Source organism: Streptomyces sp. NPDC055099 (assembly GCF_053607685.1).
Genome location: NZ_JBSGUA010000008.1, coordinates 149,732 through 207,402 on the forward strand (window position 1 = coordinate 149,732; position 57,671 = coordinate 207,402).

A 57,671-nucleotide genomic window follows, 5' to 3' on the forward strand; every position below is an offset into this window, starting at 1 on the left:
CCCGCAGCACCACCGGAGCCCGCCGCGTCCGGAGCCTTAGCCCCGGCGGGAGCCGGAGCCTTGCTCTCCTCCGCGGCCTCGTCCCTCGCCGCTTCCGAAGCCTTAGCACCGGCAGCAGCCGGAGCCTCGTCCCCGGCCGGGGACGGGGCAGAGGACTTCTCGTCGTCCGGCGTGGTGGCCTCCGCGTCCGTCTCCTCGTCCGCTGTGGCCACCCACGCGGCCACAGCGGCCCTCAGCCGTGCGTCCCCGGCCTCGGGGGCCTTGGCCCCCTTGGGCGGCTCCTCGGACGCCGCACGCTTCTCCGCGCCGGAGGTCACCGCCTTCGTCGAGAAGACCGCCGTCGCGTTGTCCTGCCGCTCCGAGGCCTCTTCGCGCGCCGCCGGGACCTCCCGGGCCACCGCGAGACGCGGGTCCCGTTCCTCCGGCGCCGGTGCCGGCACGGACGGTTCTGCCCCAGTCGGGTTCCCCGACGACTTCCGCTGCTTCGACCTGTCGGGGGTCTCGCCCGCCACCGATGCCTCCTCGTACGCCATGCCGCTCGCGTTGCCGTTGCGCCAAAACCACGGTCGGACCCGCTGTCCGAACCATGTACCAGTGTCCTGTGTGAGGGCTTAACCCCCGTGGTAGACGAGAACGACATACCTACTGGTTCCCGTACGTACCGGTCACGCACTCTCGACAGACCAATGTGAGAGGGGTCACCCTGTCATTCATCCACGCGGGGAGGCATGGATGGGCAGGAGCCGCAGAACAATTCCGGAGGAGCTTCTGCTGCTCGCTTTGGACCCGGCCACGGGTACCACAGCGCAGCCGCAGTCGCTCGACCTCGGTCTGGCCGGAGCACAGCTAGTGGAGCTGGCGCTGGCCGGACGGATAGCCCCAGACGGGGATCGTATCGCCGTGGTGATGCCACGGCCGACCGGAGATCCGACTCTGGACTCCGCACTGGAACTGCTGCGCAGGCGCGGCAGCCCGGTTCGGGCAGTCCACTGGATTGGCGGGCCCCGACTGGGGCTGCGCCAGATCTACCTCGCGCACCTGGAGCGGTGCGGCATGGTGCATGCCGTATCGGGCCAGATGTGCGGAGTACTGCCGACGACTCGCTACCAGGCGACGGACACGGCAATCAGCCGGGACATCAGGTCCCGACTGGACAGCGCGATCCGCACCGGCGTACCCCCGGACCCGCGGACCGCGGCGCTCGCCGCGCTCGCTCACGCAGTGGGACTCGGCAAGCACCTCTACCCCGGCAACGAGGGGCGTTCATCGCGCTCCCGTCTCCGGGACCTGATCAGGCACGACCCGATGGGCGGCCTCGTGGCGCACGCCGTGATGGACGTCCAGAACGGTGTGGCCGCTCAGCCACGCCGCAGCCCGGCCCCAGCGGGCCCGGGTGGACCGGGTGGACCAGGCGGTGGCCGACAGCCGGCCAGGACCGTGCCGGAACCCGGTGGGGTTCCGATGCAGCCGCGCCGCGGATCCATGGCACGTGCCGTGGCCCACTGAGCCCGGTCAGAGATGCAGTAGGCCAGTAGGGCAGTAGGGAAGCAAAGACTCACCCGTAACACAGGACTCACCAGCAACACAGGACTCACCCGCAGTACCGGCAACAGCAACGCCGCACCGCAGTCCCCCAGACCCGGTTCGGGAGCCGCTGGGCCGCGCGGGGCACGGACACCGGAACCGTCCGGACGACGACACCGGGACCCGGGCCCCGCGCGGCCGCGCAACTGGCACCTCGTGGCCGGGCCGCACCCCTCGTACCAGTCCTCATGTCCGTCTTCACGTCGCACGGCAGTTCGCTCTTCACATCGGCTGTTTCCCAGCGGTGCGCGACGCGATGGTGGCACTCTGCTGAACAGCAGATACGCAAAGTAGAGGCATGTAGTCGGAGGTGCACGTCCGTGGCGTCCAATGTCAATCCCACCGTCAGGCGACGCCGGTTGGGCCAGGAGCTCCGCAGGCTCCGCGAGCTCAAGGGCATGACGGCCGAGGAGGTGGCCGAGCGCCTGCTGGTCTCGCAGTCGAAGATCAGCCGCCTCGAGAACGGCCGCCGTTCGATCAGTCAGCGCGATGTACGCGACCTCTGCGGGGTCTACGAGGTCGAGGACCACCGCATCGTCGACTCGCTCATGCAAATGGCCAAGGACTCGCGCCAGCAGGGCTGGTGGCACTCCTTCGGCGACATCCCGTACAGCGTCTACATCGGTCTGGAGACGGACGCCGCGTCCCTGCGCGTGTACGACCCGCAGGTCGTCCCCGGCTTGCTCCAGACCCGTGCGTACGCCGAGGCGCTCATCACCGGCGCTCTGCCGGAGACCACACCGACCGACATCGAGAAGCGGGTCCAGGTCCGCGTCCGCCGCCAGGAGCGCATCAACGCCCCGGAGAATCCTTTGCGCTTGTGGACCGTCCTGGACGAGTCCGCGCTGCGCCGCGTGGTCGGCTCCCGGCATCTGATGCGCGACCAGCTGGAACACCTCGTGGAGCAGTCCCAACTGCCGCATGTGACAGTCCAGGTGATTCCCTTCGAGATGGGCGCGCATCCCGGTCTCAACGGCCAGTACGCGATTCTCGAGTTCCCGGACGCGGCGGACTCCAGCGTCGTCTACATCGAGGGCGTCACGAGCGACCTCTATCTGGAGAAGGCCAACGACGTGCAGCAGTACAGCGTGATGTACGAACATCTGCGGGCACAGGCACTGAACGTGGATCAATCACGCCAACTCATCGCAGACATCGCGAAAGAGTACGCACGCTGAGGGATACGTCGCGTATGCGACCGCCTCGCGAGGGAAAGAGCCGCACGGTACACCTACCCCTCGGCGAGGCGGAAGACCCCACTGGAATATGCCATCCGGTCGAGTGAACGCTCCCTTCACTCATCGATGTTGGCGAGTAGCGTCATTCACGCCATCAAGCAACATCTGTTGGCGCAGCCGCTGCCGGCGGTGACCGCAACTCAACAACTGGGCAAACCGGAGTAACCATGGCAATTCATCAGGGCGCTACGAATACGTGGGTCAAGTCCTCGTATTCCACGGGAAACGGCGCGTGTGTCGAGGTCAAGTCCCCTCTTGCGACCGCGATTTCGGTCCGGGACTCAAAGGTCACCGAGGGACCCGTCCTCGCCTTTCCCTCCGACTCGTGGCGCGCATTCGTCGCCGAGGTCGGCCGGGAGAAGTAGCGAGAGATCAACAATTGCATGAGCAGTACCGATTGAGCCCTCTCGACTGGCCCGCCGTCCCGGCCGAGGGGGCTCGGCTCTTTATCGGAGCTGATCGACGTACGTATCCGTTCCCGGCACCGTGGGAATGAACGGAGCCACCAGTTCCACTTTCCCGAGCCCTGATTCCGCCACCGCGTCCACCCGCCCGGCGAAATGCTCCTGCCAGCAGTCCCGCGGATCGGCCTGGAGGAACCAGAGCATCGTGAGCCGTGTGTCGACTCCCTCCACCTGCTTCACGTACGTCATGCGGTCCCCCGGCAGCGGAGTCGGCCGGAAGATGGTCACCATCGCGGCCGGAGACCCTGCGAGGGCGCGCGGCAGGTTCTTGGACCGCAGCCACTCCAGCAGCTCCGCCCGTCGCGCGCCCGACTCGGCGTCGACGACTTCGAGCACGAGGCCCTGGTAGGGGTGGTCGAGCGCGTGGAAGTCGCGGGGGCCTGCCGCGCCGTCGCGGTAGACGGTGGCCTCGTGGTCCTGGAAGGCCGTGAACACGTGGGTGCGGTCCTGGTAGACGCGGCCGTCGCGGTTGAGGCGTTTGTTGATGCCGACGGTCCACTTCATGTGCTCGTCGTAGCGGCCCGCGGTGACCCAGTACGTGGAGAGGTAGCAGCCTGCGGTCACGGGCTCGGCGACCGCCGACTTCTCGGGCTGGCGCAGGAGTTGGAGTTCGCGGGGAGCGACCCAGCGGCGGCCCGCGTACATCCAGGGCATCGCCATCGCGCCGGCGTAGTAGTGGTCGTCCTCGTACCAGCGGTTGTACGCGTACTCGTGGCCCGGGTGCGGCTCGACCATGGTGATCAGGGCGTGGCCCGGGTGCACGCCGTACGGGCCGACGGCGGCCAGTTCGCCGTAGACCTCGCTGCGGGTGTCCTCGCTCATGAGTCTTCCTTCCTCCGGTGGTCGCCCATACTCTGACGCCCCGTCAGCAAAACTGCCAGAGCCGGGAGGCGCCCCATGCGCTCGCTCCTCGAAGGAAAGACCGTCGTCGTCTCGGGGGTCGGCGCGGGCCTCGGCCACCAGGTGGCGGCCGCCGTCGTACGGGACGGGGGCCGGGCGGTGCTCGGGGCGCGCACGGAGGCGAACCTCGCCAAGTCGGCCGGTGAGATCGACCCCGAGGGCACGCGGACGGCGTACCGCCCGACCGACATCACCGACGAGGCCCAGTGCGACGCGCTCGCGGACCTCGCGCGCGAGCGGTTCGGCGGGATCGACGCGGTGGTCCATGTGGCCGCCTGGGACAGCTACTTCGGTGGGGTACAGGACGCGGACTTCGCCACCTGGCAGCAGGTCATCGACGTCAATCTGCTCGGCACGCTGCGGATGACGCGGGCCTGTCTGCCCGCGCTGAAGGAGCGGGGCGGCTCGGTGGTGTTCATCGGCACGCAGTCGGCGGTCGCGGCGCCCTCGCAGGTGCGTCAGGCGGCGTACGCGGCGTCGAAGGGGGCGCTGACGTCGGCGATGTACTCCCTGGCGCACGAGGTGGGCCCCGACCGCATCCGGGTCAACACCGTGCTGCCCGGCTGGATGTGGGGCCCGCCGGTCGAGGCGTACGTCCAGTTCACCGCGCACACCGAGGGCGTGCCCGAGGAGGAGGTGCGAGGCCGCCTCGCGGCGCGGATGGCGCTCCCGGAACTGGCGACAGACGGGGATGTGGCGGACGCGGCGGTGTTCCTGGCGTCGGACAGGGCGCGGGCGATCACAGGGCAGTCGCTGCTGGTGAACGCGGGTGAGCTGATGCGGTAGGGCACTTGGCGGAACAGGCTACGGCTGTACGGGACTTGGGTCCCGTACAGCCGTTTTCGTGTGCGCCGGACGCCCGGGACGTCGCCTGCGGACCCTTCGATCGCCAATCAAGGATGTGAACGCAGGTCAGCAAACAGAACGATTTTACTCGCTCTTGACCTTACTGCCGGTTGTCGGCACCGCACCCCCGAACCCACGATGAGCGGGCACTTCAAGGCCGCCCAGGTCCGTATGTCACGAAACTGGCGAAGTGCACGGCATCACAGCAGAGTTCACAAGGCGGACCCCTGGAGGGGGCACATGAACAGTCTCGACTGGGCCGTGCTCATCGGCTACTTCGGCATCATGGTCGCGATCGGCGTCTGGTCCCACAAACGTGTGGACAACGTCAGCGACTTCTTCACCGCGGGCGGCAAGATGCCCTGGTGGCTGTCCGGCATCTCGCACCACATGTCCGGCTACAGCGCCGTGATGTTCACCGGGTACGCGGGCATCGCGTACACCTACGGCGTCACGTCCTTCATCACCTGGTCGTTCCCGATCGCGCTCGGCATCGCCATCGGCTCCAAGCTCTTCGCTCCCCGCATCAACCGGCTGCGCGGACGCCTGCACGTGGCATCGCCGCTCGAATACCTCAAGAACCGCTACAACCTGAAGACCCAGCAGGCCCTCGCCTGGTCCGGGATGCTCCTGAAGATCGTGGACGTGGCCGCCAAGTGGGCCGCCATCGCCACCCTGCTCTCCGTCTTCACCGGCATCTCGATCAACCAGGGCATCCTGATCACGGGCGTGATCACCGCCATCTACTGCACGATCGGCGGCCTGTGGGCGGACGCGCTCACCGAACTCGGCCAGTTCATCATCCAACTCCTCGCCGGTATCGCGATGTTCGTGGCCGTGGTGTCGAAGCTCGGCCCGCACGGCGGCTTCTTCGGCGTCTGGGACGAGCCCGAACTGGACGGCCACGCACAGCCGTTGGTCGGCCCGTACGGAACGGTCTTCCTGCTCGCGTTCCTCTTCATCAAGCTCTTCGAGTACAACGGCGGCATGCTCAACCAGGCCCAGCGCTACATGGCCACGGCGACGCCCCGCGAGGCCGCCCGCTCGGCCCGGCTCTCGGCGGTGCTGTGGCTGGTGTGGCCGGTCATCCTCTTCTTCCCCATGTGGATGTCCCCGCTCCTGGTGGACGCGAAGAAGCCCGACGGCTCGGACTCGTACGCCCTGATGACCGAACAGCTCCTTCCGCACGGCTTGCTGGGACTCGTCATCGTCGGCTTCTTCTCCCACACGATGGCCATGTGCTCCTCGGACGCCAACGCGATCGCCGCGGTCTTCACCCGGGACGTCGCGCCGGTGATCTCCCGGCAGGCCAAGCAGTGGAACGAACGCTCGGGTCTGCTCGCCGCGCGTCTGACGACCGTCGTCTTCCTCGGTCTGTCCATGGCGGTGGCCACGCAGGTCAACTCGCCCGCGTTCAAGGACATCATCACGGTCGTCATCAAGTGGGTGGCGGGCCTGATGGGTCCGATCGCGATCCCGATGATGCTGGGTCTGCTGCGCCCGTTCCGCAAGTCGGGTCCGACCGCGGCGCTCACCAGCTGGTCGATGGGTCTGCTCGCCTTCTGGCTGGTCAACTACCCGATCAACTGGAGCGTCGAGGGCGGGGTGCCCCTGGAGTACCAGGTCTCGATCCCGCTGGCGGTCTCACTGATCCTCTACGTCGTCGTCGGCTTCGTGAAGCCGGAGGACACACCTGAGCGGGACGCGATCATCGAGAAGATCAACACGGATGACGATGGCTCCGCCGGTGCGGCAGTGATTCCGCCCCCGGCCGGGGAGGCTGACGAAGTAGTCACCCCGCAGGGTCGGCTGCCGTAATTCACCGGCTTCGCCGAGTTCGTCCTCCAACGCCGGACAGGCTGACAACTGCCTGTCCGGCGTTCGTGCTCACCTCACGCCCGCGGATACCGCGCGAGCCACCCCGGCGACGAGACCGCAGGGCCGTGCAGCGCGGGGCCCTGCGTCATCTCCATCGCGAAGTCGTCCGCGAGCTCAAGGATCGTGGCCCGCCCCTCCAGCTCGGTGAGCCAGGCGGGCGGCAACGCCGTCTCGCCGTGCAACGCGCCGAGCAGCGCCCCGCACAGGGCGCCCGCGGCGGCCGACGAACCGCCGTGGTTGACGGCGAGCCGCAGCCCGTGGCGGATGTCCTCGCCCACCAGGGCGCAGTACACGGCGGCGGCCAGCGCACCCTCGGCACCGCCGTCCCCCATCAGCTCCTCCACCCGGGAGGGGGTGGGCATCCCCTGCCGCACGGCTCCCAGGGCGTGCTTCAGCGCGTCGGTCACGGGCTGGTGTCCTGGCCGGGCGGCCAGCAGGGCGAGCGCCCGCTGGATGGCGCCGTCCAGGGAATCCCCGCGGGCGAGACCGTGGACGAGGATGGTGTGGGCGCCGGCGGCGAGATAGGCGGTGGGGTGCCCGTGGGTCTGTACGGCGCATTCCACGGCGAGCTGGAGCACCAGTTGCGGCTCCCAGCCGACCAGGAGCCCGAAGGGCGCGGACCGGGTGACGGCCTCGGCGCCCTGCTCACCCGGGTTCTTGGGGGCCTCGAGCGTCCCCATGGTCTCGTCGCCGAACCCGATCAGGCAGGCGCGGGCGGGCGAGCGGCGCGAGTAGAGCCACTCCTCGCGGGCCAGCCAGCCGTCCTCCTTGCGCCGCTCGTCGGGCCCCCAGTCGCTCTGGGTGGCCGCCCAGCGGCGGTAGGCGCGGTGCAGGTCGGTGGGCGGATGCCAGGCTCCGGTGTCGCGCCGCACCTGGGCCCGTATGAGTCCGTCGACGGTGAAGAGGGTGAGCTGCGTGGCGGCGGTGACGGCGCCGCGTCTGCCGTGCGCGGGGGCGGGTTCGGTGAGGCCTTCGGCGCCGTGGGCCCCGCGTATCTCATCCAGGGTCAGCGCGTCGACGGGCGCTCCAAGCGCGTCGCCGACGGCGGCTCCGAGGAGAGTGCCGCGCACCCGGCTCCGGAAGTCCTGCTGCTCGGCGCGGCCCCAGACTCCGGTGGCTGCTGCGGTGCTCACGGCACCTCCTCTCCTGGCTCGCCCCCCTGCACTTCCGCGCACGTTCTGCGCAGCACTGTAATCGACCGGGAACGGTCGGTTCAGAGACGAAGAGATATCTGAAGAGTCGCCCTTCAGATCACCTTTGACCGGCCTTCACAGGGGCTTTTCATGAATCCCCGAAACTCCGCGGCGGACGGCCCGAAAGGGAAACGTCACGCGCCGTGAAGGTGAAGCCAACGTTTACAACCATCCACCCCAGGCACTGGTCTCCCTCACGTCACAGCAGTCTCCTCCAGGAGGATCAGTGCGTCGTTCCCTCATGGCCGCCGTCGCCGTCACCGCGCTCGCGACCCCGTTCGCCCTCGTGGCCACCAGCGGTTCCGCGGCCGCCGCGCCCGTCCCGCACCGCACCCCCGTGATCGACTTCAACCACGACGGTTACGCCGACCTCGCCGTGTCCGCGGGGCGCGGCACCGTCGACGGCAAGACCGGCGCCGGTTACATATCGGTCTTGTACGGCTCGGCGGCCGGTGCCGACACCGCGAACACCGAACAGATCAGCCGCGCCACGCCGGGCCTGCCGGGCACCCCCGAGCAGGGCGCGGGCTTCGGGCTCCGTACGACCGCCGATGACCTCGACGGTGACGGCTACACCGACCTCGTCGTGAACGACGAGCCCTACGACGTCGTGCTGTGGGGTTCCGCGTACGGCCTCACCGGGATCTCGCAGCTGCCCGGCGAATCCGTGTGGGACCTCAAGGCCGGTGACTTCAACGGCGACGGCAGAACCGACCTCGTCGCCAACTCCCGGACCGGGATCGAGACGCGTTTCGGCCCGTTCACCCGTGACGGGAAGCCCGCCTCCGCCAAGAACCTGGAGAACAGTGACGACACCGGTCCCGGCGACATCATCGTCGGCGACATGACCGGTGACGGCGCCGACGACCTCGTCACCAGCCACTCCTTCGAGGAGATGCAGTACTCCTCGCGCCTGTGGAAGGGCGGCAAGGACGGCTTCACCGGCGCCTCCACGCCCACCGGCAAGTTCACCGTCGACGGCGTCATCGCCGACGTGGACAAGGACGGGTACGGCGACCTGGTGGCCCGCGAGGTCGACGAGGTCTCCGAGATGCAGAACTACGACGCGGGCGCGGTCCGCGTCGTCTACGGCGCCGCCTCCGGGCTCTCCGACCGCACCAAGCGCATCACCCAGGACACCGCGGGCGTCCCCGGTGTGGGCGAGGAGGGCGACTCGGACCTGAACGACAAGGGCGACCAGTTCGGCTACTCGATCTCCGCCGGTGACGTCACCGGCGACGGCTACCCCGACATCGCGGTCGGCGTGCCCGGAGAAGACCTCGACTCGACGGGGGACGCCGGAGCGATCGTCCTGCTCAGGGGCGGCTCGGGCGGCCTGACCGGCACCTGCGCCCAGGCCTTCAACCAGACCACGGCCGGCGTCCCGGGCGTTTCCGAGAGCGGCGACGCCTTCGGTTCCGCGGTCCTCCTCGCCGACGTGAACAACAACAACCGCGCCGACCTGACCGTGGGCGCCCCCACCGAGGACGGCACCGTCAAGGACTCGGGCGCCGCCTGGCTGCTGCGCGGCTCGCAGAACGGGCTGACGACGACCAACATCACGTCCTTCAGCCCCTCCTCGCTCGGCACGGCGCAGGAGGGCGCCCTCTTCGGCGGCAAGCTCACCCGCTGATCCCCCGCTGATCCCCCGCTGACCGGAGTCCGGTAGGCGGCCGTGGCGCCGGAACGTTCCGCAACGGCCGCCTCCGAGACTGAACTGCGTGCATCCAAAACGTAGTTGCTGGTGGGTGCGGGTGAACTGCCGCGCCTGGTACGGAAGGTGAAGGACAGACGCTGTAACGGAAATGTCCGGGCGTCGTAACGATGAACCTGTGGTGTACAACCACTTGCCCGAGGCTCCGGTCTTCCTCTGTGTCACAGCAGTTACCCCACAGGAGGACCAGTGCGTCGCTCACTCATGGCCGCCGTCGCGGTCACCGCGCTCGCGACCCCGTTCGCCGTCGTCGCCACGGCCGGTTCCGCCTTCGCGGCGCCCGCCGCGGCGAGCAAGAACGTGACCGACTTCAACCATGACGGATACGCCGACCTCGCCGTCTCCGCGTACAAGGGCGCCGTCAGCGGCAAGGCCGGCGCGGGCTACGTGTCGATCGTGTACGGATCGCCGTCGGGCGCCGACACCGCGCACGCCAAGCGGATCGACCGCACCACCGCCGGCGTACCCGGCGACCCGGAGGAGGGCGGCGGCTTCGGTGCGAGCACCGAGGCGGCCGACCTGGACGGGGACGGATACACCGACCTCACCGTGAACAACGGCTCCAAGGACGTCGTGATCTGGGGCTCCGCGAGCGGACTGACCCAGGGCGGCGAACTGCCGGGCGAGTACGTCCAGGCGCTGAAGGCCGGCGACTTCAACGGCGACGGCAGGACCGACCTCGTCGCCAACTCCTCGTCGACCCTGGAGGTGCGCTACGGCCCGTTCACCCGCGACGGGAAGCCCGCCTCCGCCTCCTCCGTCGAGAACGGCGACGACGGCCCCGACGAGCTCATGGTCGGCGACGTGACCGGTGACGGCGCGGACGACCTCGTCACCAGCCACAGCTTCGAGGAGATGCAGCACTCCTCGCGCCTGTGGAAGGGCAGCAAGGAAGGCCTCGCCAAGACGTCGACGCCCACCAAGAAGTTCACGACGAACGGCGTCATCGCCGACGTCGACAAGGACGGATACGGCGACCTGGTCGCCCGCGAGGTCGACGAGGTCTCCGAGATGCAGGTCTACGACGCGGGCGCCGTCCGGGTCGTCTACGGCTCCGCGTCCGGCCTCTCCACCCGCACCGCGAAGATCACGCAGGACACCGCGGGCGTCCCCGGCGTGGGCGAGCAGGGCGACCCCGACCTGAACGACAAGGGCGACCAGTTCGGCTACTCGATCTCCGCCGGCGACGTCACGGGCGACGGCTACGCGGACATCGCGGTCGGCGTGCCCGGCGAAGACGTCGACTCCGCCGGGGACACGGGCGCCGTCGTCCTCCTCAAGGGCGGCGCGAGCGGCCTGACCGGCACCGGCGCCCAGGCCTTCAACCAGACCACGGCCAACGTCCCCGGCGTCTCGGAGTCGGGCGACACCTTCGGCACCGAGGTCAAGCTCTCCGACGTGAACAAGGACGGCCGCGCCGACCTCACCGCGGGCGCCCCGCTGGAGGACGGCACGACCAAGGACTCCGGTGCCGCCTGGCTGCTGCGTGGCGCCGGTTCCGGCCTGACGACTACCGGCATCACGTCGTTCAGCCCGTCCTCGCTCGGCACCCCGGAGGCGGGCGCCCGCTTCGGCGGCGAACTCGCCTGACCCCGCCTCCGAAGGGCTGACCTTCCCCAGAAGGGCTGACCTTTCCCCCGAGTCAGTCCAGCACGGGAAGCAACTCCGGGAGGTGGCCGTCCGAAGCGGCGGCCGCCTCCTGGCGCTCCACCGGCACCTCTCCGTACAGCGTGGTGCGCGGCTTCGCCGGACGCCCCGCCTCCTCCGCGATCGCGACGAGATCCTTCACCGAGCGGTACGAGCCGTAACTGGAGCCCGCCATGCGGGAGATGGTCTCCTCCATCAGCGTGCCGCCCAGGTCGTTCGCGCCCGAGCGCAGCATCTCCGCCGCGCCCTCCGTGCCCAGCTTCACCCAGCTGGTCTGGATGTTCGGGATGTACGGGTGGAGCAGGAGCCGCGCCATCGCCACCACCGCGCGGTTGTCGCGCGTGGTCGGACCCGGCCGTGCGATGCCCGCCAGATAGACCGGGGCGTTGGTGTGGATGAAGGGCAGCGTCACGAACTCCGTGAAGCCCTCGACCCCCTTGGCCAGCGCGTCCCGCTGCATCCCGGCCAGCGTGCGGAAGTGCCCGAGCCAGTGCCTCGGCTGGTCCACGTGCCCGTACATCATCGTGGAGGAGGAACGGATGCCCAGCTCGTGGGCTGTGCTCACGACCTCGATCCAGGTGGCTGTGGGCAGCTTGCCCTTCGTCAGGACCCAGCGCACCTCGTCGTCGAGGATCTCCGCGGCCGTGCCGGGGATCGAGTCCAGGCCCGCGTCCTTCGCGGCGCTGAGCCAGTCCCGTATCGAAAGGCCGGTCCTGGTCGCGCCGTTCACGACCTCCATCGGCGAGAACGCGTGCACGTGCATGCCCGGCACGCGCTCCTTCACGGCCCGCGCGATGTCGAAGTACGCGCTGCCGGGCAGGTCCGGGTGGATGCCGCCCTGCATGCACACCTCGGTGGCGCCGACCTCCCACGCCTGCTGGGCCCGGTCGGCGACCTGGTCCAGGGAGAGCGTGTACGCGTCGGCGTCCGTGCGGCGCTGGGCGAAGGCGCAGAAGCGGCAGCCGGTGTAACAGACGTTCGTGAAGTTGATGTTGCGCGTGACGATGTACGTGACGTCGTCGCCGACCACGGACTTGCGCAGGTCGTCGGCGACACCGCAGAGCGCGTCGAGGGCGGGCCCGTCCGCGTGCAGCAGCGCGAGCGCCTGTTCGTCCGTGAGGGCGGTCGGGTCGTCGGCGGCCGTCTTGAGCGCCGCCCGTACGTCGCCGTCGATGCGCGAGGGGACCATGCCGGGCGCGGCCTGCTCGCGCAGGGCCTCCCAGTCGCCGTACACCTCGTCGAAGTCGTCACGCCGGTCGGACGTGCGGCCCGTCGTGTCGATCGTGCGGTGCAGGTCCGTGCGGCCGGACGAGGCGACGTACCCCTCGTCGGGCTCCTGCCAGGGCAGTCCGCTCGGCCGGGCGTCGGGGTTCGCGAGGCCCGTCTCCGGGTCGACGAGCGCGCGCACGTGCGGCAGCAGGCGCGGGTCGAGCCAGGGCTCGCCGCGCTCGATGAACTCCGGGTAGATCGTGAGGCGTTCGCGCAGTTCGAAGCCCGCGTCCGCGGTCTTCTCGGCCAGCTCGTCGATGTGCGGCCAGGGGCGCTCGGGGTTCACGTGGTCGGGCGTCAGGGGCGAGACGCCGCCCCAGTCGTCGATGCCCGCGCCGATCAGGAGGGCGTACTCGGCGTCCACCAGGTTCGGCGGGGCCTGGATGCGGGCGCTCGGGCCGAGGATGTGCCGCGACACCGCGATGCACGCGGCCAGCTCCTCCAGTTCGGCGTCGGGCATGCCGCGCATCGCCGTGTCCGGCTTGGCGCGGAAGTTCTGGACGATGACTTCCTGGATGCCGTGGTACGAACGCTGCGTCGAGCGCAGGCGGAAGAGGGCGTCCGCCCGCTCCTCGTACGACTCACCGATCCCGATGAGGATACCGGTGGTGAAGGGGACGTTCGAGCGTCCCGCGTCTTCCAGGACGCGCAGCCGGACCGCGGGCTCCTTGTCGGGCGAGCCGTGGTGCGGGCCGCCCGGCTCGCTCCACAGCCGGGTCGCGGTCGTCTCCAGCATCATGCCCATGGACGGCGCGACGGGCTTGAGCCGCTGGAGGTCGGTCCAGGTCATGACGCCCGGGTTGAGGTGCGGGAGCAGGCCCGTCTCCTCCAGGACGCGGATCGCCATCGCGCGGACGTAGGCGAGGGTGTCGTCGTACCCCTCCGCCTCCAGCCACTCGCGGGCCTCGGGCCAGCGGTCCTCGGGCCGGTCGCCGAGCGTGAACAGGGCTTCCTTGCAGCCCATTTCGGCGCCCCGCCGTGCGATGTCGACGACCTCGTCGGGCGAGAGGAACATGCCGTGGCCCTCGCGCCGCAGCTTGCCCGGGACGGTCACGAACGTGCAGTAGTGGCACTTGTCCCGGCACAGCCGCGTCAGCGGGATGAAGACCTTCTTCGAGTACGTGATGACGCCGGGCCGCCCGGCCGCCGCGAGGCCCGCGTCACGCACCCGCGCGGCGGACGCCGCGAGGTCCTTCAGGTCGTCGCCGCGCGCCTGGAGCAGCACGGCGGCTTCGGCGGTGTCGAGCGCGACGCCGTCCCTGGCGCGTTTGAGCGCGCGACGCATGGCGTTCGCGGTGGGGCGTGCCGGCGCCGGCGCCGGCCCCTGGGGTGCTTTGTCCTGCGGCGCGCTGTTGGTCATCCTCCGAGCATACGAGCGACCGCTCGGAGAAACAGCTACAGGTCAGTGCGGGTTGTCGGGGGCAGGTGTGACGTGCACGTATCGCTGGAAACCGTCGAGCGCGCGCAGCACCTCCGCCTCCCCGCCGGCCGGGAGCTGCACGATGACCTCGTCGACGCCGAGCCGCGCGTAGTGGGCGAGTTTGCCCTCGGTCGGTTCGACGGCGGACAGTGCCACATACAGGTCGTCGGGGTCCCGGCCCGCGTCGGCCCAGGCGGTGCGGAGCTGCGGGAGCGTGTCGCGCAGACCGCCGCCGCCGATGGGCAGCCAGCCGTCGGCGTACTCCGCGATGTGCGCGAACAGCTTGGGCCCGGCGGCACCGCCGATGAGGGTGCGGGGGCCGTAAAGCGGGTGTTTCATGCGCGGCCGCGTGCGGGGAGGTCGCACCGGCTTCGGGTGCGCCTCGCTGGCGCGCACCCTCCCGAACTCCCCTTCGTACGCCGTCGGCCGCTCGGCCCACAGCGCCCGCATGACCGCCATCCGGTCCCGCACGAGCGCGCGCCGCGTGCGCCACTCGACGCCGTGGTCGGCGGCCTCCTCCTTGTTCCAGCCGTAGCCGACGCCGAGGGTGAACCGGCCGCCGGAGAGATGGTCGAGGGTCGCGATCTGCTTGGCGAGGTCGATCGGGTCGTGCTGCCCGACGAGCGTGATGTTCGTGCCGAGCCCCAGCCGGTGGGTGACGGCGGCGGCCTGGGCGAGGGCGACGAACGGGTTCAGCATCCGGGCGCACTCGGGCGGCAGTTCACCGCCGGGGTACGGGGTCTCGCGGGACACCGGGATGTGGGAGTGCTCGGGCAGGTACAGCGCGGCGAAGCCCCGCCGCTCCAGCTCCTGGGCCAGGCGGATCGGCGTGATGGTCTCGTCGGTGAGGTAGAGGGTGGCGGCAACTCGCACGGGAGGGCCTCCTGTTGTCGCTGCTGTCGCTGGCGGGTCTCACTTACTAGCCGTCTGCGGCGCAGGAGTCCATGCCGCGCCGCCACCTCGCGTCCGCCTCTTGTGGTACGCGGCCGTCACCGCGAGGAGCAGCGGGGCCCACAGGAGCAGCGGCGCGTAGCAGACCACGAGGAGCGTCTGCTTGGCCGCGCTGTCCGTGACGCCGGTGCCCAGGTCCGCGAACGCCGCGTACACGAACCAGCCGGTGATCAGGAACAGCCCGGCGGCCCCGAGCAGCGCCGGGATCACCGCGGCGAGCGGCCGCACCCGGCGTCCGCCGAGCAGCGGTATCCACCCCGGCACGACCTCGCCCCACCCCCGCACCAGACCGAGCGTCAGCAGGGCGAGGCACTCGGAGACGACGCTGAGCCCCAGGACGTAGAGCATCTCGCCCCGGCCCTCCACGGGCATGTCGGCCACCGGAAGCCCGGCGACCAGGGCGACGCGCCACAGCCCCGAGGGCAGGGTGGCCAGCGGTACGGCATGGGCGGCGATCACGGCCCACCGGGGCACATCGGGCAGAGCGCTCATCTTCAACATGGCCCTCATGCTGACCGCGGGGGCCGGCCCGCCACATCGGCGTGCGGTCCGATCAGAGACGCCGCGCCTCCGCCGCACGGGGGAGCAAAAAATCCGACCACCTCGCCCGGCTCCCGAACTACCCTGGCGCCCGATGAGCAGAAGACGACGCAAGAAGCAGACGCAACAGCTGGTCATGGCAGCGCAGCTGGGCTGGACCACTCAGGTCAAGGCGCTGCTGCGGGCCGGAGCGGACCCCAGGACCCCCGACCCCGACGGCACGACACCGCTGTACGGCGCGTCCGTGCACGGCGCGGCGCCCGTCGTCCGGGCACTCCTGGAGGCGGGCGCCGATCCCGACGTGGAGAGCGGGCACGGGGACCAGGGGACGCCCCTGTGCGGAGCGGCGTGCTGGGGTCACACCGACGTGGTGCGTGAACTGCTCGCCCATGGAGCAGACCCCAATCTCCGCGAGGACCACGGCACCGGAAGCTCCCCGCTGCGCTGGGCGACGCAGGGCTCCCACACGGAGACGGCGGCCGTGCTGCGGGACGCCGGCGCGAGCGCCTAGGCGTGGGGCTCCGGAGGGCCTAGGATCCGCCAGAACCGGGGTATTCCGGCGAGTTCCGGGGGAATTGGGGGGCTCCATCATGCGACTTCGTCTGGCGACCGTCCTGCTGCTGCTCGGCGCGCTGCTGGGAGGCACCGCTTCCGCCGGGGCTTACGCGGCCACCCCGCGGTCCGTGGCTGTCTCGACCACGGAAGGTGCCGCTTCTTCTTCGGCTGCTGCTGCTTCGGCTGCGTACGCGACCGGGGTCGTCACCGGCCGGGCTGACACCAAGGCCGCCGACGAGGCGCAGTCCAAGCCCAAGAAGAAAAAGAAGAAGTCCAAGGGCGGGATCGGGCTGATCATCGGGATCATCGCCGTCATCGCGATCATCATCATCGTCATGGTCGCCGTCCGCCGCGTGCGCAAAGCCCGGCACCACCAGTAAGCCCGGCACCACCAGTAGGCCCGACGCCACCCGTAAGTCCGACACCGCCCGTAAGTCTGTCAATTGCCTTCCCTTGCGGTGGAGTTCACGGCTCAATACCAGGGTTGCCCTGCAGTCCCTTCCGACACCCTGGGGAGCCGACACATGTGCGAGGACGAACACCACCGGGCCAGACCCGCCAACACACCCCTGAACCGGCGCGGTCTGCTCGTGACGGGAGCCGCCGCCGCGCTTACGTTGAACAGCGTGAGCTTCGCGAGCGCCGCAGGGCGTGCACCCGGAAGTGGCGACGAGACCAAGGTGGTGCGCGGCACGCTGCCCGCCGGGTCCCCCGACTTCGTGTACCTGCCGGTCGAAGTCCCGGACGGCGTACGGGAGATCCACGTCGCGTACACCTACGAGAAGGTCACGGTCCCGGCGGGCACACAGGGCAACGCACTCGACATCGGCATCTTCGACCAGCGCGGCACCGCCCTCGGCGGCAAGGGCTTCCGCGGCTGGTCGGGCGGCGCGCGCACCGAGTTCTTCATCCGCGCCGACGAGGCGACCCCCGGCTACATCCCCGGCCCGGTCAAGGCGGGCACCTGGAACATCGCACTCGGCCCGTACACGGTCGCCCCCCAGGGCCTGCCCTACGAGGTCACGATCACCCTCAAGTTCGGGGCACCCGGCAAGACGCCCAGGCCCACCTATCCCCCGGAGCGGGCGAAGGGGCGGGGCCGCGCCTGGTACCGCGGCGACTGCCACCTGCACTCCTGGTACTCGGACGGCAGGCGCACCCCCGCCGAGATCGCGGCGCTCGCGCGCGCCGCGGGCCTCGACTTCATCAACTCCTCCGAGCACAACACCCACTCCGCGCACGCCCATTGGGCCGAGCACGCGGGCGACGACCTCCTGGTGATGCTGGGCGAGGAGGTCACCACGCGCAACGGCCACGTGGTCGCCCTCGGCACGGACCCCGGCACGTTCATCGACTGGCGCTACCGCGCCCGCGACAACCGCTTCGGCAAGTACGCCCGCGAGGTCCGCGACGCGGGCGGCCTCGTCGTCCCCGCGCATCCGCACGCCACGTGCATCGGCTGCAACTGGAAGTTCGGCTTCGGTGAGGCCGACGCGGTGGAGGTGTGGAACGGCGCGTACACCCCGGACGACGAGATCTCCCTCGCCGACTGGGACAGCACGCTGGTCGCCGCGGTCCGTGGCCGCAAGCCGTGGATTCCCGCCATGGGCAACAGCGACGCCCACCGCGACCCCGACCCCGTCGGCACCCCGCAGACGGTGGTCCTCGCGGACGACCTGACCCGCGACGCCATCCAGGCGGGCATCCGCGCGGGCCACAGCTACGTGGCCGAGTCCAAGAACGTCTCGCTCAAGTTCACCGCCACCGGCGGCAGGGGGAAGCAGGCGGGCATCGGCGACCGCCTCTACGTCGAGCAGGACGCCCCCGTCATGGTCCGCCTGGACGTCACGGGCGCCCCCGGCTGCACGATCCGCTTCGTCACGGACCAGGGCGTGCTCTTCACGGCCCCCGCGCTCCCCGCGTCCGGGACCGGTACGGCGGAGTGGCGGACGACACCCTCGTACGCGGCCTACGTGCGGGCCGAGGTCCGCCATCCCCCGACAGTCCCGACCCTCCCGGGCCCCCTGACGGCGTTCACGAACCCGATCTTCCTGGGCCGGAGTTAGAGGCCTCCCGCGAAGGAGGGCCCCCTGACCAGGGGCGGGGTCCTCCTTCGCGGGGAAGGGCCGCCGCGTAGGGTCGGTCGACAACCAGCACCCCGGGAGAGCCGTTCCATGCCGTCCGCCAAGCCCCGTCTCCTGCTCGTCACCGACCTCGCCTACGAGGCGCGGGGCCGCCGCTACTGCGACGAGGACATCGCGCTCGCCTCCCGCCTGCGCGAGGACTTCGACACGGCGCTGTGCCATCCGCTGGACGCGGCCGCGCTGATGGACTCCTTCGACGCGGTACTGATCCGCAACAGCGGCCCGGTCCTGCACTACCAGGAGGCGTTCGACGCCTTCCGCACCCGAGCGCTCGCCTCGGGCACCCGCGTCCACAACCAGCTGACCGGCAGCGCGGACATGGCGGGCAAGCAGTACCTCGTCGACCTCACGGCACAAGGCCACCCGGTGATCCCCACCGTCGACCGTCTGACGGACGTCGACAAGCTCCCGGACACCGCCGAGTACGTGATCAAGCCCAAGCTGGGCGCGGACTCGATAGGCCTGAAGATCCTGTCCCGGGCCGAACTGCGGGAGCACGTCGGCGACGGGGACACCTTTCTCGTCCAGCCGCGCGTCGACTTCACGTACGAGGTGTCGTTCTACTTCGTCGACGACACCTTCCAGTACGCCCTGCACGCACCGCACTCCGACAAGCGCTGGGTCCTCGAGCCCTACACCCCGAGCGCCGCCGATCTGGTCTTCGCCCAGCGCTTCGTCGACTGGAACACCGTCACCCACGGCATCCAGCGCGTCGACGCCTGCCGCACCCGGTCGGGAGACCTGCTCCTGGTCGAACTGGAGGACCTCAACCCGTACCTGTCCCTGGACCTCGTCCCCCGGGAACACCGCGACGCCTTCATCACCCACCTGAAGGCGTCGCTGCACAAGCTGCTCGCGGGCTGAAGGTCAGGTCAGTCCGCGACCACCAGCGCCGGGGTGTCCCGCTTGAGGACCTCGCCGCGGAAGAACGCCGGGCTCTTGCGGCCCATCGCCAGCATGATGACCACGCCGAGGAGCAGCAGGCCCACGCCGATCACGAAGACCGAGCCGACACCGAAGACGGAGGAGCCGCTGCCGTAGGCGGGGTTCCACATGTCGACGAGGGTCTTGAAGAAGACCGCGGTCAGCAGGATGCCGCCGAACACGGGGAAGAAGCCCTTGAAGGCGAAGTCACGGGCGGACGAGAACAGTTCGCGGCGGAAGTACCAGGCGCAGGCGAAGGCCGTGAGCGCGTAGTAGAAGCAGATCATGAGGCCGAGCGCGTAGATCGTGTCGACCAGGACGTGCTCGGAGACCAGCGTCATGACCGTGTAGAAGACGCCGGTGGCGACTCCCGCGACGATCGTGGCGCGGCCGGGGGTCTTGAACCGGGGGTGCACGCGCGCGTAGGACGCCGGAAGCGCCTCGTACGTCGACATGGCGAGGACCGTGCGGGCCACCGGGATGAACGTGGTCTGCAGGCTCGCGGCGGCCGAGGCGAGGACGGCGACGAAGAGCAGGATGCCCAGGCCGTTGCCCATGATGGGCCCGGCGAGCGCGGCGAAGACGTTGTCGGAGGTGTCGGGGTTGGCGAGGCCGAGCCCCTTGTCGCCGGAGCCGACGGCCATCTGGGCGGCGATGCCGGTGGCGAGGTAGGAGCCGATCAGGACGACCATCGAGATGAGCGCCGCGCGGCCCGGGGTCTTCTCGCTGCCGGTGGTCTCCTCATTGGCGGTCAGGCACGCGTCCCAGCCCCAGAACATGAAGATCGACAGGGAGAGACCGGCCGTGAAGGCGCCGAAGGACTGCACGGAGAAGGGGTTCAGCCAGGACCAGGAGAAGTCCATGGAACCGGCGATGTCACCGCTGCCGGCCTTGCCCAGGGCCATCACGACGAAGAGGGCGAGGACCACGAGCTGCAGGCCGACCAGGAGGTACTGCACGCCCTTGGTGGCCGTCATCCCCCGGTAGCTGATCGCCGTCGCGGCGGCGATCAGGGCGAGGCACGTGAGGATGTGGACGGCCTTGTTGTCGTCGAGGGCGGCGACCGAGTCGCTGCCCGTGATCTCGCCCGCCAGGAGCCAGAAGTACGAGGTCGCCACGCCCGCCAGGTTCGACAGGACGATGATCGTGGCGATGACGAGGCCCCAGCCGCACATCCAGCCGATCCGGGGGCCGAAGGCCTTGACGGTCCAGGTGAAGGACGTGCCGCAGTCCGGCATGGCCTTGTTGAGCTCCCGGTAGGCGAACGCCACCAGGAGCATCGGCAGGAAGCCCGCGAGGAACACCGCGGGCATGGCGAGGCCGACCTCGCCGGCCGTGGAGCCGAGGGTCGATGTCAGGCAGTAGACGGGGGCGACGGTGGAGATGCCGATGACGGCGCTGCCCATGAGCCCCACGGAGTTCCCGCCGAGGCCTTTGGCGCGCACGCCCCCGTCGGGGGCGCCGCTTACCGTGTCTCCGGCCTGTGGCCGTACGTCCAACTGGGTCATGAACAGGACGTTAAGTCCTGCGGTTTCCACATGCGGAAGGACGAGATCCGGATCTCGGAGCTTGTAATCAATGGAGAAAACAGGACAGTAACCATTGATTGGCAGAGATCTCCGCAGTAATGCTTATTCATTGCCAGGCAAAAGCCAGACTGTCCGGTATGCGGGAACCGCAGCGCTGTCCGTTTTGACACGTTTCCAAATTTTCCCGCGCCGCCTCCCGCATTTCACATTCCGGACTTCGCGGCCCTCAGCCCGGCCACACGATCGACTGCAGCTCGCTGTACGCGTGCAGCGCGTACGAGCCCACATCCCGGCCCACCCCGCTCTTCTTGAACCCGCCGAACGGCGCCTCCATGTTCCGGCCGATCGTGTTCACGCCGACCCCGCCCGCGCGCAGCCGCCGCGCGACCCGGAAGGCGCGGGCCACATCGCCCGACCAGACGTAGTCGAGGAGGCCGTAGTCGCTGTCGTTGGCCAGCGCGATGCCTTCCTCCTCGTCCTCGAAGGGGACCACCACCACGACCGGGCCGAAGATCTCCTCCCGGACCACCCGCATGTCGTTCGTGCAGTCCGCGAGCAGCGTCGGGGCCACGTAGAAACCCTTCTCCAACGAGGCCGGGCGCTCGCCACCCGCGACGACCCGCGCGCCTTCCTTGCGCCCCAGCTCGACGTACGACTCGATGCGGTCCCGGTGGGCCGCCGAGATCACCGGACCGACGATCGTCCCCTTTTCCCGCGGATCACCGACCTTCATGAAGCCGATGTAGCCGGTCAGCTTCTCGACGAGAGCGTCATGGACGGCGCGGTGCGCGATCACCCTCGTCGGGGCCGTGCAGATCTGTCCGCTGTAGAAGGAGAACGTCGTCCCGATGCCCGCCACCGCCGAGTCCAGGTCCGCGTCCTCGAAGACGAGCGCCGCGCCCTTGCCGCCCAGCTCCATCAACTGGCGTTTCATGTCGCGGCCGCACACCTCGGCGATCCGCTGCCCCACCGCCGTCGAGCCGGTGAAGCTCACCATGTCGACGTCCCCGGAGTCGACGGCCGCCTCGCCCACCTCGGGGCGCGCGCCGCTCACCACGTTCACCACTCCCGGCGGCGCCCCGGCCTCCTCAAGAGCCGCCGCCATCCGGTACACCGACAGCGGGTCCTGCGGGGCGGGCTTCACCAGGACCGTGTTGCCCATGGCCAGGGCGGGCGCCACTTTGCCCGCCGGGTTGGCCCACGGGTTGTTGTACGAGGTGATGCAGGTGACGACACCCACCGGCTGGCGGACGGTGAGCGCCCCCACGACGCCGGCCTTGCCCATCGGCCCCGCCTCATTGATCTGCGGGGGCAGCCCTGCCTCGACCGGTTCCATCGCCCCCTTCGCGTACCGCTTGAAACGCGCCACCGACACCGCGACCTGCATGCCCCGCGCCGTGCCGGTCGTCGCGCCGCTCTCGGCCTGCGCGAGTTCCGCGTACGGAACCAGGTCGCGCTGCATGATCGACGCGGCGCGGTCCAGGACCGCGGCCCGCTCCTCCGGGGTCGTACGCGACCAGGTGGCGAAGGCGTCGCGGGCGGCTGCGGCTGCCGCGTGCACCTGCGCGCGGCTCGCCTCGGGCGCCAGGCCCACGACCTCCTCCGTCGCCGGGTTGATCACCTCGTAGTGGCCGCCGTCGGGCTCGACCCACTCGCCGCCGACGAACAGCCGCTGGTCCTGCACCGGTCGGTCGCTCACTTGGTGCTCACCGTCCTGGTGTCGCGGCCCGAACGCAGCACCGTGCCCGGGGTCGCACCCGTCACCTGGTCCTCGCGGATGGCCTCGACGCCGTTGACCCAGACGGCGTTGACCCCGATGGCCTTGGAGTCGAGACGCGGACTGTCACCGGGCAGGTCGTGCACAAGGGTGGCCTTGCCCGCGTCGATGCGCTCGGGGTCGAAGAGGACGAGGTCGGCGTGGAAGCCCTCCTCGACACGGCCCCTGTCCCGCAGCCCGAAGAGCTGCGCCGGATCGTCGGTGAGCATCTTCACCGCCTGCTCCAGGCCCACCAGCTTCCGCCCCCGCAGACAGTCCCCGATGAACCGGGTCGTGTACGGGGCTCCGCACATGCGGTCCAGGTGCGCGCCCGCGTCGGAGCCGCCCAGCATGACGTCCTCGTGCTGCCAGGTCTCCTGGCGCAGCGCCCACGAGGCGGGATCGTTGTCGGAGGGCATCGGCCACAGGACCGTACGCAGGTCGTCGTTGGCGCAGATCTCGACGAGGCACTGGAAGGCCTCCTGCCCACGCTCGGCGGCGATGTCGGCGACGACACGGCCGGTGAGGCCCTCGTTCTCCTTGGAGTACGTGTCCCCGATGACGTACCGGTCGAAGTGCGCGAGCCGCCTGAAGACCCCGGCCTCCTTGCTGTCTGCGCGCCGCAGCATCTCGCTCCGCACGTCCGGGTCGCGCAGCTTGGCGATGCGCTCGGGCACGGGCAGGCCCAGCACGTCTCCCCAGCCGGGGATCAGGTTCAGGGCGCAGAAGGTGCCGAGCGACATGTTCATGGGGGTGAGGATCGGCATGGTCAGGGCGACGATCCGGCCGCCGGACTCACGGGCCCGCTCACTGGCGGCCAGCTGGCGTGGCACGCGCTCGGGCACGGCGGCGTCGATGGTGAGGACGTTCCAGTTCAGCGGCCGGCCCGCGGCGGCGCTCATCTCGACGAACAGATCGATCTCGTCGTCGCTGAACTGATCAAGACAGCCCGCGACGATGGCTTCCAGCTGCGTTCCCTCGTGCTCGGCGACGGCCCGGCTGAGCGCGAGCAGCTCGGCGGGCTTCGCGTGCCGGGAGGCGACCGGCTGCCCGTCGCCGTCGGAGTGCGTGGACGACTGCGTGGTGGAGAGCCCCCAGGCCCCGGCGTCCATGGCGTCATGGAAGAGCCGCAGCATCTGGTCGAGCTGCTCGGGGGTCGGCTGCCCGCCCACCGCGTCGGCGCCCATCACGTACCGCCGCAGCGCGCAATGCCCCACCATGAACCCGGCGTTGACGGCGACGCGTCCCTCCAGGGCGTCCAGATACTCGCCGAACGAACTCCACGACCAGGGCGCCCCCTCTTCGAGGGCCACCAGGGACATGCCCTCGACCTTCGACATCATCCGCCGCGTGTAGTCGGCGTCCTCGGGCCGGTCGGGATGCAAGGGGGCGAGGGTGAACCCGCAGTTGCCGCCCGCGACGGTTGTGACGCCGTGGTTCAGGGAGGGGGTCGCGTACGGGTCCCAGAAGAGCTGGGCGTCGTAGTGCGTATGGGGGTCGACGAAACCGGGGGCGAGGACGCGCCCCTGGGCGTCCTCGCTGGACCGGGCCTCTTCGGTCGTGGTCCCGGGCTCGGCGATGAGGGCGATGCGCCCGCCCCGGATACCGACGTCGGCGGTGTATGCGGGGGCGCCGGTTCCGTCGACTACGGTCGCGCCTTTGATGAGGTGGTCAAGCATGGCGGGAGAGGTCCCCCTTCGGAGAGCGGGTGGGTGGGTGGGAGAAAGCCCGTCCGGCGCTTGAGGACACGCCCGAAGGGCGAAGAGGGGGCACCCCGGCTTCCGTCCGGGAGAGGAAGCCGGGGCAGACAGTGGTGGCGGCTCAACCGCCGGAGGCACCCCGCATGCGGGTGGTCCGATGCACGGGATCGGTGTCGATCTTGGGAATCACATGCTCACCGATCAACTTGATCGTGTTCTTCGTGTCCTCGGACGAAATCCCGATCGGCAGCCCGAAGCTGAGCTGATCCGCCCCCGCCTGCTCCCACCGCTTGCACTGCGTGAGCACCTCGTCCGGGTCACCGCAGATCATCAGCTCCTCGGCGATGAGCAGCTCGATGATCTCCTCGGTGTACTCGGGGAGCAGCTCGGGCCACTCGGGGATGCCCTCCGGCCGCGGGAAGGTGTCGTGGTACCGGAACAGCAGCGACTGCAGATAGTTGAGCCCGCCGCTGACGGCGATCTCCACGGCCTTCTTGTGGGTCTCGGCGCAGATCGCGGTGGAGGTCACCATGACGTTGTCGTTGACGAAGTCACCGACCGGCTCGGCGTCCTTCACGGCCGTCTTGTACGACTCCAGGACCCACTCCATGTCGGAGACCTTCTGCACGCTGAAGCCCAGGACCCCGAGCCCCTTCTTGCCGGCCATCGCGTACGAGGGCGGGGACCCGGCGGCGTACCACATGGCCGGGTGCGACTTCCCGTACGGCTTGGGCAGGACCTTGCGGGGCGGCAGCGACCAGTGTTTGCCCTGGAAGCCGACGTACTCGTCCTGGAGCCACATCTTGGGGAACTCGGCGATGGTCTCTTCCCAGAGTTCCTTGGTGTGGTTCATGTCGGTGATGCCCGGCATGAAGCCCAATATCTCGTGCGACCCGGCCCCGCGGCCCGACCCGAACTCGAAGCGCCCCTCGGAGAGATGGTCGAGCATGGCCACCTTCTCGGCGACCTTGACCGGGTGGTTCACCGGGGCGAGCGGGTTGAAGATCCCGGAGCCGAGGTGGATGCGGTCGGTCGCGTGGGCGAGGTAGCCGAGGAAGACGTCGTTGGCGGAGAGGTGTGAGTACTCCTCCAGGAAGTGGTGCTCGGAGGCCCAGGCGTACTTGAAGCCGGACTTGTCCGCCTGGATGACGTACTCGGTCTCCTCGATGAGTGCCTTGTGCTCTGCTTCGGGGTCGACCTTGGCCCGCTTGGCGGGCACGTATCCCTGTACAAAGAGACCGAATTCCAAGGAGGTTCACCATCCTCGTGAGTATCTTCGAGTTACGAGTTTCTGACGAACCGTCAGATCGTGATGCGACGACTGTTCCACCGGCCGCGGGGACCGTCAATACCCGCGGGCGCGCATACTGACGTCCCGTCAGACAATGCTGACGCCCGCGAGCCACCCGCCGTCGATGACGAACGGCTGCCCGGTGATGTACGCCGAGTCGTCCCCGGTCAGGAAGAGCGCGAGCGCCGCCACCTCCTCGGGCCTGCCGATCCGCCCGAGCGGCACGAGCTTCTTGTAGAGCCCGGCGACGGCGTCCCCCGCCTCGGCGGGGTCGGCGGTCGGGTCGAGCTGCGCGGGATTGGTCATCGGGGTGTCGACGGCACCCGGGCAGACGGCGTTGACGCGGATGTTCCCGGCCGCGAGCTCCAGCGCGGCGACCCGGGTCAGACCGAGGATGGCGTGCTTGGTCGCGGCGTACGCGCCGACGTACGCCATGCCCGTCATCGCCGTGTACGAGGCGGTGTTCACGATGGTCCCGCCGCCGGCGGCGGCGATCTCGGGGGCGACGGTGCGGATGCCGAGAAAGCAGCCGACCTGATTCACCTGGATGATCTGCTGGAACTCTTCGAGCGGAGTGCTGACGAGCTCGTTGAACCGCAGGATTCCGGCGTTGTTGACGAGACCGTCGACCTTCCCGAAAGCGTCCTTGGCAGCTGCCACGGCCGCGCTCCAGTCGGCCTCCTGGCTGACGTCGAGGTGCACGTACTTGGCGACATCACCGCCGAGTTCCTTGGCCAGGGCCTCGCCTTGGTCGTCGAGCACGTCACCGACGACGACCCGCGCGCCCTCAGCGACGAAGAGCCGCGCCTCCTGCTCGCCCTGCCCGCGCGCACCACCGGTGACGATGACGACGCGACCGTCCAGCTTGCCCATACGAGTCTCCTTGAGTGAGGTCAGGGTCAGGGGGTGCTCAGTTGAGGTGCGGGGCGACCTCGGCGGCGAAGGCGGCCATCTGGTCGGTGAGTTCGGTGCGACCGCGGCTGCGGAAGCGCACCTGGATCTGCTGCACGCCCATCGCGCCGTACGCGCGCAGCGACTCGGCGAGGGCGTCCGGCTTCCCGCTCAGGGTGCGCCGCCCCACGGACCAGCCGGGCTCCCCCACGTACAGGGGCTCGGCGATCGCCCCGACGACGATCGGCTCCTCGACCCCTGCCTCCTCCCTCAGCCGCTTGAGCCTGGCGATCTGCGCGGGCAGCTTGTCGCGCGGGTCGCCCTGCGGCAGCCACCCGTCGCCACGTACGGCGGCCCTGCGGACGGCGGCGGGCGAGGAGCCGCCCACCCAGATGGGCACGCGTTCCTGCGCCGGGCGCGGCTGCTGGCCGAGCCCGCCGAAGTCGTAGTGCTCGCCGTGGTGTTCGGGATACTCCTCGGGCCCGAGGGCGGCCTTCAGCGCGTCGATGCTTTCGTCCAACACGGGCCCGCGCCGCTCGAAGTCGGCGCCGACGGCGTCGAACTCCTCCTGCACGTGCCCGGCCCCGACACCGAGGATCAGCCGCCCGCCGCTGAGCCGGTCCAGGGTGGCGTACTGCTTGGCGGTGACGAGCGGGTGCCGGAGTCCGACGACGGCGACGTGGCTCATCAGCCGTACGTTCTCGGTGATCCCGGCGAGGAAGGAGAGCGTGGCCACCGGGTCGTACCAGACGGTGCTCATGGTGTCGGCGAGCCGCCGCGGAATGGCCACGTGATCACATCCGGCGACGTACGCGAAGCCGCCGCGGTCGGCGGCGCGGGCGATCTCGGCGAGATCCTCGGCGGTGGCGTCGGCCTCCCACGCCTCGGCGTAGATGACGCTCTGCGACTGGATCGGGAGTTGCATCCCGTAGACCAGTCGCCCCTGCGGGAAGATGTGCGCCAGCGCATTGGCAGCCATGGGAACCCGACCCCTCACCTTGATCTGACGGAGTGTCATATACGGCGACGGCTCTCATCGTCGTAGCTGACGCACCGTCAGGCAAGGGTTTGGAAGGGACTGCCCGGCAGCCGTGAGGGAGGTGGAGGCCATACCCGCCGGGCACGGGGCAGCGGGCCGCCGCCCCTCAGGGCAGCGGCCCGCGGGCGACGGCCTCCGCGCCTACGCTCCGGGCCCCGCCCACAGCCCCTCCGCCGTCAGGCCGAGCAGATCGATCGCGTTGCCCCGCACGATGCGGTCCACAATGTCCGGTGCGAGGTGGCCCATCTGGGACTCCCCCACCTCCCGCGACTTCGGCCAGGTCGAGTCGGAGTGCGGGTAGTCGGTCTCGTAGAGGACGTTCCCCACCCCGATCGCGTCGAGGTTCTTCAGGCCGAAGGCGTCGTCGAAGAAGCACCCGTACACGTGCTCGGCGAAGAGCTCGGACGGCGGCCGGTGCACCTTGTCGGCGACCCCGCCCCACCCCCGGTTCTCCTCCCAGACCACGTCCGCGCGCTCCAGGATGTACGGAATCCACCCGATCTGCCCCTCGGCGTACATGATCCTGAGGTTCGGGAAGCGTTCGAACTTGCCGCTCATCAGCCAGTCGACCATCGAGAAGCAGCAGTTGGCGAAGGTGATGGTCGACCCGACGGCGGGCGGCGCGTCCGCGGACGTGCTCGGCATCTTGCTGCTGGACCCGATGTGCATGGCGATGACCGTGCCGGTCTCGTCGCACGCGCGCAGGAAGGGGTCCCACTCGTCCGTGTGGATGGAGGGGAGGCCCAGGTGGGGCGGTATCTCGGAGAAGGCGACGGCACGTACCCCGCGAGCGGCGTTGCGCCGGACCTCGGCGGCGGCGAGCTCCGCATCCCAGAGCGGAATGAGGGTGAGGGGGATCAGCCGGCCCCGCGCCTCGGGCCCGCACCACTCCTCCACCATCCAGTCGTTGTACGCGCGGACCCCGAGCAGACCCAGCTCACGGTCGGTCGCCTCGGTGAACGTCTGCCCGCAGAAGCGGGGGAAAGTGGGGAAGCAGAGGGCGGACTGGACGTGGTTGACGTCCATGTCGGCGAGACGGTCGGGCACGCTGAAGGACCCCGGCCGCATCTGCTCGTACGTGATCACCTCCAGCTTGATCTCGTCCCTGTCGTACCCGACCGCCGTGTCGAGGCGGGTGAGGGGCCGGTGCAGGTCTTCGTAGACCCACCAGTCGCCTATGGGCCCGTCGTCCCCTTTGGCCCCCATCACCGGGGCGAACTTCCCTCCCATAAAGGTCATTTCCTTCAGGGGTGCCCGGACGACGCGCGGCCCGCTGTCCCGGTACCGGGCCGGGAGGCGGTCCCGCCAGACGTGGGCGGGCTCAACGGTGTGGTCGTCCACCGAGATGATCCTCGGGAACGTCGGCAAGGTCTCAGTGGTCTCCATGCGCTCCACGGTAGCGCCGATCTGACGACCCGTCAGCTCCCTGTCAGGCACGAGTACGCGGACTGTCGCCCGGCCCACGAGTGCGTGGACCCTGTGAGAGCCGTCTCGCACGGCTGACGTATCCGCCATGAACAAGGCAAACTGGCGGGCAGCAAGAATCAGGTAAAGAACGGAACCTGGAAGAGCACGGAAAGTACAGAAGGCGCAGGAAGCTCAGAAAGCACCGAAAGCACGCACATCGCGGGCAGGGCAGACCCGCGGAGCACGACCAGGCACGGTGACGGCCGGGCACGTCAGGGCAGCAGGGGGAGCGATGGACGGTGTACCGCGAGTACCGGACCAGCGGCGTCCGGCCCCGGGGAACGCCCCCGAGGAACTGAGACCGCACTTCAGCGTGCTCGGCCCCGTACGCGCATGGCACGGCGCCGAGCAGCTCTCCATGGGCTCTCCGCAACAACGCGCGCTTCTCGCCGCGCTCCTGTTGCGCGCCGGCCGCACGGCGACGGCACACGAACTGATCGACGCGCTCTGGGGCGAAGAACCCCCTTCACAGGCCCTGGCCGCGGTCCGTACGTACGCGTCCCGGCTGCGCAAGGTGCTGCCCCCGGGAGTCCTGATCAGCGAATCGGGCGGATACGCGATCGCGGTGGGCGACGGCGCACTCGACCTGTCCCTCGCGGAAGACCTGTCGACGGAAGCGGAGAAGGCACGCGGCGTCGGCGACCTCTGCCAGGCCCGGTCCCTGCTCAACAAGGCACTGAGCCTCTGGGACGGCGAACCCCTCGCCAACGTCCCCGGCCCCCACGCGGAAACGGAACGCACACGCCTGGAGGAATGGCGCCTCCAGCTCCTGGAATCCCGCCTGGACATGGACCTGGAGGTCGGCTGCCACGCCGAGGCCGTCTCGGAACTCACGGCCCTCACCGCGGCACACCCCCTGCGCGAACGCCTCCGCGAACTCCTGATGCTGGCGCTCTACCGCAGCGGACGCCAGGCGGAGGCCCTTGCGGTCTACGCGGACACGCGCCGCCTGCTCGACGACGAACTGGGCGTGGACCCGCGCCCCGGCCTGAAGGAACTCCAGCAGCGCATCCTCCAGGCGGACCCGGCACTGACGGAACCCTCGGCGGCGGCCCCGGAACCAGCGGCGGCCGTCGTACGCCCCGCGCAGCTCCCCGCCACGGTCCCCGACTTCACCGGCCGCGCGTCCTTCGTCGCCGAACTGAGCGAGATCCTCTCGGCCGCCGAGGGCCGGGTGATGGCCGTCTCGGCGCTCGCGGGCATCGGAGGCGTGGGCAAGACGACCCTCGCCGTCCACGTGGCCCACGTGGCACGGACGTACTTCCCCGACGGACAGCTGTACGTCGACCTGCAAGGCGCCGGCGCGCGAGCGGCGGAACCGGAAACAGTCCTCGGCGCGTTCCTCCGCGCCCTCGGCACCCCGGACACGGCGATCCCGGACTCCCTGGAGGAGCGTGCAGCCCTCTACCGCTCGGTCCTCGACGGCCGCCGGGTCCTGGTGGTCCTGGACAACGCCCGCGACGCCGCCCAGGTACGCCCCCTGCTCCCGGGCATGGAGGGCTGCGCGGCACTCGTGACCAGCCGCATCCGCATGGTGGACCTGGCGGGCGCGCACCTGGTGGACCTGGACGTGATGTCCCCCGAGGAAGCCCTGCTCCTCTTCACCCGGATCGTCGGCGAGGAGCGGGTCACCTCGGAGCGCAAGGCCGCGCTCGACGTGGTGGCGGCGTGCGGTTTTCTGCCCCTCGCCATCCGCATCGCGGCCTCCCGCCTCGCGGCCCGCCGCACCTGGACCGTCTCCACCCTCGCCGCGAAGCTCGCGGACGAACGCCGCCGCCTGGACGAACTCCAGGCAGGCGACCTCGCGGTCAAGGCCACCTTCGAACTGGGCTACGGCCAACTGGAACCCGCCCAGGCACGAGCCTTCCGCCTCCTCGGCCTCGCAGACGGCCCGGACCTCTCCCTCGCAGCAGCGGCAGCGGTACTCGACCTGCCGCCCGAGGAAACAGAGGACCTCCTGGAGTCCCTGGTCGACACGTCCCTGGTGGAATCCGCGGCCCCGGGCCGCTACCGCTACCACGACCTGGTCCGGCTCTACGCGCGTGCGTGCGCGGAACGCGACGAGCTGCCGCCTAGCGAGAGGGGGGCGGCCATGTCGCGGTTGCTGGACTTTTACCTCGCATCGGCGGCCCGGGTCTACGCGATAGAGCGGCCCGGCGACCGGACAGTGGACCACCTCGAAGTCACCGGCCACGCGGGCCAGGACTTCAGCGACGACGCGAAGGCCCTCGACTGGCTGCACTCGGAGGCAGCCTGCATCCTGGCCTGCGTACAACAGTCACTGGGCCCGAACACGCTGCGCCGGGCAGTCGATCTGCTGCTTGCCTCGAAGGATTTGGCGGAGTCGGGAGCGAGCGCGCTGCGCTACGAACTGGCAACATCCGCCGCACGGGACGCGGCGGCGGCTGTCGGGGACGCCCATGCGGAGGGGCGGGCTCGGGTCACGCTCGCGCAGGTGCTCAGCAAAGTGGGCCACTTCGAGAAGGCGTCCGCGGAGTTGGATCGTGCCTCGGAACTCGGCGACCTCTCCGGTGACCCCTGGACCTGCGGCAACGCCCCCAACGAGCGTGGGATCACCGCCTACTGCGTCAACCAACACGCAGCCAGCGAGACGTACTTCGTCAAGTCGATTGAGGAATTCCGCGCCGACGCCAACCGAGCCGGCGAGGCAAGTGCTCTCTGCAACCTGTCCCGCGCCCTGGACGCGATGGGGCGCACATCCAAGGCAATCGAGCTCGCCCAGCAAGGGATCGCGATATACGACGACCTCGGGCTGACCTTCCGCCTCGCCAACGCGAAGAGCGCCCTCGGTATCGCTCTGGGCCACGCCGGGCGTCACGCGGAAGCCCTGGACCAACTCACCGACGCACTGCAGGTCTTCGTGGAGAACCGGCAGCGTCTGTGGGAGGGGACAACCCATTTCCGCATAGCCCAGGTTCACTTGTCGGCCCGCCAATCGGCGCTGGCCGCGCAACATGCCGAACAGGCACTCAGCACCGGCTGCGTCGGCGGGGACTGGATGCGCGCCAACGTTCTGACACTCCTGGGCAGGTCACTCCACAGCATCGGGCAGGTCGACCGTGCTCGGGCCTGCTGGCACGAGGCCCTGGCCATTCATGAGGGCTCCGGCGCTCCCGAGGCCGACGAGGTGCGCGTGCTCATCTCCCTTGCCCCCGCCCCCGCCCCTGCCATCTGAGCGACTCCCCCGAGGCGTTCATCGAACGTTTATGGGCTACTGCCAGTCTTTGGACATCGACCCGTCGCGTCGGGGGGCAGACGGATCGCATGGGCCCCATCGCTAGAGTGATCGGCCCTGAAGCGCCCGTTCGGCGACCCTCGGGGGAGTTGCCGAACGGGCGCTTCGACTCAGCGCACCGCCCGACCCAAAGGAGTTCTCACCATGAGTGACGCCATGAAGAACCAGGACATCACGACCATGGGCGACGGCCACGTGCCCGCCCCTCCGGCAAAGGACGGCACGGCCACCACCCAGGGCGATGGCCACGTGCCCGCCCCGCCGGCCAAGGACGGCACGGCCACCACCCAGGGCGATGGCCACGTGCCCGCCCCGCCCAAGGACTGACCCAAGCCACACCTCCCGACGGGGGAACGATCGGCCGCGGCGGCGCGGAGGGGGAGCCGCCGCGGCCGACGCATGCCCGAGGCCAATCCTCGGGCCGCGCCTGCGGGCCCGACCCGGCGTCTCCCGGCGGCTCCGGGCGACTCCCGGCCTTGCCTGGCGACTCTCGGTGGCGGCCGGCGACTCTCGGTGGCGGCCGGTGGCTCCCGGCCTTGCCCGGCGGCGGCCGGCGACGACCACGCCTCACGCGCCCCAGCACGGGTACGGGCACCTATGCCCCCACCGACACCTACGCCCACGCGCACGCCCCCGCCTAGGCCTACGCGGCAGCCAACTCGCACCACACGTACTTCCCTCCGCCCCCACCGGCACCATCACCCACCCCGGCAAGGGCATACCACCCCCACCCGTCGGAGCACGTCCGGACGAGAGCCAGCCCTCTCCCCTCCTCCGCATACGCGGAGACGACGTCCGGCGGCGGCTCCGGTGGCGTCGGGTCGCCGTCCCACACCCCGATCCGCAGCACCCGCCCCGCCCACCGCAGCCGCAGCGCGGCCGGCCCCTTCGTATGCCGCAGCGCATTGCTGACCAGCTCCGTCGCCACCAGTTCTGCCACCTCGGCGAGGTGCGGCAACCCGTGCGCGGCGAGGATGAGCCGCAGGGTCCGCCGACTGATCGTGACGGCGCGGAGGTCGTGGGGGACGTAGAGCGTGTACTCCCAGGGCTCTTCCGGTGGGCGGGGGTTCACGGAACAGCTCGGGGCACGTCTCGTTTCGGGCATGGGGGTACTCCTGTTCGGGGTGAGGGGGCAGCGCGAGAAGTCGGGCAGCTCTGCGGGGGAACACGGTGGCCATGCCGCAACCGCCAAGGCGTGACGGGGCGGTGCGCTTCCGGGGCTTGCGGCTCCGCAGAGTTAGCATCGCGTCACCGACAGTAGGGGTTATTAGTAACCCCCGTCAAGCTATTCGCGTACGCTGGGCCGTCACCAACTGACGGGAGCGCAGAGGCAGATGCCAGCGCGAAGCTTGATCACAGCCAGGCAGGTGCGCCTGGCCGCAGAGTTGCGCAAGCTCCGGGAAAGGGCTGGGCTCTCCGTCGGCGAGGCCGCCCGGCTACTGGGGATCGCGCCGACGAAGCTGTCCAACACCGAGTCGGCCCAGGTCGGCGTGAGCCCGGAGCGCGTACGGCATTTCGCCTGCCAGTACGCGTGCGGCGACGCGGCACTGGTGGACGCCCTGGCAGCCATGGCCGCAGACCGCGGGCGCGGCTGGTGGGAGGAGTACCGAGCGCAGTTGCCGACAGGTTTCCTCGACCTGGCGGAACTGGAGCGAAACGCGCGCTACTTGAACACGATCGAGATCGCACACGTACCGGGACTCCTGCAGACGGAGGAGCAGGTCCGGTCGATCTTCGCCTACTCGGTACCCGAACTCCCCGCTGACGAGCTGGACACTCGCGTGGCCTATCGGCTGCGGCGGCAAGCGATCCTCCACGAGGACGACGCACCTCCGTACGAGGCAGTCGTGCACGAGGCGGCCCTCCGTATCAGAGTCGCCAACCGGGCGGTGGCGCGCCGCCAGTTGGCCCACATCCTGGAAATGTCACTGCGGCCGAACGTGACCGTACGAGTGATCCCGTTCGACGTGGACGGCTTCGCCGGAGTCGGCTACCCCATGCTGTACGCGGGCGGCCCGGTCCCGCAGCTCGACACCGTGCTCCTGGACTCCGTACACGGGGTGGCGTTCCTGGACGGCGAATCACAACTGGACCGGTACCGCGCCCTCTTCCGCAAGGTGCAGCGCTCGGCACTCGACGACGTAGGGTCGAGAGAGCTCATCCACCGGCTGGCCAAGGAAGTGTGAGGGACCCCGACATGGCAACGACGACCACTTGGCAGAAGTCCTCATTCTCCGGCGGCGGCGATGGGGCCAACTGCGTCGAACTCTGCGCCCAACCACAACAAGGCACCGTCAAACTCCGCGAGAGCGACGCCCCGTACACCGAACTCTCCACAACCCCACAAGGCCTCGCCCACCTCATACGCCACGTAAAGAGCAAGGCACCGGGCCACCCGCACGCGTAACGGCGAGGCTTGGCCCCGTAACGGACTGACCGCTGAGGTGCGGGCTGGGGGGTGTGGCCGGCGCGCCCGCACGACGCGTCCGCCGGCCCCACTCACCGGCCAAATCGGGGCGGCTGGTACCCCACTCCGCCCCCACCCTCAAATTCCTCCCACCCCCCAACCCCCCACTCCGGCCCCCCACGGGATTCCCCTGCAACCCACCCCTCCCCACACCCCAGCACCGCCCCCAACCACCCATTCACGCCCCACCCACGCCCCACCCAGCGCGGCAGCCCCAACCACCCCATCGCCCGAACACCCACGCGCCACCGCAACTCCCCGACCGTCGCGGTCAGCCCTCCCCCCTGACGTCCGCCCCGGAAGAACCAGTCCGCACCCGGCAGCGAGACCCCTCACCGCCACCGGAGCCGAGCCGCTCGGCCAGGCGGCCCCGCTTCCCCGTGACGTCCGCCCCGGGAGAACCAGTCCGCACCCGGCCGGAGACCTGCCGCCGCCACCGGCCGCAGCCATACGCCCCTCCCCGGCCGCCCGGTACACAAAGCCCTTGCGGTGGAGGTGGGGCAGTCAAGGGTGGAGCGCAGCGGAATCGGCGTAGCCGACGCGACGCAGGAGCGCCCTTTACTGGCCCACCTCCACCGCCACACTCCGGAGCACCGGGCGGCCCCGGCCACCACCCGACCCCGGCCCACCAAAGCCCCCGCCGCCCTTCGGCACCCAAAGCTTCCGCCACCACCCGGCCCCCGCCCCACCCCGCACGCACACACCCCACCCAACCGCCCCCACCCCCTACACCCCCACCACCCCCCGCACCCTCTCCACGAACGCAGCCGGTGCGGCGAAGACCTCCTCCGCTGCGAAGCGCAGGACCACCCTGACCTCGGGGCATGACGCCAGGTCGTTGTAGCGGGCCAGGTCTCGGCGGTGGGCCTCCCTGGTGCCGTGGTAGGCGTAGCCCTCGATCTCGACCACCACGCCCGCCCCCCGGAAGAAGAAGTCCGGGCGCAGTACGCGGCCCATCGGCGTCAGAAGCCTTGCCTGGGACTCCGGGTGCAGGCCGGCGTCCCGCATCCGGAGCCGGGCCACCGTTTCCGCGGGGGAGCCCGCCCTTGGGTCGGCCAGCGTCAGCCACCGGCGCGCCCTCACCGCCCCCGGCAACCGCGCCACCGGCGGGGAATCCAAGGCCGCGGCCACGGTATCGACGCTGCCGAGCCACGGGCCCCGCCAGTACCGACCCCCATAACGGCGGCTGCTCAGCGCCGAGTCGAGGGCCACCACGGCATCCTCGCGAGGACCGCGGCGCAACAGATCCGCCAACGTACGCGCGACCGTCGTCACCCGTAGATCCCCCACCACGGTGATCTCCGCTGCCGGCAGCGGAAGCCAATAGACGCGTGCGCCCGTTTTGCGGCCGGCCCCCCGCGGGTCGGTGAACTCCAGCTCCTCCCGTAGTACTTCGATGCGCCACAGCCTCGCCGCCGAACGGTGGCTCGCCACCAGGTCCGGCATCGTCAGCTGCCCCGCCCAGAGTCGTAACGTCAGGTCGAGCGCCCTCCCCGGCTCCGCCCAACCACCGCCCGGGATACGCGTCCACCCCTCGGCGGCCAGACTCCTGGACAACGTGCTCCTCGGCCAACCCGCCTCCCTGGCCCAGCGCGTGAGCAGCACCCCCTCCACAGCCAGCCCCCGCAACTCACCCCACTTCCTCCCGCCTTGCGACCCTCTCGTACCTCTCGAACCCCCCATGACCTCAGGTTGGCGCACATCGGCCGATCCCGTTTCAGCCTGTGGATAACCGGCCTCTTGGGGATAACCGGCCTCTTGGGGATAACCAGCCCACGCGTATGAACAGCCCATGACCGGCCCCACTCCACCCCCACTCCACCCCCCACTCCAACCACCCTCCATGGCAGTAAAGGTGGGCTGTTCGTCATTGCGGACATTCCCGCCCGCCTGAAGACTTGAGCCCACCGACACACCGCCGCGCTCCACCAACCGAAACAGCCACCCACCCCAGCGGGAAGGGACCCACCCCATGCAGATCGCGATCCTGCTCTACGACAACTTCACCGTCCTCGACGCCATCGGCCCCTTCCAGACCCTCTCCTCGCTCCCCGACGCCGACGTCGTCTTCGTCGCCGAGCAGGCCGGGCCAGTACTCGACGACACCCGCACCCTCTCCCTCGTCGCCACGAAATCCCTCGCCGAGGTCAGCAGCCCGGACATCGTCGTCGTACCCGGCAGCCCCGAGCCCGACCTGAAGAACGAGGCCGTGCTCAGCTGGCTGCGTGCCGTCGACGCCACCACCACCTGGACGACATCCGTCTGCACCGGGTCGCTCATCCTCGCCGCCGCCGGGCTCCTCAAGGGCCGCCGCGCCACGTCCCATTGGCTCGCGCTCGAACAGATCAAGCAGTTCGGGGTCGAATCGACCGGGCAGCGCGTCGTCTTCGACGGGAAGTACGTCACCGGCGCAGGCGTCTCCGCCGGGATCGACATGGGCCTCACCCTCGCCGGGAAGATCGCGGGCGACGAGCACGCGCAGACCGTGCAACTCCTCATCGAGTACGACCCCCAGCCGCCGTACGACGCGGGCTCCCCGGAGAAGGCTCCCGCCGCGCTGGTCGCCAAGTTCCGGGCACAGCTCGACTCTCAGCTCGACGCCCAGCCCGACGCCCAGCCCGCGTCCTAGCCGTATCCCATATCCCGCCGAGCGCGCCGTGCGCGTCCCGCAGCCGTGGCAGAGTCACCGGCATGGTCCGCTTGAGACGCACGCCCGAACGCACTCCCGAACGCCCGCCCGAGCACACCTCCGAACGCGCCGCCGAGCGCACGCTCGGCATGGCTAACCCAACGCGGCGCCGCCTCCTCGCCCCCGCGTCCGCTCTCCTCGTCTGCGCCGCCACGGCCTCCCTCACCGGCTGTGGCGAGCAGCGGCACGACACCCCGACGAACCCCTCCGCAGCCGCGGCTCCCGCCACCTCCGCCCCTGGCGCCTCCCCCTACGTGGAACCCGGCGCCGTCGACGGCGCCCCCCACAACGGGGAGAACAACGCCTACCGGCGGCCCGGCGACATGTCCCCGGCTAGCGAGGAAGCCGCCGAGGCCGAGGCCGCTCGCATCAGGCCCGTCCTCAAGCGGCTGCACGCGGCGAAGAAGTGGGATGAGGAGAGCGTGCGGGCGGCCCTCACCGGAGAGCTCGGGTACAAGATCGAGAAGTACGACGGCAAGGGCAAGGTCCTGAGCGGCGAACTCATCGTCCAGGACATGCGTGCGCGCTACGAGAACGACGAGTACGTCACTCCCGAAGGGACCATGATCGGTCTGCGCGTACGCGATGACGCCTGCGTCACCGCCTTCGTGCAGCCGACCAATTACGAGGCGCTGGCCAACGGGCCCTTCATGGAGACCGGTTGCCTCACTCCACCCACCGGCCACTGAAAGCGCAAGAGCGCACCCCGCTCAACCCGTACGCAGCCCCCGCAGCCCCCTCAGCCCCTCAGCCCCCGCAGCCAACCCACCAACAAGCGGTTCACCTCGTACGCCCGCTCCTGCTGCACCCAATGCCCGCACCCCTCCAGGACGTGCGAGGACACCAGGCCCGGCAGCGTCTCCGGGAACGCCTTGATCGCGTCCGCCAGCCACGTCGTCGACGCGTCCTGGTCGCCGCCGATGAACAGTGACGGCTGAGTGATCGGGGCTCCGTCCCACTCGGCCAAGTCCTCCCAGTCGCGGTCCACGTTGCGGTAGCGCCTCAGCGCGCCCGTCAGGCCAGTGCGTTCGAACTCCTCGGCGTAGAAGTCGAGATCGGCCTCCGTCAGCCACGAGGGCAACGCCCCTCCCCCTGCGAAACGGTCCGACATCTTCCCGCCCCTGGCCACGAAGTGCAGGCTCGGACCGCCGTCCGGCTTCGGCATCGTGTCCGCCGAGAGCCCCGCGTAGAACCCCGCGAGCCAGCCCCGTACGTCCGGCTCGATCTCCGCCTCGGCCCTTCCCTCCTCCTGGAAGTAGCTGACGTAGAACTCCTCGTCGCCGCCGATCATGGCGAACGCGTCCGTGGGGCGGACGCCGTTGCGGGGCGCGTACGGAACACTCAGCAGGCCCACCGCCGTGAAGACGTCCGGCCTGAGCAGCGCGGAGTTGGCGGCGATGGTCGAGCCCCAGTCGTGGCCCACGATGGTGGCGGTCTCCTCGCCCAGGGCGCGTACGACGGCGGCGTTGTCGGCGACGTGGGCCGTCATCCCGTACGCGTCCACCTCGCGCGGCTTCGACGAGCGTCCGTACCCGCGCACGTCGATCGCCACCGCGCGGAAGCCGGCCTCGGCGAGCACCGGCAGCTGGTGGCGCCACGAGTACCAGGACTCGGGGAAGCCGTGGACGAGGAGCACGAGCGGGCCTGTCCCCTGCTCCACCAGGTGGATCCGGCCTGCGGGGACATCGACCAAGCGGTGCTGCGTGGCGTGCGGCATGTTTACTCCCATACCTGGATTTACAAGACGGAGAAGACAGGGCGTACCCAACGAGTACGTACATCATGATGTCGACGTACGTCACGATGCTGTCCCCTCGCCTCCCCCACCCGGAAGAAACTTTGCCGACCCGGCAAACCGTCGACAGGCGCTTGGTCACCCGAAACCCGGTGGACACGCCCCGCTCCCCGCCCCGATAGTGCCGCCCATGACTTCTTTGGTGCGCCACCTCACCTTCGACTGTTCCGACGCCTACCGTCAGGCCACGTTCTGGGCCGAGATACTCGGCGGGAAGATCTCCGACGAAGACGTCCCCGGCGACCCCGAAGCCCTGGTCACCGCCGAGGGCATGACGTTGCTCTTCGTGACCGTGCCCGACACCAAGACCGTCAAGAACCGCGTGCACGTCGATCTTCAGCCGCAGGACCGCACCCGCGACGAGGAGGTGGAGCGGGTCGTCGGACTCGGCGCCAAGATCGTGGGCGACCACCGAATGCCCGACGGGCGCGGCTGGGTCACTCTCACTGACCTGGAGGGCAACGAGTTCTGCGTCGAGCGCAGCGCCGCCGAGCGACCAACCCCACCCAACTGAGCTCAGCGTGACCGCAGTTCTCTCTTCAGCACCTTCCCACTCGCGTTCCTCGGCAACTCACCGACGAACTCGATCTCCCTGGGCACCTTGTAGTTGGCCATCTCGCGCCGCGACCACGCGATCAGGTCGTCCGCCGTGAGGACCGCCCCCGGGCGCCGCACCACGTACGCCTTGCCCACCTCGCCGAGGCGCGGGTCGGGTACGCCGATCACCGCCACGTCCGCGACCTGTGGGTGGAGGCCGATGAGTTGCTCTATTTCGGCGGGGTAGGCGTTGAAGCCGCCGACGATGAACATGTCCTTGATCCGGTCGGTGATGCGGAGGTTGCCGGCCTCGTCGAGTACGCCGACGTCGCCCGTGCGCAGCCAGCCGTCGGGGGTGACGGTCTTCTTCGTCTCGGCCGGGTCCTCGAAGTAGCCCTGCATGACGTTGTGTCCGCGTACGAGGATCTCTCCGGGGTGGCCCGGTGAGAGTGGCTCGCCGGCGGGGCTCACCACGCGTACCTCCGTGTCGGGGATGGCGCGGCCGGATGTGGAGGCGATGACGCGGGCGGCGTCTCCTTGGCGGCACATGGTGACGATGCCGCTCGCCTCGGAGAGGCCGTATGCCGTCAGGACGGTGGCGATGTGCAGTTCGGTGCGCAGGCGTTCGACGAGTCGCAGGGGGACCACGGCGGCGCCCGTCACCACCAGGCGCAGGGCGGTCAGGTCGTGCTGGTCGCGGGCGGGGTGGTCGAGGAGGGACTGGTGGAGGGTGGGCGGGCCGGGGAGGACCGAGATGCGTTCGGCCGCCACGTTCGCGAGGACCGTGTCCACGTTGAAGACCGGCTGCGGGATCATCGTCGCGCCGCGCATGAGGCAGGCGATGATGCCCGCTTTGTAGCCGAAGGTGTGGAAGAAGGGGTTGACGATGAGGTAGCGGTCTCCTTGTCGCAGGCCCGCGAGCTCGCTCCAGACGTCGTAGCAGCGCAGGGTCTGGGCGTGGGTGATGACGGCGCCCTTGGGGCGGCCTGTCGTGCCCGAGGTGTAGATGATGTCCGAGGGTGCCGCGCCGTCGACGCTTTCCGCGCGTGCTCGTTCGTCACGGCCGCTCACTCCGTCGCCGCTGGCCAGGAAGTCCTTCCAGGTGCGGAAGTCTTCCGGGGCGTCATCCGAGAGGACCACCACTTGTTCCAGGTGCGGCAGGCCCGGCAGCGGCCCGTTCCCGTCGCCTTCCTGGGTGGCGCGGCGCAGTGAGGCGACGTACGACGTGCCGAGGAAGGTGCCTGTCACGAAGAGCAGCTTGGCTCGGCTGCGTCGCAGTACGTAGGACGCTTCGGCGCCCTTGAAGCGGGTGTTGAGGGGGACGAGGACGGCGCCCGCCGATACGGCGCCCAGCGCGGAGACGATCCAGTCCAAGGTGTTGGGCGCCCAGACGGCCACGCGGTCGCCGGAGTTGACGCCGTTGGCCATGCATGCGGCGGCGGCCCGTTCCACGCGCCGGCCGAGTTCCGCGTACGTGACACGGGCGCGGCCCTCGACGACCGCCTCCCGGTCGCCGTACCGCTCGGCGGCTGCCCGGACAAGTCCCGGGATGCTTCCCCACTCCAGGTCGCCGCGCATCGCAAGCCCCTCCGCCGCAGTAGCTGACTATCCGTCAGATTAGCTGTAACCTGACGCGCTGTCAGCAGTCGGGACGACGTATGGCGAAGCCCTGAGCCTCGCCACTCGCGGAGGTGCCGTTGCCCATGCCGTTGCCCATGGCCTCACTCAAAGACGCTACAGCGATAGTCGGGATCGGACAGACCGCGTTCGCGAAACAACTGGCTGAGGACGAGAAGACGTTGGCCTGCCGGGCGATCCTCGCCGCCCTCGACGACGCGGGCATAGCCCCCTCCGAGGTCGACGCCTTCGCCTCGTACACGATGGAGGAGACGGACGAGGTCGAGGTCGCCAAGGCGATCGGCGCCGGTGACGTGACCTTCTTCAGCAAGGTCGGCTACGGCGGCGGCGGTTCCTGCGCGACCATCGCCCACCTCGCGGCAGCCGTCGCCACCGGACAGGCGAGCGTGGGCATCGCCTGGCGGTCCCGCAAGCGGGGCAGCGGGCCGCGCCCCTGGAAGAACACCGCGGTCCAGCTCCCCACCCCGGGGCAGTGGACGCGCCCCTTCGGCCTCCTCCGGCCCGCGGACGAGATCGGGATGCTGGCCCGCCGCTACATGCACGAGTACGGCGCCACCCGCGACCACCTCTTCAACGTCGCCCTCGCGTGCAGGAACCGGGCCAACCAGAACCCCGCCGCGATGATGTACGACCGGCCGCTCACCCGCGAGATGTACATGTCCTCCCGCTGGATCAGCGAGCCGCTCTGCCTCTTCGACAACTGCCTGGAGACGGACGGCGCGTTGGCGTGCGTCATCGTCTCCGCCGAGCGGGCGCGGGACTGCCGGCACAAGCCCGTGTACGTCCATTCCGTCGCCCAGGGGCTGCCCGCGCAGCACCACGGGATGGTCAACTACTGGAACGACGACCCGCTCACCGGCCCCGCCTGGACGGCGGCCCGCCACCTCTGGAAGCAGGCGGACTTCGCGCCCGAGGACGTGGACGTGGCCCAGATCTACGACGCGTTCACCCCGCTCATCCCGCTCTCCCTGGAGGGCTACGGCTTCTGCGGCCGCGGCGAGGGCGGCGCGTTCACGGAGGGCGGCGCGCTGGAGAGCGGTGGCCGGCTGCCGATCAACACCGGGGGCGGCGGCCTGAGCGAGGCGTACGTCCACGGCTTCAACCTCATCAACGAGGGCGTGAAGCAACTGCGGGGGACGAGCACGGCGCAGGTGCCGAACGCGGCGACGTGCCTGGTGACGGCGGGCGAGGGCGTACCGACGTCGGCGGTGTTGCTGCGGGCCCCTTAGGGGCGCGAGGAACTGCGCGAGCAACCACAATCGACCCGCACCCGTAAAGGGACACCCACATGGCAGACGCGACGACCGAGCCACTGCTGACCCCCACCATCGACACCGACGGCGCCCCGTTCTGGGAGTACGCCGCCCGTGGCGAACTCCGGATACAAGCTTGCACCGCCTGCGGCGAGCTGAGGTTCCCGCCCAGGCCCTGCTGCCCCCACTGCCAGTCCTTCGACAGCGAGTGGCGCAGGATGAGCGGTCGTGGCCGCATCTGGTCCTACGTCCGCCCGCACCCGCCCCTGCTGCCCGCCTACGCCGCGCAGGCCCCGTACAACGCGATCATCGTCGAGCTGGCCGACGCCCCCCGCATCCGGCTCGTCGGGAATCTCGTCGCCGCCCCGGACGCCCCGCTGGACTCCGTCGATCCCGAGCGGCTGCGCATCGGCGCGAAGGTGCAGGTCGCGTTCACCGACGTGGAGGGGGTCGCGATGCCCCGCTGGCTCCTGGAGCGGCCATGAGCGTGCGTACGGAGACCGACAAGGACACGGGCGTCGCGGTCGTCACGCTCGACCGCCCCGCACGGCACAACGCCATCGACGGCGAGACGGCCGAGCAACTGACCGCTGCCTGGCGGGAGTTCCGCTTCGACGACTCCGTGCGGGCGGTCGTCCTGACCGGAGCGGGGGAGAAGGCGTTCTGCACCGGCATCGACCGTGACACCGCCGTCCCGCAGCCCGGCTCCCCCTACTCGATGGACGACCCGCTCCTGAACGTCGGACCCAAGGCCAACGACCTGTGGAAGCCGGTCATCGCCGCCGTCAACGGCATGGCGTGCGGCGGCGCGTTCTATCTCCTGGGCGAGGCGGAGTTCGTGATCGCCGCCGAGCACGCCACGTTCTTCGACCCACACACCACCTACGGCATGGTCAGCGCGTACGAGGCGATCCTGATGGCGCAGCGCATGCCGCTCGGCGAGGTCGCCAGGATGTCGCTGATGGGTACGGCCGAGCGGGTGTCCGCGCGGCGAGCCTACGAGGTGGGCCTTGTCTCCGAACTCGCCCCGCCCCAAGACCTGTTGACGGCTGCGACCCGCGCGGCCGAGGTCATCGCCTCGTACCCCACCGAGCCTGTCCAGGGCACGGTGCGAGCACTCTGGGCGGCGAAGGAGGCGGCCCGTACCCAGGCCCTGGCCCAGGCACCGCACCTCATCGCGCTCGGCAACCTTCCCCCGGAGCGGCAGGCGGGACTCTTCAGTGGGCGGGGACGCGAAGGCGGGCAAGGACCCGGCTTCCGCACGAGGTGAGCGACACCTGATGAGCGACACCAGGTGAGCGACACCAGGTGAGCGACGGAAACCGTCGCCTCGCGCAGTTCACGCGGTCGGCGTAACGTCACGAGTGGACGGCCGCCGTCCGGAGCCCCTTCCAAAGCTGGTGCGACGGCCGTCACGAGGCGGTCCCGCGCACCGCGGACCTGATCAAGACCGGGCCGTGCCCGTCCCCCGCTCCGCGTCCAGCGCGTACACGCAGCGGTCCTTGCTGCACGCGTACACGACGCCGTCCCGCACCACCGGCGCCCCGGTGATCTCGCCGCCCGTGGCCAGCTTCCAGCGCAGGCGGCCGTCGTCCGCCTTCAGCGTGTAGAGCAGGTGGTCCGTCGACCCGAAGTGGATGCGCCGGTCCGCCACGACGGGCGTGCCGACGACCTCGCCGCCCGCCTGGAAGCGCCATTTCGGCGTGCCCGTCACCGCGTCCAGGGTGTAGAGCCCCTTGCCGCTGCCCACGTGGACGTGGCCGTCGGCGACCAGGACCGGCTCGATCGACGCGCGGGACTCCGTGGCGATGCGCCACCGGTCACGGCCGTCCGTGGCGTCGAGGGCGTACACGGTGCCCAGGTAGTCCGCGAGGTACACGCCGCCGCCGGTGACCGCGGGCCCCGGCGCGAACGCGGGCGGGCACAGGAACGCGGCGGGCGCCTCGAAGTGCCAGCGGACATGGCCGCCCGCCACGTCGATGGCGAGGACCCGGGAGCCCGCGGACACGTACACGTACCCGTCCTGGGCGGGCGCCAGGCGCACCGGGACGCCGCCGCAGGAGGCCGCGTCGCCGATGGGGTACGACCAGCGCTCGTCGCCCGTACGGGCCTCCAGGGCGCGCAGGCGGGCGTTCTGCCAGACGTAGACCGTGCCGTCGTGGACGACGGGTCCGGCCTCGGGGGTCTCGAAGTCGGTCTGGGCCCCGGTGATCTCCCAGAGCTTCTCGCCGTTCGCGGCTTCCCAGGCCTGGACGCCGCCGCCGCGCGTGCCGGTGACGACGGTGCCGCGGTCGGCCTGGAGGGAGTACACCCAGGCGTCGGTGTTCAGGCGCCACAGGTCGGTGCCGTCGGCGCCGTCCAGGGCGTAGAGCGTGGGGCCGTCGGAGGCGTGGATACGTCCGTCGGCGACGCCCATGGACCAGGCGACGTCCCGCGTCTTGAAGCTGCGGCGGCCCGTGCTCACGTCCAGGGCGTGGACCTCGAAGGACGTGACGTACACGAGGTTGCCCGCCACGGCGGGCGTACCCCACACGTCGTTGGACATCCGGAAGCGCCACGGGCGCCACGCGGCCCCCGCGTCCGGCGCGGCGGCGGGGGCGGGCACCACGGGGTCGGCGCCGTTCGCCGCGGCCTTGGACCGCGACCAGGAGGCGGCGAGGCCGGTGTCGGCGGGCACGGCGCCCACGGCGGCGCGGGCGTCGGCCACCCGCGGTCCCGGACCGATCGGCACCTTCGCCCCGGCGAGGTGGACGGGTCCGGCGTCCGGCACACCCCCGAAGGGCGGCGGCTGCGTGGGCGGTACGGGCGGGGCGTGCTGCGGAGGGGGCGGTGCGACGGCGGGGGCGCCACCGCGGCCGCCACTGCGCCCGGAGGAGGCGAGCGCGGCCCGCGCGGGCGGACGGCCGCCCCGGCGGGACTCGATCAGGGCGACGGCGCGCTCCGGAAGCCACGCGGAGGCCGTGCCGCTGTCGCCGTCCTCGCTCTCGGAGGCGAAGAGGTGCGGGGCGAGCTGGGCCTGGAGGTCGGCGGGGCTGGGGCGCAGCGCGGCCTCCATCTGCATGCACGTCTCGATGAGCGGACGCAGCTCGTCCGGGAGTCCCTCCAGGTCAGGGCCCTCGCGGAGCAGCATGAAGACGGTCTCCACGGGGTTCGCCCCGTGGAAGGGCGCGTGCCCGGTGGCGGCGAAGACGAGCATCGAGCCGAGCGAGAAGACGTCGCTGGCGCCGGTGACGCTGCGTGAGTCCTTCGCCTGCTCGGGCGACATGTACGCGGGCGTGCCCACGGCGACGTTCGTCATGGTCAGGCGGGTGTTGGAGACGCCGGACGCGATGCCGAAGTCGATCACGCGGGGGCCGTCCTCCACCACGAGGACGTTCGACGGCTTGAGGTCACGGTGGACGAGGCCGGCGCCGTGGATGGACTCCAGGGCCTCGGCGACGCCCGCTGCCAGCCAGCGCACGGCCTGGGTGGGCAGCGGCCCGTGCTCGTTCACTATTTCCTCGAGCGAGGGAGCGGGCACATAGGCGGTGGCCAGCCACGGCACGGCCGCGCGCGGGTCGGCGTCGACGACGGCGGCCGTGTAGAAACCGGACACCGCCCGTGCCGCCTCGACCTCGCGCGTGAAGCGGACGCGGAACAGCTGGTCCTCGGCGAGCTCGGTCCTGACCGTCTTGATCGCCACGCGCCGCCCTGACGCGGAGCGCGCGAGGTAGACAAGACCCATGCCACCGGCTCCGAGCCGGCCGAGCACCTCGAACGGGCCGATCCGCCTCGGATCGTGCTGCGTCAGCTGATCCACCACTTGCCCTGCCACCTCCCCGTACCCGGGCGCCGTATGAGCGGCCCCGTGCAGCGTCTCACCACCGAGCCGCTACGGCGGCACGCACCCTGATTCTTCCTGTCCGGGGCGGTGGTTGCGAACCCGGGGCGGGATCGGGGTGTTGTGGGACAAAGAAGACGCAAGAAGAAGGAGATATGTGAGCGAAACCTGATCCGAACAGTCATTCGAAAGTGTGAGCGATTCAATTTCCGGCCACCGCTTTCGCGGGGAGCGGCGTACGGCCCGGCCCCGGGAACCGCCCGACCGGCGCACGGGAACTGCCCGTCCGGCGCCCGACCGGCGTACGGAATCGCAAGGAATAGGGCCCCCAACCCCATTTGCACTCGGCCGAATCGCGCTCCGATCACCCCTCGGTAAGCTGACGGCATGACAGGACAGGTACGTACCGTCGACGGCCGCGTGGCCGGTCGGCGCGGTCAGGCGACGCGTCAGAAGCTGCTCGACTGCCTCAGCGAGATGCTCAGCTCCTCGCCCTACCGGGACGTCAAAGTCATCGACGTCGCCCGGAAGGCGGGGACTTCACCCGCGACCTTCTACCAGTACTTCCCGGACGTCGAGGGCGCCGTCCTGGAGATCGCCGAACAAATGGCCACGGAGGGCGCCGAGTTGACCCAGCTCCTCGACGGCCGCTCCTGGGTCGGCAAGGCGGGGTGGCAGACCGCGCAGGAGCTGGTCGAGGGCTTCCTCGATTTCTGGCGCAAGAACGACGCGATCCTCCGGGTCGTCGATCTGGGCGCCGCCGAGGGCGACAAGCGCTTCTACAAGATCCGCATGAAGATCCTGAACTCGGTCAACAACTCCCTTACGGACACGGTCAAGGAACTCCAGGCCAAGGGCAAGGTCGACAAGGACGTGAACCCGGCGGCGATGGCGGGTTCCCTGGTCGCCATGCTCGCCGCGGTCGCCTCGCACCAGCGGGGTTTCCAGACCTGGGGCGTCAAACAGGCCGAACTGAAGCCGAATCTCGCACTGTTGGTGCATCTGGGCGTAACAGGCAAGAAGCCGACGAAGTAAGCCATCCAGCACGACTCCGGCGTCGTCGGCGACGTCTCTTCTGACGCTTTCCCAAGTCCTGTCACAACCGCGGCGGATCACGGTCATCCAGTGATCCGCCGCTGTGTTCCCCGGGTACGCCAACGCCTCTAGTCCTGACGACGCTCCAGGCGGAACAGACGGATCTCCCGCTCCACCCGGGACTGGTACGTCGCGTACGGCGGCCAGAACTTCAGTGCCGCCTCCCAGGCCGCGGCACGCTCGTCGCCCGTCAACAGCCGCGCCCTGACCGGAATGTCCGCGCCCTGCCAGTTGACGTCGGCATCCGGATGGGCGATGAGGTTGCCGGTCCAGGCGGGATGCCCCGGCCGCCCGAAGTTGGAGCCGATCAGGACCCAACTCCCCGCCTCCTCCGGCATACAGGCCAGGGGTGTACGCCGCGGCAGCCCACTCTTGGCCCCGCGCACCGTCAGGATCACCCCCGGCAGCATCTTGGCGCTGAGCAGCACCTTGCCGCGGGTGAGGCGGTGCACGGTGCGGTCCATAGCGGGGATGAAGTGCGGGGCGACCTTCGCGAAGGCCCGGGTGGAGGAGACCTTCTGCATGAGACGGACGCCGGGGGCCTTCGGCTTGGGGGCCATCGGACCGGGAGCCTTCGCACCCGGGGCCATCAGACGTCCGCCGTCGACTGCGAGGGGGCGGGCGGCGGGGCGTCCGCCGTTGGCTGCGAGGGGGCAGGCGGCGGCGCGTCCGCCGTGGTGAACAGCTCGGCCCGTTCCGCCGCGCGTGCCCGCAGCCGGTGCACGGGTCCGAAGAGCAGCTCGTCGCTCGACGCCCGCTTGAAGTACAGATGCGCCTCGTGCTCCCAGGTGAACCCGATGCCGCCATGCAGCTGCACGGCCTCCGAGGCGGCGTTTCGCAGCGCGTCGAGCGACTGCGCGAGGGCGAGGCCACCCACCTGCTCGCGACTTCCGGGCTGCCCGGCCACCGCCCCGGTCACCGCCCCGGAGTCCACCCCCGTGGCCCACGCCGCGTAATACGCCGCCGACCGGGCGGCCTGTACCTGCACATACACATCCGCCAGGCGATGCTTGACCGCCTGGAAGGAGCCGATCGCCCGGCCGAACTGCTCGCGCTGCTTGACGTACTCGACGGTCCGCTCAAGGGCGCGGTCCGCCGCGCCCACGGCCTCGGCGGCGAGCACGGTCGCGGCGACGTCGCCGACGGCGGCGAGCGCGCCCGGCACCTCGGCGTCCTCCGCAATGCCGGAGCCCAGCAACTCCGCCTCCACGTCGCGCAGTTCGACGCGCGCCTGCGGCCGGGTCTCGTCGAGGGAGGTCTGCCGGGTGCGGACGAGTCCGGCGGCGCCCTCGCGCACGAGGTAGAGGAGCGTACGGGACCGGGCGAAGCCGCCCGTGTGCGCGGCCACGACGAGGAGCCCCGCGCTGTGCCCGTCGAGGACCTGCTCGGCCTGCCCGTAGAGCCGCCAGACCCCGTCAGCCGACAGCTTGGCCTGCACTCCGCCCGCACGGCCGCCGCCCGACCAGTCGCCGAGGTTGTCGCCGACCAGGCCGAGCGCGGTGGCGAGCCCGGTGCCGGGTACGGCGAGCGCGGCGGTGAGGCCGCCGGCCGCGATGCGGGGCAGGAGCTCCGCCCGCTGCTCATCGGTGCCGAGGCGCTGGATGAGCGGGGCGACGAGCGCGGCGGTGGCGAAGAGGGGCGAGGGGGTCAGGGCGCGGCCCAGCTCCTCGCTGCCGAGGGCGAGCTCCGCCGAACCGCACCCCACACCCCCGTACGCCTCGGGGAGGGCGATGCCGGGCAGGCCGAGCTGTTCGGCGAGGGCGGACCAGAGAGCGGCGTCGTACCCGGCGGGGGTGCGGACCGCGGCCTTCACCTCGTCGGGGCCGCAGCGTTTGGTGACGAGCTCACGAAGGGTGCGGCGGATTTCTTCCTGCTCCGCGGTGAAGGCGGCGTCCATCGGCGGGCTCCTCCCCCGGGTCGCGGCCGTGCCCCTCGGCGCCGTGCACGAGGGCGGGCCGCCCCGGATCTGACGGGCCGTCATGCTAAGGCGGCACCCGCCAGATGCACAGGCCCGTGACCAGATGCGCGGGTCCGCGACGGACGTAGCACCCTCCCGCGGCCGCACGCATCTGATGTACCGTCAGATTCATGCCAACTCCCCTCCCGCCAGGCCCAAAAGTGGAGCCACCGACGACAGGCGCGGGCACGGCACCCGGCCCGCACCTCCCCCACACCCCAGGCACGCCACGCACCCCACCCGCCCCACAGACCGAACGCACCCCACCCACCCCACGCACGCCCCGCACCCCGCGCAAGGTGGCCGTGGTCGGCATATCCCTCTCCGACTGCGGCCGCGTCGACGAGGCCACCCCCTACGCCCTGCACGCCCAGGCGGCCCGCCGCGCCCTGGCCGACTCGGGCCTCGGCCGCGAGGTCATCGACGGCATCGCGTCGGCGGGCCTGGGCACGCTCGCCCCGGTCGAGGTCGCCGAGTACCTGGGCCTGAAGCCGCGCTGGGTCGACTCCACCTCCGTCGGCGGCGCCACCTGGGAGGTCATGGCGGGCCACGCGGCGGACGCGATCGCGGCGGGCCGCGCGAACGCCGTACTCCTCGTCTACGGATCGACGGCGCGAGCGGACATCAAGGCGCACCGCCGCACGTCGAACCTCTCCTTCGGCGCGCGCGGCCCCCTCCAGTTCGAGGTCCCGTACGGGCACTCCCTGATCTCCAAGTACGCGATGGCCGCGCGCCGCCACATGCACGAGTACGGCACGACGCTCGAACAGCTCGCCTCGGTGGCCGTCCAGGCACGGGCGAACGCGGCGACGAACCCTGACGCGATGTACCGCGACCCGATCACGGTCGACGATGTCCTGAGCGGCCCGATGATCGCGGACCCGTTCACCAAACTGCACTGCTGCATACGTTCCGACGGCGGCTGCGCGGTACTCCTGGCGGCCGAGGAGTACGTGGCCGACTGCACCTCCACCCCGGTCTGGGTGCTCGGCACCGGCGAGCACGTCTCGCACACGACGATGTCGGAGTGGGAGGACTTCACGGTCTCCCCGGCGGCGGTGAGCGGCCGCCTGGCGTTCGAACAGGCCGGACTGCGCCCCGAGGACGTCGACATCGCCCAGATCTACGACGCCTTCACCTACATGACCCTGGTGACGCTGGAGGACCTGGGGTTCTGCGCGAAGGGCGAGGGCGGCGCGTTCGTGGAGAAGGGCCGCCTGCTGCGGGACGGCGAGCTGCCGACGAACACGGACGGCGGCGGGCTCTCGGCCCAACACCCCGGGATGCGGGGCCTGTTCCTGCTGGTGGAAGCGGTACGCCAGCTACGCGGCGAGGCAGGCGCGGCCCGCCAGGTCCGCAGGGCGGGAGGAAGCCTGCCGGAGGTGGCGGTGGCGTCGGGAACGGGCGGGTGGTTCTGCTCGTCGGGAACGGTGATCCTCGGGAGGTGAGGGTTCGTACGGCGAGGGCGAGGGCGCCGCTGCCGCTACGGCTACGACTACGGGCTACGGGCTACGGGCTACGGGCTACGGCGCACGCTCCCGTAGATTCGCCGGATGGACGACACCTCCCCACAGAGCGCCCCACAGACCACCCCCCAGACCACCCCCCAGACCGCCCCGCAGACCGCCCCGCAGACCGACGACGCGTCCGCCCGCGGCCGGGCTCTGCTGCGCACGCTCCGTGTCTGGGACACCGACCTGCCCCCGTTCGACCTGGAGGCAGCCCCCGACCGGCCGCTGCCGCTGTTCTGGGAGTGGTTCACGGACGTGGCGAGCGCGGGGCAGGTGGAGCCGCACACGATGAGCCTGGCGACGGTCGACGAGTCGGGCCGCCCGGACGTACGGACGCTGATGCTGCACGACGCCGACGAGGCCGGCTGGCACTTCGGCTCGCACGCGGGCAGCGCGAAGGGCCGCCAGCTCGCGGCGCACCCGGAGGCGGCGCTCGGCTTCTACTGGCCCGCGCAGGGCCGCCAGGTCCGGGTACGCGGGCGCGTCACGGCAGCGGGCCCCGAGGCAAGCCGCGCCGACCTCGCACACCGTTCGACGGGGGCCCTGGCCTCGGCCCTGGTCGGCAGGCAGAGCGAAGTACTGCCCTCGTACGACGACTTGGTGAGCGCAAGCCAGTCCGCCTGGGAGCGCGCCCAGTCGGACCCGGACGCCCCGGCACCGAGCTGGACGCTGTACGTACTCGCCCCGACGGAGGTCGAATTCTTCCAGGGAGACGTACGACGCCGTCACGTACGACTGCGGTACCGGATGGCGACGGGCGGGGCGGGGGATGCCGGGCAGGCGGGGTGGGTCAGGGAGCTGCTCTGGCCGTGAGGACACCGGGCGGGGGCCCGCTCGGGCGGAGGCCCGCTCGGGGTGCGGAGGACGGCCCGGAGCGGGGGCTGTCGTGGGGGCCCTGCCGTGGCATCAGTTTCCGGTGGACGGAAGCCGCGAAGGGCGCCGCCTGCACGTAAATCCCGGCAGGCGGCTGGCGGGCACGCCGCAGGGTGGGATTTTGGTGCAAGCGGCTGCCGCGAGGGGCGCTGCGTGCACGCCGTGCACGTCGCCTCCTGCCGGGCGGCAGCTGCGACAGGCACCCGAGAGGGGCGCGTCGGTGGCCAGGTGTCAGTGCGTGAAGCTGTACTGGGTGAAGTCTCGGATCGGGCGATAGCCGAGGCGTTGGTACAGCGCGTTGCTCGTGGGGTTGTCGGCGTCGGTGAAGAGCAGCACCTCGTCCGCGCCCGCCGCAAGCGCCGTACGGCTCACCTCTGCGGTGACCGCGCCCGCGTAGCCGCGTCCCCGGAGGTGAGCGGGGGTGTAGACAGGGGCGACCCGGATCTGACCCGCGACCCGGCGGGTGTTGCCCGCCATCGCCGCAGGGGTGCCGTCGGGCGTCTCCCAGAGGGTGACGCCCCCGTAGGCGATACGGGCGTCGGCCCACTCGCCGGCACCCATCGCCCCCTTCTCCCCGAGGGCCTCGTGGAACTCCCCGTGCCACCGCACGAGCAACTCCCGGTCGCCGACGCTCGCGATACGCGCGCCGCCGGCCGGTGCGGGCTCGGGCGGGGTCAGGGTGCCGAGGCGGTACAGCCGCTGGGGGTAGCTGACGGCGGCGGTCGCCTTCGTCCGCCGCTGCCAGGCCGCCGCGAACGCCGCTGCCGTGGCACTCTCGGCCCCCACCCCGGCCGGTTCGAGCCCCGCGTCCGCCAGCACCCCGGCCAGCTCTTCGGCGGCGGCTTCGTCAGGGAGCGGGCTCAGGGCGAGGAAGTGCGGCGGAGTCCACAGAAACGCACCGGTCACCTTGCCGGCCCGGCCGTCCCCTGCCTCCTCCGCGCGGATTCCGAAGAGGGGGTCTTCCGTCCCGTACACATGCAGCCCGCGCACCCGCAGCGTGTCGCTGACGCTGAGCAGCGCGGTGTGCAGGGCGGGTGCCGAGTGCAGGAAAGCCGCCGCGCGGGAGAGGAACTCGTCGAGGTCAGGGGTCAACTGCCAACCGGAGTACGGAGAGGAGGCCATGCGCCATGATCCCCCGCACCGCGCCGTCGACAGAAACGAGTTACGGAGTAGGGAGTGCGGGGCAGGGAGTGCGGAGCAAGGGGTGCGGAGCAGGGAGTGCGGAGCAAGGGGTGCGGAGCAGGGAGTGCGGAGCAAGGGGTGCGGAGCAGGGAGTGCGGAGCAAGGGGTGCGGAGCAGGGAGTACGAAGCCACTCAGTTTCCCGCCGCCCGCCGCGCGCCGCGCACCTGACGCCACCTACCGCCCACCTCGCGCCGCCCGCCTCACCCCACCCGCCGGAACACCGGCACCGTAACGCCAGCGACGCCCGTAACCCCCGCGACGCCCTCGACGCCCGCGGCCCCCGCAACGCCCCCCTCCTCCCGCCCCGCCCCCCGGAACGCGACCTCAAGCGCCATCCCTATCCGCAGCTCGTCCTCCCCGCAGTCGACGACCTCCGTCATCATGCGCGGGCCCTCGGCGAGGTCGACGACGGCGGCCACGTACGGGACGCGGGAGCCGAAGGGCGGCAGGTCGTTCCGGTGCACCACGGACCAGGTGTAGAGCGTGGCGGCGCCGCTCGCCCGATCCCAGGTGACGTCCTCGCTCCAGCAGTGCGGGCAGAACTCCCGCGGATAGTGGTGCGCCTTGCCGCAGCCGCCGCAGCGGCGGATCAGGAGCTGCCCGTCGGCCGCCGCGTCCCAGTAGGGCCGGGTGAAGGCGTCGGGCTCGGGAAGGTCGAAGCGCGGGGCCGGGGCCGGCGCCGGGCCCGAGTCCGAAGAGGAGCCCGAGGGCGGACCCGAGCCCGAGCCCGAGCCCGAGCCCGAGCCCGAGGCGCTCACAGGAACAACCCCAACCCGCTGTCCAGCGACCACGTCTGCCACGACATGGCGAACAGCGCGACGAGCGAGATCAGCGCCATCATCGCGTTCTGGCCCTGCTCGGCCCAGTCGTGGATCATGAGGACGAGGTAGAGGAGATTGAGCAGCAGGCCGCCGACGAGCGCGACGGGGGTCAGGAAGCCGACGATCAGGCCGAGTCCCAGAGCGAGTTCGGCGTACACGACGACGTACGCCATGGTCTTGGGGCGGGGCGCGACCACCGTGGAGAAGCCGCTGCGGACCGCGTTCCACTTGTGCTTCTGGGCCACGTCCGCCGCCCAGGCAATCCCCGTGCCCCGCTCGAACCAGCCCTTCTTGTCCTTGTGCCGCCAACTCTCCAGCCACCACAGGCCGAGGCCTATGCGCAGCACGGCGAGCCATTCGGCGCCGGTGAGCCAGATCGTGTCCATGCGGCGGCTTCTCCCAGTCCGGTACGGGTTTCTGACGGTACGTCAGTTCAGCGTATGCCCGTCGCCTGCGCAAGGGGCGTACGCAAGAGGGCGTACGCCACGCGGGCCTGCCGACGTGCCGCGCGACCCATGGACGCAGGGCGCGCCGCGCATACCCGTGATCAATTCGCAATCGGTTTGGGGCTTGACCGTCCCCCATCAAGTGACCACGTGATTACTCTCAGATTCATGGCCGACACCACTCCCCCACAAGCGCCACAACAAGACCGCCCTGTGTACGTCGTCGGCGGCGGACCCGGCGGCCTCTCCGTCGCGGCCGCGCTGCGTGCCCGCGGTGTACGCGCGGTCGTGCTCGAGAAGTCCGACCGGGTCGGCGCCTCCTGGCGCAGGCACTACGACCGCCTGCACCTGCACACGACACGCCGCCTCTCCGCCCTGCCCGGACTCGCGATACCCCGCTCCTTCGGACGCTGGGTGTCACGTGACAACGTCCTGCGCTACCTGGAGAAGTACGCGGAGTTCCACCAGCTGGAGATCGTCACCGGCGTCGAGGTGTCCCGCCTGGAGCGCACCGCCGACGGCAACGGCTGGCTGCTGCACGCCACCGGCGGCCGCGAGCTGACCGGCAGCGCGGTGGTGATCGCCACCGGGTACAACCACACGCCCCACGTACCGGACTGGCCCGGCCGCGACACGTACTCAGGCGAGCTGGTGCATGCGAGCGCCTACCGCGAGCCCAGCCCCTACGCGGGCAAGGACGTCCTGGTCGTGGGCGTCGGCAACACCGGCGCCGAGATCGCCGTCGACCTCGTCGCAGGCGGTGCGGCCCGCGTCCGTCTCGCGGTGCGCACCGCGCCGCACATCGTCCGCCGCTCCACGGCGGGCTGGCCCGCGCAGCGCACGGGAATCCTGTGCCGCAGGCTGCCCGTCCGCCTCGTGGACCGGCTCGCGGGCCCGATCGCGAAGGTCAGCGTCCCCGACCTGTCCGCGAAGGGGCTGCCCCGGCCCGACACAGGCCTGTACTCGCGGGTGAAGGAGGGCGCGATCCCGGTCCAGGACGTGGGCCTGATCGACGCGGTACGCAAGGGCAAGGTCGAACCGGTCGCGGCGCTCGACTCCTTCGAGGACGGCAAGGTCGTCCTTGCCGACGGCACGCGGATCGGCCCCGAGGCGGTCATCGCGGCCACGGGGTACCGGCGCGCCCTCGAACCGCTCCTCGGTGACCTCGGCGTACTCGACGAGAAGGGCGCCCCGCTGGTCCGCGGCGCCCGCACGTCCAAGTCGGCCCCCGACCTGTACTTCACCGGCTTCACGAACCCCATCAGCGGCATGCTCCGGGAAATGGCCCTGGACGCAGAAAAGATCGCAAAGGCAATCGCAAGGACACCCTGAGCCCCACAAGGGGCGCGAGGAACAACGCACCCAACCACAACGGCCCGCAGCCACCCGACGAACACTCCGCGCCCCATAGGGGCGCGGGGAACGGCGCGCTCAACCACAACGGCCCCCGCAGACACCCGACGGACCGTCGCCCCCCCAAAGGGGCGCGGGGAACTGCGCGCTCAACCACAACGGCCCCCGCAGACACCCGACGGACCGTCGCCCCCCCAAAGGGGCGCGGGGAACTGCGCGACCAGCCAAAACAAACCCGCACCACCCCCACGACCCCCTCCCCAATCCCCCAGTGGCCGGTACTACCCCCTCCCGGCGCCCCCGCCCCCCGGAGGGGGAGTAGCCCCCCAGGGCACCTGGGTACCGCTAAAGGGCCGCCCCACTCTTTGCATGCAGCCCTGTTCCTGACACAGCGTCAGTTCAGTAATCTGACTATGCGTCAGTTGCACTGCACTGCATTGCTGTCACACAGGAGCGGGCGGACCGATGCTTGGATCGACTTACGGCACCTTCACCACCGACCCCCGCCGCGCGCGTGTTGTGGCCTGCGGCGAAGCCCCGGCACCCGCCGTCCACGGACACGCCGCCACGGCGGACGACCTGGACGTCAGCGGACGCCCCCTGCACGCCGACATACCGGATCTGGACCGGTTCTTCCGGCCAGAGTCCGTCGCCGTCATCGGCGCCTCGGACGCCGAAGGCCGGCCGAACACCGGCATCACGCGCCAGCTCATGGACTGGGCCGAGCGGTGCGGCGCCCGGCTGCACCCCGTCCATCCCACCCGTCAGACCGTCTTCGGCACCCCCTGTTTCCCGTCCGTCGCGGACCTGCCGGAGCAGGTGGATCTGGCCGTACTCCTCGTCAGTGACCCCCTTCCGGTGATCGAGGAACTCGCCGAGTCCAAGGTGAAGTTCGCCGTCGCCTTCGCCTCCGGCTTCGCGGAGACCGGCGAGGAGGGCGCCGCCGCCCAGGCCCGCCTGGCCGCCGCCGTGGAGCGCTCCGGCCTGCGGCTGCTCGGGCCCAACACCAACCTCAACGCCTTCGAGAAGTTCCGCGACGACCTCGAAGGCCCCGCCATCGCCCTGATCACCCAGTCCGGCCACCAAGGGCGCCCCGTCTTCACGATGCAGGAGATCGGCGTACGTCTCTCGCACTGGGCGCCCACCGGGAACGAAGCAGACCTGGAGACCTCCGACTTCATCTCCTACTTCGCCGAGCGCCCCGAGGTCGGGGCCATCGCCTGTTACGTCGAGGGGCTCAAGGACGGCCGCTCCTTCCTGCTCGCCGCCGACCGCGCCGCCCAGCGCGGCGTACCCGTCGTCGCGGTCAAGGTCGGCCGCACCGAGACCGGCGCCCGCATGGCCGCCTCACATACCGGCAAGCTCACCGGCGCCGACACCGTCGTCGACGCGGCGATGCGGCAGTACGGCGTGATCCGCGTGGACGGGCTCGACGAACTGCAGGACACGTCCGCCCTGTTGGCGCGCGCGAGGCCGCCCAAGGCCGAGGGCGTCGTCGTGTATTCGATCTCGGGCGGCACGGGCGCGCACTTCTCGGACCTGGCGACCGAGGCGGGGCTGCGGCTCCCGCCGCTCTCGGACGCCAAGCAGGCGGAGCTGCACCAGTGGATACCCGACTACCTGAACGTCGCCAACCCCGTCGACAACGGCGGGCACCCGGTGGGCGACTGGCGCGGCCGGAAGATCATCGACGCGATCCTGGACGATCCGGAGGTGGGGGTGCTGATCTGCCCCATCACCGGCCCCTTCCCGCCGATGAGCGACAAACTGGCGCAGGACTTGGTGGACGCGGCGGAGCAGACGGACAAGCTGGTGTGCGTGGTGTGGGGCTCGCCCGTCGGCACCGAGGAGGCCTACCGCACGACGCTGCTCGGCTCGTCCCGCGTCGCCACCTTCCGTACCTTCGCCAACTGCATCACGGCGGTGCGGGCCTATCTCGACCACCACCGCTTCACGACCCGCTACCGCTCCCCCTTCGCCGAGGCCCCGCGCACGGCCTCGCCGTCCTTCCGCAAGGCGCAGGCCCTGATGCGGCCC

General features: G+C 70.6%; 48 protein-coding genes and 1 pseudogene (1 of these 49 cut by a window edge). 26 read left to right on the top strand and 23 right to left on the bottom strand.

All coding sequences use genetic code 11. The features are described from left to right. Positions 1-533 (bottom strand): annotated as a pseudogene (locus ACWFRU_RS21170) (D-alanyl-D-alanine carboxypeptidase); the annotation flags it as partial. Positions 534-732: 199 nt separating this feature from the next. Here ACWFRU_RS21170 and ACWFRU_RS21175 point away from each other — a divergent pair. The 3 genes from ACWFRU_RS21175 to ACWFRU_RS21185 all read left to right on the top strand — a co-directional run bounded on the left by ACWFRU_RS21175 (position 733) and on the right by ACWFRU_RS21185 (position 3,187). Beyond that, complete coding sequence (locus ACWFRU_RS21175; RefSeq protein WP_365821351.1) at positions 733-1,506, top strand: GOLPH3/VPS74 family protein; 774 nt, start codon at positions 733-735, stop codon at positions 1,504-1,506. A 398-nt stretch (positions 1,507-1,904) separates the two neighbouring features. Continuing rightward, on the top strand, positions 1,905-2,762 hold the full coding sequence (locus tag ACWFRU_RS21180) for a helix-turn-helix domain-containing protein (RefSeq protein WP_363211805.1): 858 nt from the start codon (positions 1,905-1,907) through the stop codon (positions 2,760-2,762). Between the two features lie 227 nt (positions 2,763-2,989). Beyond that, positions 2,990-3,187: a DUF397 domain-containing protein gene (locus ACWFRU_RS21185; RefSeq protein WP_453689132.1), complete on the top strand. Its 198-nt coding sequence runs from the start codon at positions 2,990-2,992 to the stop codon at positions 3,185-3,187. Between the two features lie 81 nt (positions 3,188-3,268). Here ACWFRU_RS21185 and ACWFRU_RS21190 read toward each other — a convergent pair whose 3' ends face one another. After that, on the bottom strand, positions 3,269-4,108 hold the full coding sequence (locus tag ACWFRU_RS21190) for a hypothetical protein (protein ID WP_453689133.1): 840 nt from the start codon (positions 4,106-4,108) through the stop codon (positions 3,269-3,271). Between the two features lie 75 nt (positions 4,109-4,183). On the opposite strand from ACWFRU_RS21190, the gene ACWFRU_RS21195 reads away from it, so the two are divergent. Next, positions 4,184-4,972, top strand: coding sequence for an SDR family oxidoreductase (locus ACWFRU_RS21195; RefSeq protein ID WP_453689135.1), 789 nt, complete (start codon positions 4,184-4,186; stop codon positions 4,970-4,972). 300 nt (positions 4,973-5,272) lie between these two features. Continuing rightward, positions 5,273-6,850 (top strand): sodium:solute symporter family protein, encoded by a 1,578-nt coding sequence (locus ACWFRU_RS21200; protein ID WP_453689137.1) that lies wholly within the window; start codon positions 5,273-5,275, stop codon positions 6,848-6,850. A gap of 74 nt (positions 6,851-6,924) precedes the next feature. Here ACWFRU_RS21200 and ACWFRU_RS21205 read toward each other — a convergent pair whose 3' ends face one another. Then, positions 6,925-8,043: an ADP-ribosylglycohydrolase family protein gene (locus ACWFRU_RS21205; RefSeq protein WP_453689139.1), complete on the bottom strand. Its 1,119-nt coding sequence runs from the start codon at positions 8,041-8,043 to the stop codon at positions 6,925-6,927. A gap of 286 nt (positions 8,044-8,329) precedes the next feature. Between ACWFRU_RS21205 and ACWFRU_RS21210 the strand changes: the two genes are divergently transcribed. Further along, positions 8,330-9,736 (top strand): FG-GAP-like repeat-containing protein, encoded by a 1,407-nt coding sequence (locus ACWFRU_RS21210; protein ID WP_453689140.1) that lies wholly within the window; start codon positions 8,330-8,332, stop codon positions 9,734-9,736. Positions 9,737-10,006: 270 nt separating this feature from the next. After that, the gene (locus tag ACWFRU_RS21215; protein ID WP_453689142.1) at positions 10,007-11,407 is read left to right on the top strand and encodes an FG-GAP and VCBS repeat-containing protein; all 1,401 of its coding nucleotides are present in this window, start codon (positions 10,007-10,009) and stop codon (positions 11,405-11,407) included. 52 nt (positions 11,408-11,459) lie between these two features. On the opposite strand, the gene ACWFRU_RS21220 is transcribed toward ACWFRU_RS21215, so the two are convergent. From ACWFRU_RS21220 to ACWFRU_RS21230, 3 genes are read right to left on the bottom strand one after another with little or no spacing between them, the layout of a single operon-like run. Continuing rightward, complete coding sequence (locus tag ACWFRU_RS21220; protein WP_453689144.1) at positions 11,460-14,093, bottom strand: bifunctional FO biosynthesis protein CofGH; 2,634 nt, start codon at positions 14,091-14,093, stop codon at positions 11,460-11,462. Positions 14,094-14,135: 42 nt separating this feature from the next. Further along, positions 14,136-15,026 (bottom strand): LLM class F420-dependent oxidoreductase, encoded by an 891-nt coding sequence (locus ACWFRU_RS21225; RefSeq protein WP_453689146.1) that lies wholly within the window; start codon positions 15,024-15,026, stop codon positions 14,136-14,138. 39 nt (positions 15,027-15,065) lie between these two features. Beyond that, positions 15,066-15,605, bottom strand: a complete 540-nt coding sequence (locus ACWFRU_RS21230) for a hypothetical protein (RefSeq protein WP_453689148.1) — start codon at positions 15,603-15,605, stop codon at positions 15,066-15,068. Between the two features lie 133 nt (positions 15,606-15,738). On the opposite strand from ACWFRU_RS21230, the gene ACWFRU_RS21235 reads away from it, so the two are divergent. The 4 genes from ACWFRU_RS21235 (at position 15,739) to ACWFRU_RS21250 (ending at position 19,207) form a co-directional block, all read left to right on the top strand. Next, positions 15,739-16,155, top strand: coding sequence for an ankyrin repeat domain-containing protein (locus ACWFRU_RS21235; RefSeq protein WP_453689150.1), 417 nt, complete (start codon positions 15,739-15,741; stop codon positions 16,153-16,155). Positions 16,156-16,234: 79 nt separating this feature from the next. After that, complete coding sequence (locus tag ACWFRU_RS21240; RefSeq protein WP_453689152.1) at positions 16,235-16,579, top strand: hypothetical protein; 345 nt, start codon at positions 16,235-16,237, stop codon at positions 16,577-16,579. 144 nt (positions 16,580-16,723) lie between these two features. Then, positions 16,724-18,265, top strand: coding sequence for a CehA/McbA family metallohydrolase (locus ACWFRU_RS21245; protein ID WP_453689154.1), 1,542 nt, complete (start codon positions 16,724-16,726; stop codon positions 18,263-18,265). A gap of 108 nt (positions 18,266-18,373) precedes the next feature. Beyond that, positions 18,374-19,207: a hypothetical protein gene (locus ACWFRU_RS21250; protein ID WP_453689156.1), complete on the top strand. Its 834-nt coding sequence runs from the start codon at positions 18,374-18,376 to the stop codon at positions 19,205-19,207. Positions 19,208-19,215: 8 nt separating this feature from the next. On the opposite strand, the gene ACWFRU_RS21255 is transcribed toward ACWFRU_RS21250, so the two are convergent. The 7 genes from ACWFRU_RS21255 to ACWFRU_RS21285 all read right to left on the bottom strand — a co-directional run bounded on the left by ACWFRU_RS21255 (position 19,216) and on the right by ACWFRU_RS21285 (position 28,841). Next, complete coding sequence (locus ACWFRU_RS21255; protein ID WP_453689158.1) at positions 19,216-20,775, bottom strand: APC family permease; 1,560 nt, start codon at positions 20,773-20,775, stop codon at positions 19,216-19,218. 247 nt (positions 20,776-21,022) lie between these two features. Next, the gene (locus ACWFRU_RS21260) at positions 21,023-22,495 is read right to left on the bottom strand and encodes an aldehyde dehydrogenase family protein (RefSeq protein ID WP_453689159.1); all 1,473 of its coding nucleotides are present in this window, start codon (positions 22,493-22,495) and stop codon (positions 21,023-21,025) included. After that, positions 22,492-24,231: an N-acyl-D-amino-acid deacylase family protein gene (locus tag ACWFRU_RS21265; protein ID WP_453689161.1), complete on the bottom strand. Its 1,740-nt coding sequence runs from the start codon at positions 24,229-24,231 to the stop codon at positions 22,492-22,494. The genes ACWFRU_RS21260 and ACWFRU_RS21265 overlap by 4 nt, the downstream gene beginning before the upstream one ends. Before the next feature lie 142 nt (positions 24,232-24,373). Then, positions 24,374-25,501: an LLM class flavin-dependent oxidoreductase gene (locus ACWFRU_RS21270; protein ID WP_453689163.1), complete on the bottom strand. Its 1,128-nt coding sequence runs from the start codon at positions 25,499-25,501 to the stop codon at positions 24,374-24,376. A gap of 129 nt (positions 25,502-25,630) precedes the next feature. Continuing rightward, entirely contained in the window at positions 25,631-26,416 is a 786-nt protein-coding gene (locus ACWFRU_RS21275; RefSeq protein ID WP_453689165.1) for an SDR family NAD(P)-dependent oxidoreductase, read from the bottom strand. Between the two features lie 37 nt (positions 26,417-26,453). Next, positions 26,454-27,413: an LLM class F420-dependent oxidoreductase gene (locus tag ACWFRU_RS21280; protein WP_453689167.1), complete on the bottom strand. Its 960-nt coding sequence runs from the start codon at positions 27,411-27,413 to the stop codon at positions 26,454-26,456. 201 nt (positions 27,414-27,614) lie between these two features. Next, the gene (locus tag ACWFRU_RS21285) at positions 27,615-28,841 is read right to left on the bottom strand and encodes an amidohydrolase family protein (RefSeq protein WP_453689470.1); all 1,227 of its coding nucleotides are present in this window, start codon (positions 28,839-28,841) and stop codon (positions 27,615-27,617) included. Positions 28,842-29,172: 331 nt separating this feature from the next. Between ACWFRU_RS21285 and ACWFRU_RS21290 the strand changes: the two genes are divergently transcribed. Continuing rightward, positions 29,173-32,136 (top strand): AfsR/SARP family transcriptional regulator, encoded by a 2,964-nt coding sequence (locus tag ACWFRU_RS21290; protein ID WP_453689169.1) that lies wholly within the window; start codon positions 29,173-29,175, stop codon positions 32,134-32,136. Positions 32,137-32,340: 204 nt separating this feature from the next. After that, positions 32,341-32,523, top strand: coding sequence for a sigma-like protein (locus ACWFRU_RS21295; RefSeq protein WP_453689171.1), 183 nt, complete (start codon positions 32,341-32,343; stop codon positions 32,521-32,523). 316 nt (positions 32,524-32,839) lie between these two features. Here ACWFRU_RS21295 and ACWFRU_RS21300 read toward each other — a convergent pair whose 3' ends face one another. After that, positions 32,840-33,301 carry an ATP-binding protein gene (locus ACWFRU_RS21300; protein ID WP_453689173.1) on the bottom strand — a complete coding sequence of 154 codons (462 nt, stop codon included), beginning with the start codon at positions 33,299-33,301 and terminating at the stop codon, positions 32,840-32,842. Positions 33,302-33,530: 229 nt separating this feature from the next. On the opposite strand from ACWFRU_RS21300, the gene ACWFRU_RS21305 reads away from it, so the two are divergent. Continuing rightward, positions 33,531-34,382: a helix-turn-helix domain-containing protein gene (locus ACWFRU_RS21305; protein ID WP_453689175.1), complete on the top strand. Its 852-nt coding sequence runs from the start codon at positions 33,531-33,533 to the stop codon at positions 34,380-34,382. Positions 34,383-34,393: 11 nt separating this feature from the next. Beyond that, complete coding sequence (locus tag ACWFRU_RS21310; RefSeq protein ID WP_453689177.1) at positions 34,394-34,603, top strand: DUF397 domain-containing protein; 210 nt, start codon at positions 34,394-34,396, stop codon at positions 34,601-34,603. A 786-nt stretch (positions 34,604-35,389) separates the two neighbouring features. Here ACWFRU_RS21310 and ACWFRU_RS21315 read toward each other — a convergent pair. Continuing rightward, positions 35,390-36,220, bottom strand: coding sequence for a hypothetical protein (locus ACWFRU_RS21315; RefSeq protein WP_453689179.1), 831 nt, complete (start codon positions 36,218-36,220; stop codon positions 35,390-35,392). A 415-nt stretch (positions 36,221-36,635) separates the two neighbouring features. Here ACWFRU_RS21315 and ACWFRU_RS21320 point away from each other — a divergent pair, with 415 nt between their 5' ends. Further along, a complete protein-coding gene (locus ACWFRU_RS21320) occupies positions 36,636-37,292 on the top strand; it encodes a DJ-1/PfpI family protein (protein WP_453689181.1) in 657 nt (218 codons plus the stop codon). 62 nt (positions 37,293-37,354) lie between these two features. Continuing rightward, the gene (locus tag ACWFRU_RS21325) at positions 37,355-38,041 is read left to right on the top strand and encodes a hypothetical protein (protein ID WP_453689182.1); all 687 of its coding nucleotides are present in this window, start codon (positions 37,355-37,357) and stop codon (positions 38,039-38,041) included. Positions 38,042-38,091: 50 nt separating this feature from the next. Here ACWFRU_RS21325 and ACWFRU_RS21330 read toward each other — a convergent pair whose 3' ends face one another. After that, positions 38,092-39,069 (bottom strand): alpha/beta fold hydrolase, encoded by a 978-nt coding sequence (locus tag ACWFRU_RS21330; RefSeq protein WP_453689184.1) that lies wholly within the window; start codon positions 39,067-39,069, stop codon positions 38,092-38,094. A gap of 208 nt (positions 39,070-39,277) precedes the next feature. Here ACWFRU_RS21330 and ACWFRU_RS21335 point away from each other — a divergent pair, with 208 nt between their 5' ends. Continuing rightward, positions 39,278-39,661 (top strand): VOC family protein, encoded by a 384-nt coding sequence (locus tag ACWFRU_RS21335; RefSeq protein ID WP_453689186.1) that lies wholly within the window; start codon positions 39,278-39,280, stop codon positions 39,659-39,661. 2 nt (positions 39,662-39,663) lie between these two features. On the opposite strand, the gene ACWFRU_RS21340 is transcribed toward ACWFRU_RS21335, so the two are convergent. Then, positions 39,664-41,262 carry a FadD3 family acyl-CoA ligase gene (locus ACWFRU_RS21340; protein ID WP_453689188.1) on the bottom strand — a complete coding sequence of 533 codons (1,599 nt, stop codon included), beginning with the start codon at positions 41,260-41,262 and terminating at the stop codon, positions 39,664-39,666. 137 nt (positions 41,263-41,399) lie between these two features. Between ACWFRU_RS21340 and ACWFRU_RS21345 the strand changes: the two genes are divergently transcribed. Genes ACWFRU_RS21345 through ACWFRU_RS21355 form a run of 3 tightly spaced genes read left to right on the top strand, consistent with a single transcriptional unit; the run spans position 41,400 to position 43,845 of the window. Further along, positions 41,400-42,551 (top strand): lipid-transfer protein, encoded by a 1,152-nt coding sequence (locus tag ACWFRU_RS21345; RefSeq protein ID WP_453689189.1) that lies wholly within the window; start codon positions 41,400-41,402, stop codon positions 42,549-42,551. A gap of 59 nt (positions 42,552-42,610) precedes the next feature. After that, entirely contained in the window at positions 42,611-43,060 is a 450-nt protein-coding gene (locus ACWFRU_RS21350; protein ID WP_453689191.1) for a Zn-ribbon domain-containing OB-fold protein, read from the top strand. After that, positions 43,057-43,845: an enoyl-CoA hydratase/isomerase family protein gene (locus ACWFRU_RS21355; protein ID WP_453689193.1), complete on the top strand. Its 789-nt coding sequence runs from the start codon at positions 43,057-43,059 to the stop codon at positions 43,843-43,845. Before ACWFRU_RS21350 ends, ACWFRU_RS21355 begins: the two co-directional genes overlap by 4 nt. Positions 43,846-44,019: 174 nt before the next feature. Here ACWFRU_RS21355 and ACWFRU_RS21360 read toward each other — a convergent pair whose 3' ends face one another. Next, positions 44,020-46,377, bottom strand: a complete 2,358-nt coding sequence (locus tag ACWFRU_RS21360) for an outer membrane protein assembly factor BamB family protein (RefSeq protein ID WP_453689195.1) — start codon at positions 46,375-46,377, stop codon at positions 44,020-44,022. A 405-nt stretch (positions 46,378-46,782) separates the two neighbouring features. On the opposite strand from ACWFRU_RS21360, the gene ACWFRU_RS21365 reads away from it, so the two are divergent. Then, positions 46,783-47,430 (top strand): TetR family transcriptional regulator, encoded by a 648-nt coding sequence (locus ACWFRU_RS21365; RefSeq protein WP_453689197.1) that lies wholly within the window; start codon positions 46,783-46,785, stop codon positions 47,428-47,430. 128 nt (positions 47,431-47,558) lie between these two features. Here the strand turns inward: ACWFRU_RS21365 and ACWFRU_RS21370 are convergent, their stop codons facing one another. Next, positions 47,559-48,050 (bottom strand): nitroreductase family deazaflavin-dependent oxidoreductase, encoded by a 492-nt coding sequence (locus ACWFRU_RS21370; protein WP_453689199.1) that lies wholly within the window; start codon positions 48,048-48,050, stop codon positions 47,559-47,561. 29 nt (positions 48,051-48,079) lie between these two features. Further along, positions 48,080-49,387, bottom strand: a complete 1,308-nt coding sequence (locus tag ACWFRU_RS21375; RefSeq protein ID WP_453689201.1) for an acyl-CoA dehydrogenase family protein — start codon at positions 49,385-49,387, stop codon at positions 48,080-48,082. 365 nt (positions 49,388-49,752) lie between these two features. Here ACWFRU_RS21375 and ACWFRU_RS21380 point away from each other — a divergent pair, with 365 nt between their 5' ends. Together ACWFRU_RS21380 and ACWFRU_RS21385 are read left to right on the top strand one after the other, a co-directional pair. After that, the gene (locus ACWFRU_RS21380; protein ID WP_453689203.1) at positions 49,753-50,895 is read left to right on the top strand and encodes a thiolase C-terminal domain-containing protein; all 1,143 of its coding nucleotides are present in this window, start codon (positions 49,753-49,755) and stop codon (positions 50,893-50,895) included. 105 nt (positions 50,896-51,000) lie between these two features. Further along, positions 51,001-51,771 carry a pyridoxine/pyridoxamine 5'-phosphate oxidase gene (locus tag ACWFRU_RS21385; RefSeq protein WP_453689205.1) on the top strand — a complete coding sequence of 257 codons (771 nt, stop codon included), beginning with the start codon at positions 51,001-51,003 and terminating at the stop codon, positions 51,769-51,771. Positions 51,772-52,062: 291 nt separating this feature from the next. Here the strand turns inward: ACWFRU_RS21385 and ACWFRU_RS21390 are convergent, their stop codons facing one another. The 3 genes from ACWFRU_RS21390 to ACWFRU_RS21400 all read right to left on the bottom strand — a co-directional run bounded on the left by ACWFRU_RS21390 (position 52,063) and on the right by ACWFRU_RS21400 (position 54,221). Next, positions 52,063-52,953, bottom strand: coding sequence for a GNAT family N-acetyltransferase (locus ACWFRU_RS21390; RefSeq protein WP_453689207.1), 891 nt, complete (start codon positions 52,951-52,953; stop codon positions 52,063-52,065). Between the two features lie 261 nt (positions 52,954-53,214). Next, complete coding sequence (locus ACWFRU_RS21395; RefSeq protein ID WP_453689209.1) at positions 53,215-53,772, bottom strand: Zn-ribbon domain-containing OB-fold protein; 558 nt, start codon at positions 53,770-53,772, stop codon at positions 53,215-53,217. After that, positions 53,769-54,221, bottom strand: a complete 453-nt coding sequence (locus ACWFRU_RS21400; RefSeq protein WP_453689211.1) for a DoxX family protein — start codon at positions 54,219-54,221, stop codon at positions 53,769-53,771. The genes ACWFRU_RS21395 and ACWFRU_RS21400 overlap by 4 nt, the downstream gene beginning before the upstream one ends. A 228-nt stretch (positions 54,222-54,449) precedes the next feature. Between ACWFRU_RS21400 and ACWFRU_RS21405 the strand changes: the two genes are divergently transcribed. Then, positions 54,450-55,613 carry a flavin-containing monooxygenase gene (locus tag ACWFRU_RS21405; RefSeq protein ID WP_453689213.1) on the top strand — a complete coding sequence of 388 codons (1,164 nt, stop codon included), beginning with the start codon at positions 54,450-54,452 and terminating at the stop codon, positions 55,611-55,613. A gap of 486 nt (positions 55,614-56,099) precedes the next feature. Next, positions 56,100-57,671 carry the 5' portion of an acetate--CoA ligase family protein gene (locus ACWFRU_RS21410; protein WP_453689215.1) on the top strand. The gene runs 654 nt beyond the window's last position, so only the first 1,572 of its 2,226 coding nucleotides appear in the window; it begins with the start codon at positions 56,100-56,102; its stop codon lies beyond the right edge, outside the window.

Coding starts and splice junctions, on each gene's coding strand:
- ACWFRU_RS21175 (WP_365821351.1), top strand. CDS start 733: ATGGGCAGGAGCCGCAGAACAATTCCGGAGGAGCTTCTGCTGCTCGCT.
- ACWFRU_RS21235 (WP_453689150.1), top strand. CDS start 15,739: ATGAGCAGAAGACGACGCAAGAAGCAGACGCAACAGCTGGTCATGGCA.
- ACWFRU_RS21190 (WP_453689133.1), bottom strand. CDS start 4,108: ATGAGCGAGGACACCCGCAGCGAGGTCTACGGCGAACTGGCCGCCGTC.
- ACWFRU_RS21350 (WP_453689191.1), top strand. CDS start 42,611: ATGGCAGACGCGACGACCGAGCCACTGCTGACCCCCACCATCGACACC.
- ACWFRU_RS21265 (WP_453689161.1), bottom strand. CDS start 24,231: ATGCTTGACCACCTCATCAAAGGCGCGACCGTAGTCGACGGAACCGGC.
- ACWFRU_RS21340 (WP_453689188.1), bottom strand. CDS start 41,262: ATGCGCGGCGACCTGGAGTGGGGAAGCATCCCGGGACTTGTCCGGGCA.
- ACWFRU_RS21240 (WP_453689152.1), top strand. CDS start 16,235: ATGCGACTTCGTCTGGCGACCGTCCTGCTGCTGCTCGGCGCGCTGCTG.
- ACWFRU_RS21275 (WP_453689165.1), bottom strand. CDS start 26,416: ATGGGCAAGCTGGACGGTCGCGTCGTCATCGTCACCGGTGGTGCGCGC.
- ACWFRU_RS21290 (WP_453689169.1), top strand. CDS start 29,173: ATGGACGGTGTACCGCGAGTACCGGACCAGCGGCGTCCGGCCCCGGGG.
- ACWFRU_RS21330 (WP_453689184.1), bottom strand. CDS start 39,069: ATGCCGCACGCCACGCAGCACCGCTTGGTCGATGTCCCCGCAGGCCGG.
- ACWFRU_RS21185 (WP_453689132.1), top strand. CDS start 2,990: ATGGCAATTCATCAGGGCGCTACGAATACGTGGGTCAAGTCCTCGTAT.
- ACWFRU_RS21405 (WP_453689213.1), top strand. CDS start 54,450: ATGGCCGACACCACTCCCCCACAAGCGCCACAACAAGACCGCCCTGTG.
- ACWFRU_RS21220 (WP_453689144.1), bottom strand. CDS start 14,093: ATGACCAACAGCGCGCCGCAGGACAAAGCACCCCAGGGGCCGGCGCCG.
- ACWFRU_RS21295 (WP_453689171.1), top strand. CDS start 32,341: ATGAGTGACGCCATGAAGAACCAGGACATCACGACCATGGGCGACGGC.
- ACWFRU_RS21365 (WP_453689197.1), top strand. CDS start 46,783: ATGACAGGACAGGTACGTACCGTCGACGGCCGCGTGGCCGGTCGGCGC.
- ACWFRU_RS21335 (WP_453689186.1), top strand. CDS start 39,278: ATGACTTCTTTGGTGCGCCACCTCACCTTCGACTGTTCCGACGCCTAC.
- ACWFRU_RS21320 (WP_453689181.1), top strand. CDS start 36,636: ATGCAGATCGCGATCCTGCTCTACGACAACTTCACCGTCCTCGACGCC.
- ACWFRU_RS21280 (WP_453689167.1), bottom strand. CDS start 27,413: ATGGCTGCCAATGCGCTGGCGCACATCTTCCCGCAGGGGCGACTGGTC.
- ACWFRU_RS21230 (WP_453689148.1), bottom strand. CDS start 15,605: ATGTTGAAGATGAGCGCTCTGCCCGATGTGCCCCGGTGGGCCGTGATC.
- ACWFRU_RS21345 (WP_453689189.1), top strand. CDS start 41,400: ATGGCCTCACTCAAAGACGCTACAGCGATAGTCGGGATCGGACAGACC.
- ACWFRU_RS21370 (WP_453689199.1), bottom strand. CDS start 48,050: ATGGCCCCCAAGCCGAAGGCCCCCGGCGTCCGTCTCATGCAGAAGGTC.
- ACWFRU_RS21375 (WP_453689201.1), bottom strand. CDS start 49,387: ATGGACGCCGCCTTCACCGCGGAGCAGGAAGAAATCCGCCGCACCCTT.
- ACWFRU_RS21390 (WP_453689207.1), bottom strand. CDS start 52,953: ATGGCCTCCTCTCCGTACTCCGGTTGGCAGTTGACCCCTGACCTCGAC.
- ACWFRU_RS21200 (WP_453689137.1), top strand. CDS start 5,273: ATGAACAGTCTCGACTGGGCCGTGCTCATCGGCTACTTCGGCATCATG.
- ACWFRU_RS21400 (WP_453689211.1), bottom strand. CDS start 54,221: ATGGACACGATCTGGCTCACCGGCGCCGAATGGCTCGCCGTGCTGCGC.
- ACWFRU_RS21305 (WP_453689175.1), top strand. CDS start 33,531: ATGCCAGCGCGAAGCTTGATCACAGCCAGGCAGGTGCGCCTGGCCGCA.
- ACWFRU_RS21355 (WP_453689193.1), top strand. CDS start 43,057: ATGAGCGTGCGTACGGAGACCGACAAGGACACGGGCGTCGCGGTCGTC.
- ACWFRU_RS21325 (WP_453689182.1), top strand. CDS start 37,355: ATGGTCCGCTTGAGACGCACGCCCGAACGCACTCCCGAACGCCCGCCC.
- ACWFRU_RS21300 (WP_453689173.1), bottom strand. CDS start 33,301: ATGCCCGAAACGAGACGTGCCCCGAGCTGTTCCGTGAACCCCCGCCCA.
- ACWFRU_RS21195 (WP_453689135.1), top strand. CDS start 4,184: ATGCGCTCGCTCCTCGAAGGAAAGACCGTCGTCGTCTCGGGGGTCGGC.
- ACWFRU_RS21245 (WP_453689154.1), top strand. CDS start 16,724: ATGTGCGAGGACGAACACCACCGGGCCAGACCCGCCAACACACCCCTG.
- ACWFRU_RS21250 (WP_453689156.1), top strand. CDS start 18,374: ATGCCGTCCGCCAAGCCCCGTCTCCTGCTCGTCACCGACCTCGCCTAC.
- ACWFRU_RS21255 (WP_453689158.1), bottom strand. CDS start 20,775: ATGACCCAGTTGGACGTACGGCCACAGGCCGGAGACACGGTAAGCGGC.
- ACWFRU_RS21310 (WP_453689177.1), top strand. CDS start 34,394: ATGGCAACGACGACCACTTGGCAGAAGTCCTCATTCTCCGGCGGCGGC.
- ACWFRU_RS21385 (WP_453689205.1), top strand. CDS start 51,001: ATGGACGACACCTCCCCACAGAGCGCCCCACAGACCACCCCCCAGACC.